Source organism: Streptomyces sp. NPDC033178, assembly GCF_055577685.1.
The window spans coordinates 127,891-185,561 of record NZ_JBVIPT010000019.1 but is presented as its reverse complement, the minus strand read 5'-3'; the positions used below and the strand labels follow the sequence as shown (position 1 = coordinate 185,561).

44 protein-coding genes and 1 pseudogene (2 of these 45 only partly in view) are annotated in these 57,671 nt (G+C 69.9%); 22 read left to right on the top strand and 23 right to left on the bottom strand.

Going from position 1 to position 57,671, the window contains the following annotated elements; translation table 11 throughout:
- A protein-coding gene (locus ACZ5VQ_RS38130) for a PHP domain-containing protein (protein ID WP_469108980.1) crosses the window boundary here: on the top strand, positions 1 to 906 show its 3' portion. It extends 798 nt beyond the left edge of the window; 906 of the gene's 1,704 nt are visible here — the last part of the coding sequence; its start codon lies beyond the left edge, outside the window; it ends in the stop codon at positions 904 to 906.
- Positions 888 to 1,402, top strand: a pseudogene (locus ACZ5VQ_RS38125) (hypothetical protein). Before ACZ5VQ_RS38130 ends, ACZ5VQ_RS38125 begins: the two are co-directional and overlap by 19 nt.
- Here the strand turns inward: ACZ5VQ_RS38125 and ACZ5VQ_RS38120 are convergent.
- Both ACZ5VQ_RS38120 and ACZ5VQ_RS38115 read right to left on the bottom strand, forming a co-directional pair.
- A complete protein-coding gene (locus tag ACZ5VQ_RS38120; protein WP_469108979.1) occupies positions 1,377 to 1,574 on the bottom strand; it encodes a DUF397 domain-containing protein in 198 nt (65 codons plus the stop codon). The pseudogene ACZ5VQ_RS38125 and the gene ACZ5VQ_RS38120 sit on opposite strands and share 26 nt — an antisense overlap.
- Positions 1,571 to 2,398: a helix-turn-helix domain-containing protein gene (locus tag ACZ5VQ_RS38115; RefSeq protein ID WP_469108978.1), complete on the bottom strand. Its 828-nt coding sequence runs from the start codon at positions 2,396 to 2,398 to the stop codon at positions 1,571 to 1,573. The genes ACZ5VQ_RS38120 and ACZ5VQ_RS38115 overlap by 4 nt, the downstream gene beginning before the upstream one ends.
- A 113-nt stretch (positions 2,399 to 2,511) precedes the next feature.
- Here ACZ5VQ_RS38115 and ACZ5VQ_RS38110 point away from each other — a divergent pair, with 113 nt between their 5' ends.
- Both ACZ5VQ_RS38110 and ACZ5VQ_RS38105 read left to right on the top strand, forming a co-directional pair.
- Positions 2,512 to 2,970 carry an ATP-binding protein gene (locus ACZ5VQ_RS38110; protein WP_469108977.1) on the top strand — a complete coding sequence of 153 codons (459 nt, stop codon included), beginning with the start codon at positions 2,512 to 2,514 and terminating at the stop codon, positions 2,968 to 2,970.
- Positions 2,971 to 3,137: 167 nt separating this feature from the next.
- A complete protein-coding gene (locus ACZ5VQ_RS38105; protein WP_469108976.1) occupies positions 3,138 to 4,130 on the top strand; it encodes an AraC-like ligand-binding domain-containing protein in 993 nt (330 codons plus the stop codon).
- Between the two features lie 50 nt (positions 4,131 to 4,180).
- On the opposite strand, the gene ACZ5VQ_RS38100 is transcribed toward ACZ5VQ_RS38105, so the two are convergent.
- A complete protein-coding gene (locus ACZ5VQ_RS38100) occupies positions 4,181 to 4,564 on the bottom strand; it encodes a hypothetical protein (RefSeq protein WP_469108975.1) in 384 nt (127 codons plus the stop codon).
- 197 nt (positions 4,565 to 4,761) lie between these two features.
- Between ACZ5VQ_RS38100 and ACZ5VQ_RS38095 the strand changes: the two genes are divergently transcribed.
- Positions 4,762 to 5,148 (top strand): peptidase inhibitor family I36 protein, encoded by a 387-nt coding sequence (locus tag ACZ5VQ_RS38095; RefSeq protein ID WP_469108974.1) that lies wholly within the window; start codon positions 4,762 to 4,764, stop codon positions 5,146 to 5,148.
- A 125-nt stretch (positions 5,149 to 5,273) separates the two neighbouring features.
- On the opposite strand, the gene ACZ5VQ_RS38090 is transcribed toward ACZ5VQ_RS38095, so the two are convergent.
- The 9 genes from ACZ5VQ_RS38090 to ACZ5VQ_RS38050 all read right to left on the bottom strand — a co-directional run bounded on the left by ACZ5VQ_RS38090 (position 5,274) and on the right by ACZ5VQ_RS38050 (position 16,872).
- Complete coding sequence (locus ACZ5VQ_RS38090) at positions 5,274 to 6,074, bottom strand: ABC transporter permease (RefSeq protein WP_469108973.1); 801 nt, start codon at positions 6,072 to 6,074, stop codon at positions 5,274 to 5,276.
- Between the two features lies 1 nt (position 6,075).
- Positions 6,076 to 6,879, bottom strand: a complete 804-nt coding sequence (locus ACZ5VQ_RS38085; protein ID WP_200395173.1) for an ABC-2 family transporter protein — start codon at positions 6,877 to 6,879, stop codon at positions 6,076 to 6,078.
- A gap of 2 nt (positions 6,880 to 6,881) precedes the next feature.
- A complete protein-coding gene (locus ACZ5VQ_RS38080; RefSeq protein ID WP_362081929.1) occupies positions 6,882 to 7,877 on the bottom strand; it encodes an ABC transporter ATP-binding protein in 996 nt (331 codons plus the stop codon).
- An 82-nt stretch (positions 7,878 to 7,959) separates the two neighbouring features.
- Positions 7,960 to 10,866 (bottom strand): glycoside hydrolase family 2 TIM barrel-domain containing protein, encoded by a 2,907-nt coding sequence (locus tag ACZ5VQ_RS38075; RefSeq protein ID WP_469108972.1) that lies wholly within the window; start codon positions 10,864 to 10,866, stop codon positions 7,960 to 7,962.
- A 12-nt stretch (positions 10,867 to 10,878) separates the two neighbouring features.
- The gene (locus ACZ5VQ_RS38070; protein WP_362082079.1) at positions 10,879 to 11,697 is read right to left on the bottom strand and encodes a carbohydrate ABC transporter permease; all 819 of its coding nucleotides are present in this window, start codon (positions 11,695 to 11,697) and stop codon (positions 10,879 to 10,881) included.
- 74 nt (positions 11,698 to 11,771) lie between these two features.
- Positions 11,772 to 12,734 (bottom strand): carbohydrate ABC transporter permease, encoded by a 963-nt coding sequence (locus tag ACZ5VQ_RS38065; protein ID WP_469108971.1) that lies wholly within the window; start codon positions 12,732 to 12,734, stop codon positions 11,772 to 11,774.
- A gap of 23 nt (positions 12,735 to 12,757) precedes the next feature.
- Entirely contained in the window at positions 12,758 to 14,023 is a 1,266-nt protein-coding gene (locus ACZ5VQ_RS38060) for an ABC transporter substrate-binding protein (RefSeq protein ID WP_362081921.1), read from the bottom strand.
- A 168-nt stretch (positions 14,024 to 14,191) separates the two neighbouring features.
- A complete protein-coding gene (locus tag ACZ5VQ_RS38055) occupies positions 14,192 to 15,457 on the bottom strand; it encodes an ROK family transcriptional regulator (RefSeq protein WP_469108970.1) in 1,266 nt (421 codons plus the stop codon).
- Positions 15,458 to 15,627: 170 nt separating this feature from the next.
- A complete protein-coding gene (locus ACZ5VQ_RS38050) occupies positions 15,628 to 16,872 on the bottom strand; it encodes an FAD-binding protein (RefSeq protein WP_469108969.1) in 1,245 nt (414 codons plus the stop codon).
- Between the two features lie 227 nt (positions 16,873 to 17,099).
- Between ACZ5VQ_RS38050 and ACZ5VQ_RS38045 the strand changes: the two genes are divergently transcribed.
- The 7 genes from ACZ5VQ_RS38045 (at position 17,100) to ACZ5VQ_RS38015 (ending at position 27,905) form a co-directional block, all read left to right on the top strand.
- Entirely contained in the window at positions 17,100 to 18,107 is a 1,008-nt protein-coding gene (locus tag ACZ5VQ_RS38045) for a hydroxyacid dehydrogenase (protein ID WP_469108968.1), read from the top strand.
- A gap of 13 nt (positions 18,108 to 18,120) precedes the next feature.
- Entirely contained in the window at positions 18,121 to 18,279 is a 159-nt protein-coding gene (locus ACZ5VQ_RS38040) for a hypothetical protein (RefSeq protein WP_469108967.1), read from the top strand.
- 131 nt (positions 18,280 to 18,410) lie between these two features.
- Complete coding sequence (locus tag ACZ5VQ_RS38035; protein WP_469108966.1) at positions 18,411 to 19,475, top strand: LacI family DNA-binding transcriptional regulator; 1,065 nt, start codon at positions 18,411 to 18,413, stop codon at positions 19,473 to 19,475.
- A 408-nt stretch (positions 19,476 to 19,883) separates the two neighbouring features.
- Positions 19,884 to 21,224, top strand: a complete 1,341-nt coding sequence (locus ACZ5VQ_RS38030; RefSeq protein ID WP_469108965.1) for an ABC transporter substrate-binding protein — start codon at positions 19,884 to 19,886, stop codon at positions 21,222 to 21,224.
- A gap of 3 nt (positions 21,225 to 21,227) precedes the next feature.
- Positions 21,228 to 22,160, top strand: a complete 933-nt coding sequence (locus ACZ5VQ_RS38025) for a carbohydrate ABC transporter permease (protein WP_307520566.1) — start codon at positions 21,228 to 21,230, stop codon at positions 22,158 to 22,160.
- Between the two features lie 127 nt (positions 22,161 to 22,287).
- Positions 22,288 to 23,214: a carbohydrate ABC transporter permease gene (locus ACZ5VQ_RS38020; protein ID WP_469108964.1), complete on the top strand. Its 927-nt coding sequence runs from the start codon at positions 22,288 to 22,290 to the stop codon at positions 23,212 to 23,214.
- A gap of 176 nt (positions 23,215 to 23,390) precedes the next feature.
- Entirely contained in the window at positions 23,391 to 27,905 is a 4,515-nt protein-coding gene (locus ACZ5VQ_RS38015) for a discoidin domain-containing protein (RefSeq protein WP_469108963.1), read from the top strand.
- Between the two features lie 44 nt (positions 27,906 to 27,949).
- On the opposite strand, the gene ACZ5VQ_RS38010 is transcribed toward ACZ5VQ_RS38015, so the two are convergent.
- Positions 27,950 to 28,726: an alpha/beta fold hydrolase gene (locus ACZ5VQ_RS38010; RefSeq protein ID WP_469108962.1), complete on the bottom strand. Its 777-nt coding sequence runs from the start codon at positions 28,724 to 28,726 to the stop codon at positions 27,950 to 27,952.
- Between the two features lie 172 nt (positions 28,727 to 28,898).
- Here ACZ5VQ_RS38010 and ACZ5VQ_RS38005 point away from each other — a divergent pair, with 172 nt between their 5' ends.
- Together ACZ5VQ_RS38005 and ACZ5VQ_RS38000 are read left to right on the top strand one after the other, a co-directional pair.
- On the top strand, positions 28,899 to 30,239 hold the full coding sequence (locus ACZ5VQ_RS38005) for a radical SAM protein (protein ID WP_469108961.1): 1,341 nt from the start codon (positions 28,899 to 28,901) through the stop codon (positions 30,237 to 30,239).
- A gap of 275 nt (positions 30,240 to 30,514) precedes the next feature.
- Positions 30,515 to 32,041, top strand: coding sequence for a cellulose binding domain-containing protein (locus ACZ5VQ_RS38000; RefSeq protein ID WP_469108960.1), 1,527 nt, complete (start codon positions 30,515 to 30,517; stop codon positions 32,039 to 32,041).
- 98 nt (positions 32,042 to 32,139) lie between these two features.
- On the opposite strand, the gene ACZ5VQ_RS37995 is transcribed toward ACZ5VQ_RS38000, so the two are convergent.
- The 5 genes from ACZ5VQ_RS37995 to ACZ5VQ_RS37975 form a co-directional block, all read right to left on the bottom strand.
- Positions 32,140 to 33,306: a hypothetical protein gene (locus ACZ5VQ_RS37995; protein WP_469108959.1), complete on the bottom strand. Its 1,167-nt coding sequence runs from the start codon at positions 33,304 to 33,306 to the stop codon at positions 32,140 to 32,142.
- A 37-nt stretch (positions 33,307 to 33,343) separates the two neighbouring features.
- Complete coding sequence (locus ACZ5VQ_RS37990) at positions 33,344 to 34,360, bottom strand: hypothetical protein (RefSeq protein ID WP_469108958.1); 1,017 nt, start codon at positions 34,358 to 34,360, stop codon at positions 33,344 to 33,346.
- Positions 34,353 to 38,297, bottom strand: coding sequence for an FxSxx-COOH system tetratricopeptide repeat protein (gene fxsT / locus ACZ5VQ_RS37985; protein ID WP_469108957.1), 3,945 nt, complete (start codon positions 38,295 to 38,297; stop codon positions 34,353 to 34,355). Before fxsT ends, ACZ5VQ_RS37990 begins: the two co-directional genes overlap by 8 nt.
- A complete protein-coding gene (gene fsxC, locus ACZ5VQ_RS37980; RefSeq protein WP_469108956.1) occupies positions 38,294 to 39,577 on the bottom strand; it encodes an FxsC protein in 1,284 nt (427 codons plus the stop codon). The genes fxsT and fsxC overlap by 4 nt, the downstream gene beginning before the upstream one ends.
- Positions 39,578 to 39,830: 253 nt before the next feature.
- Positions 39,831 to 41,003: an FxsB family cyclophane-forming radical SAM/SPASM peptide maturase gene (locus tag ACZ5VQ_RS37975; protein WP_469108955.1), complete on the bottom strand. Its 1,173-nt coding sequence runs from the start codon at positions 41,001 to 41,003 to the stop codon at positions 39,831 to 39,833.
- Positions 41,004 to 41,361: 358 nt separating this feature from the next.
- Between ACZ5VQ_RS37975 and ACZ5VQ_RS37970 the strand changes: the two genes are divergently transcribed.
- Positions 41,362 to 42,465, top strand: a complete 1,104-nt coding sequence (locus ACZ5VQ_RS37970) for a TIR domain-containing protein (protein WP_469108954.1) — start codon at positions 41,362 to 41,364, stop codon at positions 42,463 to 42,465.
- A gap of 15 nt (positions 42,466 to 42,480) precedes the next feature.
- Here the strand turns inward: ACZ5VQ_RS37970 and ACZ5VQ_RS37965 are convergent, their stop codons facing one another.
- The gene (locus tag ACZ5VQ_RS37965) at positions 42,481 to 43,317 is read right to left on the bottom strand and encodes a hypothetical protein (protein ID WP_469108953.1); all 837 of its coding nucleotides are present in this window, start codon (positions 43,315 to 43,317) and stop codon (positions 42,481 to 42,483) included.
- 99 nt (positions 43,318 to 43,416) lie between these two features.
- Here ACZ5VQ_RS37965 and ACZ5VQ_RS37960 point away from each other — a divergent pair, with 99 nt between their 5' ends.
- From ACZ5VQ_RS37960 to ACZ5VQ_RS37945, 4 genes are all read left to right on the top strand, one after another.
- Positions 43,417 to 44,103, top strand: a complete 687-nt coding sequence (locus ACZ5VQ_RS37960; protein ID WP_469108952.1) for a hypothetical protein — start codon at positions 43,417 to 43,419, stop codon at positions 44,101 to 44,103.
- Positions 44,104 to 44,388: 285 nt separating this feature from the next.
- On the top strand, positions 44,389 to 45,495 hold the full coding sequence (gene rsgA / locus ACZ5VQ_RS37955; protein ID WP_469108951.1) for a ribosome small subunit-dependent GTPase A: 1,107 nt from the start codon (positions 44,389 to 44,391) through the stop codon (positions 45,493 to 45,495).
- 493 nt (positions 45,496 to 45,988) lie between these two features.
- Positions 45,989 to 47,404: a DNA-3-methyladenine glycosylase 2 family protein gene (locus ACZ5VQ_RS37950; RefSeq protein ID WP_469109028.1), complete on the top strand. Its 1,416-nt coding sequence runs from the start codon at positions 45,989 to 45,991 to the stop codon at positions 47,402 to 47,404.
- Positions 47,401 to 47,883 carry a methylated-DNA--[protein]-cysteine S-methyltransferase gene (locus ACZ5VQ_RS37945; protein WP_469108950.1) on the top strand — a complete coding sequence of 161 codons (483 nt, stop codon included), beginning with the start codon at positions 47,401 to 47,403 and terminating at the stop codon, positions 47,881 to 47,883. The genes ACZ5VQ_RS37950 and ACZ5VQ_RS37945 overlap by 4 nt, the downstream gene beginning before the upstream one ends.
- A 9-nt stretch (positions 47,884 to 47,892) precedes the next feature.
- Here ACZ5VQ_RS37945 and ACZ5VQ_RS37940 read toward each other — a convergent pair whose 3' ends face one another.
- Positions 47,893 to 48,264, bottom strand: a complete 372-nt coding sequence (locus tag ACZ5VQ_RS37940; RefSeq protein WP_469108949.1) for a PPOX class F420-dependent oxidoreductase — start codon at positions 48,262 to 48,264, stop codon at positions 47,893 to 47,895.
- A gap of 102 nt (positions 48,265 to 48,366) precedes the next feature.
- Here ACZ5VQ_RS37940 and ACZ5VQ_RS37935 point away from each other — a divergent pair, with 102 nt between their 5' ends.
- A complete protein-coding gene (locus tag ACZ5VQ_RS37935; RefSeq protein ID WP_469108948.1) occupies positions 48,367 to 49,620 on the top strand; it encodes an SGNH/GDSL hydrolase family protein in 1,254 nt (417 codons plus the stop codon).
- 1 nt (position 49,621) lies between these two features.
- Here ACZ5VQ_RS37935 and ACZ5VQ_RS37930 read toward each other — a convergent pair whose 3' ends face one another.
- The 3 genes from ACZ5VQ_RS37930 to ACZ5VQ_RS37920 form a co-directional block, all read right to left on the bottom strand.
- Complete coding sequence (locus ACZ5VQ_RS37930; protein WP_469108947.1) at positions 49,622 to 51,964, bottom strand: glycosyl hydrolase family 95 catalytic domain-containing protein; 2,343 nt, start codon at positions 51,962 to 51,964, stop codon at positions 49,622 to 49,624.
- Positions 51,965 to 52,114: 150 nt separating this feature from the next.
- Positions 52,115 to 52,600 (bottom strand): DUF456 domain-containing protein, encoded by a 486-nt coding sequence (locus ACZ5VQ_RS37925; RefSeq protein WP_469108946.1) that lies wholly within the window; start codon positions 52,598 to 52,600, stop codon positions 52,115 to 52,117.
- Positions 52,601 to 52,636: 36 nt separating this feature from the next.
- Positions 52,637 to 53,644, bottom strand: coding sequence for a helix-turn-helix domain-containing protein (locus ACZ5VQ_RS37920; protein ID WP_469108945.1), 1,008 nt, complete (start codon positions 53,642 to 53,644; stop codon positions 52,637 to 52,639).
- Positions 53,645 to 54,119: 475 nt separating this feature from the next.
- Here ACZ5VQ_RS37920 and ACZ5VQ_RS37915 point away from each other — a divergent pair, with 475 nt between their 5' ends.
- Together ACZ5VQ_RS37915 and ACZ5VQ_RS37910 are read left to right on the top strand one after the other, a co-directional pair.
- Positions 54,120 to 56,225: a protein phosphatase 2C domain-containing protein gene (locus ACZ5VQ_RS37915; protein WP_469108944.1), complete on the top strand. Its 2,106-nt coding sequence runs from the start codon at positions 54,120 to 54,122 to the stop codon at positions 56,223 to 56,225.
- 100 nt (positions 56,226 to 56,325) lie between these two features.
- Positions 56,326 to 57,671, top strand: the 5' portion of a protein-coding gene (locus ACZ5VQ_RS37910; protein WP_469108943.1) for a pyruvate dehydrogenase. It continues 397 nt past the right edge of the window; only the first 1,346 of its 1,743 coding nucleotides appear in the window; the start codon lies at positions 56,326 to 56,328; the stop codon falls past the right edge of the window.

Below are 57,671 nucleotides of genomic sequence, written 5' to 3'. Positions count from 1 at the left end.
CCCGGCCACCAGGCGGCCGGTCTGCCCGCGCCCCTCGGCATGGGCCGGGCCCGGGGCATCTACGACAACAACCCGAGCGTCGACTCCTTCGCCGGCTACCCGCCGGAGAGCTACCGCACCTGGGGCGGCTTCGACTGGATGACCGCCACCGTCGGCGGCCTGTGGGACAGTCTGCTCGCCGAGGGCAAGGCCTGGTGGATCAGCGCCAACTCCGACTCGCACCAGGTCTACGCGGACACCGCCGCGCGCGGCGGCGGCGACTTCAACACCAACGGCCGTTACGACGACCCGGTCTACGCCGGGAAGATCGACATCACCCAGGGCGACTACTGGCCCGGCCAGTACAGCCGCACCCACGTCGGCTCCGACGGCTTCTCCTACGCCGCCGTCATGGACGGCATACGCGCCGGCCGCGTCTGGGTCGACCACGGCCAGCTCCTCAGCGGCCTCGACGTCCGCCTCTCCGGCGGCAGCCGCTGGGCCACCCTCGGCGGCGCCCTGCACGTCAAGAAGGGCACGAACGTCACACTGACCGTGGACGTCGCCCTTGCCGACGGCCCCAACTGGGCGGGTTTCACCCCGAAGTTGGCCCGCGTGGACGTCATCCAGGGTGACGTCACCGGCCCGGTCGCGGACAAGGACACCTTCACCGCGCCGACCGCCAAGGTCGTCAAGTCGTACGAGGTCAACAAGTCCACCGGCACGGCCCGGATCACGTACTCCCTCGGCCGCGTCGACCGCCCGCTCTACGTCCGCCTGCGCGGCTCCGACGGCAAGCGGTCCGCCGTCGGCTCGCGGGGTGCGGCCGTCGACCCCGCGGGCCCCGCGATCGATGTCGTCGGCGACGCCGACCCGTGGAACGACCTGTGGTTCTACTCGAACCCCGTGTGGGTCCTGCCCGCGTGAACCAGCACGTCATCACGGTCGACACCGACGTACGCGACCTGCGTGCGGCCGACCACCTGCTGCAGGCGCTCGCAGCCGAACTCGCCCTCCCAGAGGGCGGGTTCGGCTGTACCCACCTGGTCCGCGGGGAGCGGCCCCGGGTGGTGCTGTCGTTCGCGACAGCGTCCGGGGAGGCCGCGCGCGTGGCCACGGCCAAGGGGTACGAGGTGACGACCGGCGCGCCCGACGAGGTCGGCCGGGCCGTCGTGTACCCCGGGTCGGCCGCCCTGACCGGCACGGTGACGGTCGCGGAGCTGCTGTCCGGCTCCGCGATCGACCGTGTCACGGTGTTGGGGTCGGTGGGTGAACCCCCGCCGGACCAGAGGTGGTGACGAGGGATCACGTCCGCCCGCAGTGGCAGGACGGCGAACTCGTCCTGACCCTCATGCCCGCGGTGGGAGGGGTACTGGTCCCGTTCGAGGTCCCGGACCCTACGCCGTGCTGCGCGGACCACTGACCGACGCGACGAAGTCGCCCCAGGCGGTGGGGGAGAGGTCGAGCCGGGGCCCGCGGGTGTTCTTGGAGTCGCGGACGTGGATGGCGGCGGGGGAGGCGGCGACTTCGACGCAGTCGCCAGAGCTGTCGCCGCTATAGCTGCTCTTGAACCAGGCCAGCTCGGTGGTGCTCATAGTGCTCCTCGCGTCCGCTCCAGCAGGCTCCGGGAATCGTCCGGGGTGAGAGCCTGTGAACGCAGTTTCGCATAGCGCATGTGGAGGACACTGACCGTTTTCGGACTGACGATGAGCTGGCCGCTCTCCTGTCCCTCGCAGTAGCCGAACCAGTCGTTGTCGCTGGTCTCCAGCAGCTGGATGGGGCCGTTCAGACCGGCATGGATGTGACGTGTCACTGGCATCAACTGCAGCTCCACGTTGCGGAGTTCCGTGACCGCCAGGAGGTGATCGATCAGCTCGCGCGTGACATTCGTACCCCCGGTCCCACGCTTGACGATGTGCTCCTCGACGATGAAGTTGAACGCGGTGTTGGGCATCTCGGTCAACAGCCGCTGGCGGTCCGTGCGGGCGGCGAGTTGAGCCTCGATCTGTGAGTCGGTCAGCACCGGCAACCGCGCGTTGAACAAGGTGCGTGCGTAAGCCTCTGTCTGGAGAAGACCCGGCACCAGCCGGTTCTCGAACGTGTACAGGCTGATCGCCTGCTCCTCAAGGTCCGCCCATTTGCGGAACCAAGAAGCCAAGCCAGGCTCCCGCGTGGCGTACTTGGCAGCCGCCCGCAGCACCCCGAACGCGTCCAGTACCTCCTCCGCCCGCTCCACATACACCCGTGGCGGTAAGCGGCGCCCCTGCTCGATCGATGCCACCGTCGACGGCTGGTACCGCACCAGCGGCGCGAACTCCTCCTGCGTCAGACCCGCCCGCTTGCGGAAAGCCTTGTGGACCAGCCCGAACGTCTTCAAACTGTCCGACGGCTCGGGCTCGTTCGTCGTGCTGTTGGTCATTCCGTCATGGTCACGGAACGTCACCCGTACTGTCCACAACGTGAACTCGTACGGTGGGCAGCGTACGAGTGGCGGAGCTGGTCGACGGCTCCGCGCCCCGGGACCGTTGACCCATGCAAGGAGACATCCGGGTCCAAGTGCCCGACACCGTACGTACGTTCACGCAGCTCTTCAGCTGTACCCCGCGAGGGGCCCGGCTCGCGCGGCGGCTGGTCGCGAACCGGATGGACGTGTGGGGCTTCGGCTACGACAGCGAGGTGAGCGAGTCCGTGACGCTGGTGGTCGCCGAGCTCGCGGCGAACGCGGTGCGGCACGGGCGCGTGAGGGGCCGCGACTTCCGCGTACGGCTGGTGCTGCGAGACGCCGAGGACGCCGCGGACGTCGTACGCGTGGAGGTGGCCGACGGGCGGACCGAGCGGCGGCCGGTGCTCCAGGAGCCGTCGGGCGAGGGCGGGCGCGGGCTGCTGATCGTGGCCGCGCTGGCCGAGAAGTGGGGAACGGACCTGTGCCTGGGCGGGACGTACAAGGTGGTGTGGGCGGAGGTCCGGGTGCCGGGCCGGTGGCGCCGGTGACGGAGCAGCCGGCTGGAACTGTGGTGAGGGTCCCAGCCGACGTCGCTCCCCCAGGTAGAAGGTACGGAAGCGGAGGCGCGGCGAGTCTCCACTTCCTGCCCGGACCGTCTCCGATTCGCGCCCGGAAGGCGGGTAACTCTCAAGTGGGTCAATCGATATACCGATAAATGCCCGGGCAAGTCAGGGAGCGGTTCCATGAGCGGTGGCGCCTTACACGTACACCAGGCCACTGTCGGCGAGTTACAGACGGCCGCGTCAACGGTCCTCGCGCCACTGGCGGTGACGCACCAAGAGGCGTCGCAGGGGCGGGAGTTGGCGCGGAAGTCGAAGCGAGTGCGTTCCGGGCCGATATCGACGCGGCGGCGGTCGGGCGTGCGACAGTGGCGCGGATCCGGGGCTCGGGGCATCTGGTCCAGCGGTCGGCGCGGGCGATCTCGTCCACCGACCCCGAGCTGCTGAAGATCACGCTGCACAGGTCACCCGAGCCCGCAGCGGCCGACCAGGGCGGCACTCAATCCCGCGCGCACAACGGCGACTTCGTGGTCTTCGACATGACACGCCCGTACCGATTAGCCGTCGCCGACGGCTGCGATGTCATGGCCGTCGGCATCCCGCGCACCGAACTGGGGCGGCACGCCGACACCGTGGCCGCTCGGGCGGCCCGTCGCCTGCCCGCCGACACCGGTGCGCAGGCGGTGCTCGCCGCGTTCCTCCAGGGCCTGGGCCGCCACCTCGACGAACTGGCGGGACCGGCCCAGGCCCACGCGGGGGACGCCCTGGTGTCCCTCCTCCTCGCGGCCTTCACGGAGACCGAGCCGGGCCGGATGGACACGGCCACCGAACTGGTCGACCGCATCCGCGTCTACGTGCTGGCGAACATCTCCGACCCGTCCCTGTGCGTCGACTCGGTCGCGGCGGCCCACGGCATCTCGGCCCGCCAGCTCCACCGCCTCTTCCACCGCACCGGCGCCCCCTTCGCGGCCTGGCTGCGCGGCGAACGCCTCGACCGCGTCCGCCGCGACCTCCTCGACCCCGCCCAGGACGGCCGTACAACGGCAGCCGTCGCCGCCCGCTGGGGCCTCCACGACCCACGCCACCTGTCCCGCGCCCTCAAGTCCCAGTACGGCACGACGGCCCGCGACCTGCGACGGGAGCGGTGACCCGGGAACAAGGGCCTGTCCGACAGGCCCTGGGGCCTCTCTGGCAGGCCCTAGATCGCGCAGCCGTTCGGGCCGGGCACGCCGTCGATCCAGTCGCTGTTGTTCTCGACGTAGTAGCTGGAGATGATCCCGTACTTGTCCCAGCCCCGCGGCGCGACCATCACCCAGTACGGGTTGCCGCCGACCGTCTGGCCCGGGATCTGGCAGTACACCAGCACCTCGTCCCACGAGTTGATCTGACCGATGACGCTGGGGCAGTTGGAGGTGCTCGGTGAGGTGGCGCAGTTGCCCTCGTTGATGTCGCGGACGTTGACCCCGTCCGCCCACACGCCGTACCAGCCGCGGCCGTGCCCGTCGGCTGCGGCGCTCTGGGCGGTGGTCACCATGAGGGCGAATGCTCCGGCGGCGGCGAGTGCCGCGGTCAGCTTGCGCATGACGTTCCTTTCGATGCCCTGGCGGGTCGGCCCGCGGGAGGGTTCCCGTACTCGTCGCCCCGCACTGTAGGCAGGTTCGGGAGGCCCCGGTCCCTGACATCTGTCAGGACCAGGGCCTTGGAACAAGAGCAATGCTTGGCCAATGGAAGCGGCCGGCCGACAACAGCCGCCCGGCAGTGACTGACACGGAGGAAACTTTGAAGGCACGGTTTCGCAAGCAGGCGGGCGTGGGCGTAGCGGCACTGCTGATGACGGCGGCCATGAGTGTGGCCTCAGCGCCACCGGCATCGGCCGCTCCGGCGGACTGTCCCAGGGGATACGTCTGCGTCTGGAACAACGACGTGGCGTGGGGCGCGCCGATGTGGAAGTCGACGGGGAACCTGTACAACCTGCACTCGGACCAGGGGATGTACATCCTCAACAACGGTGTGCGCTTCCCGGGCGCGGACCACATCCGGTTCAACCTCACCGCCCAGTCCGGCGGCAACTTCCAGGGGTGCCTGCACTACCCGAACGACCCCAACGTCGACATCTTCCTGGGCCCCGTCACCCTGCACAGCGCGGAGTGGGGCCCCGAATGCTGAGCTGATGGCCGAGGCCGGGGCGACGCGGTCCCGAGCGGCCCTTTGCACAGGTCACGGGGGTGCCTGTGCCGGGGCCGCCAGGGGCCGCGTCACCCACGGCAGGACACCGGGGCTGATGCGGTCGGTCATCCGTTCACACCCGTGTAGTGCCGAAGACTCCACCTCCACAGCAGCCGCGACCCCAGGTAGGCCGCGGCGCCGAGCAGGGGTGACACGGCCGCCAGCCAGTACGGGACAGCGGTGTCGTGCCCGGTCAGCACAGCTGCCGGGAAGTACGCGACGAACGCCAGCGGCAGGCCGAACGTGAGGAAGCCGCCCACCGCCTTGGGCAGCACGTTCAGCGGGTAGCTGCCGAACGTGCCGAGCAGCTCCTCCAACCAGCGACCCCAGTAGTCGGCGGCCGGGAAGCGCAACGAGGCGCAGGCGACCGCCGTGAACATGGCCGCCTCAAGCAGCATTCCGCCGAGGACGCAGACGACGAGATAGGTGATCCGGCCCGCCGTCCAGTCCAGGTCGCTGCGGCTCAGAGCGCCTGCCATCAGGCCCGCCGCCACCGTCAGGTCACCGATCGCGTTCGTGGGGAAGTACTGGAGCTGGAGCTGGCGGTAGACCGGCATCGGGCGGACCAGATACGTGTCGATCACCCCCTCCTGGATGTGCCGCGCCAGACCGTGCACACGCCCCAGGAACAGCACGAACAGTCCGTGCGCCAGCATCCGCGTCGCCGGGATCAGCAGGACGTCCGAGCTGTCCCAGCCGCCCATCCCGCTGAACCGGGTGAGCAGCACGGTCGCGAACACGATCACCGACACCTGCCAGACCGCGCCGATCGCGATCATCATCAGGAACTCGGAGCGATACTCCAGCTGGGCACGGAAGTTGAGCCGGGTGATGCGCCAGACGACGCGAAGAGCCTTGGTCGACATGTCAGCCTCCCTGCGAGATCACGCGCCGGGCGGCCCGCCGCCACAGCAGCCGGGTGAGCAGGGCGAGGGCCACCACCCAGGCGGCCTGTACGGCCAACTGCGGGCCCGCGTCGGACAGTTCGATACGGCCGACGTACAGCGACAGCGGCACGCTCAGCGTCGCCTGGAACGGCAGGAAGCCGCTCATGGTGATGAACCAGTCCGGGAAGAACCACAGCGGCGCGTACACCCCGGACAGCAGGTTCTGCGCGAAGATCAGGATCAGCATCGCCGCGCCGTTGCGGAGCGTCCAGAAACAGAGCTGGTCGATGGCGAGCATCACGTAGTAGAGAACCCACTGCCCCAGGAACGCGCTGACCGCGAACACCCCTGCCACAGCCGCCGACTTGGGTGGCTCCACGACTCCGGCGGCCAGACAGATCACGTACCCGGCGAGCACCCACACCAGCCCGTACAACTGCTCGCCGAGGGCCCGCAACGCGTAGTAGCGCTGGGGCGGGAGCGGGCGCAGATACCAGTAGATGATCGTGCCGAAGTGCATGTGCTGGAGCACGGTGTCCCGGCCCGCGTACTGGTCCAACTCCCTTATCCGGGTGGCCAGTACGGCCAGTACGGCATACGTGACCGCCTGGTCCTTGGTCAGGCCGGCCGTCGTGCCGGTGGCCGCGTACAGGCCGTGCCACAGTGAGGCGACCAGCACCACCTGCACGGTGAGTCGGAGCAGCGCGGCGGTCATCCGCGGCGGGGTGTGGAGTTCGCCGAGCGGAGTGACGCGGGCGGCCCGCCAGCCCTGGAGGACGGCCACGGTCACTCGCCCCCCGCCTGGACGTACGCGGCACGCATCACGTCCTCCAGATCGGCCTCGTCCAGGGCGATGTCGGTCACCTCGTACCGCTCGATGACCTGCTTCAGCGCCTGGTGCATGGCCGGAGCCGTGGGCCCGTCGGGCCCGAACACCACTTGCGGGCCTTCGTGCCGCACCAGCACCATTCCGGGCAGCGCCTCGACGGGTGTGTGCGGGTCGGCGAGGGTGACCCGAACCTGCCAGGTCGAGCCGAACTTGCGCCGGATCTCGTCCAGCGTGCCGTCCAGGACGAGCCGCCCGTGGTTGATCAGGACGACCCGCTCGGCGAGCCGCTCGACCTCCGTCATGTCGTGCGTGGTGAGCAGCACCGTCCGCCCGCGCTCCTCCACCTGGTACCGGAGGAACTCGCGGACCTGTTCCTTGACCACCACGTCCATGCCGATGGTGGGTTCGTCGAGGAACACCACCCGCGGATCGTGCAGCAGCGCCGCGGCCAGGTCGGAACGCACCCGCTGGCCCAGCGAGAGGTGCCGCACCCGGGTGTCCCAGAAGGAGGACAGGTCGAGCAGCTCGTCGAACTCCCGCAGCCTCGTGCGGTGTTCGGCCTCGGGAACGTCGTAGATGTCACGCAGGATCGCGAAGGACTCCCGCACCGGCAGGTCCCACCACAGCTGGGTGCGCTGCCCGAACACGGCCCCGATGTTGCGCGCGTTGCGTTCGCGCTCCTGGTACGGGACCACGCCCGCGACCCGTGCCTCGCCGGACGTGGGGGTGAGGATGCCGGTGAGCATCTTGATGGTGGTGGACTTGCCCGCGCCGTTCGGCCCGAGCAGTGCGAGGAGTTCACCGGGGGCGACGTCGAAGGTGATGTCGGAGACGGCGTCCTTGGCGACCCGCTCCGGGTTGACGAGGGATCTGAGCGCGCCCGCGAACCCGGGGCGGCGGACGGTGGTGTGGAAGGTGCGGGACAGCCCGCTGACCTCGATGGAGCCACTCACGCGGGGAACCTCCGGGAGCCGGGGACACACGAACACGGCCGTCCGGCTCGGCAGCCGGACGGCCGTGTGACCGGTAACATTCTCAGTCGTCGACCACCGAGAAGACAAAGGAGAATTCAGCGGGCTGAACCCGCAGCTGGTACTCCGGCAGCGTGCCCGGACCGCACGACTGCGAACCGATTCCCTGCTGCCCGTGGTCGAGGTTGACCCACACGGTGTCGCCGGGCCTCAGATCCGTCAGATGCTCGGCGGCGTCGAGTTCCTCGCTCGTCCAGCGGCGGGCCGTCAGCCAGAACTCCGGCTCGCCCTCGACACGCAGCGCGACGGGTTCCTCTCCCCAGCCGATCTCCGCCCAGCGGACGTCGGCACGGGCACCGTTCTCCTGCGGGCGCACGTACGGGGTCTGCAGCTCGTCCACCGTGGACTCCCAACGCCCCAGCATCGAGGCGGAGTCGGTATCCGGGTAGGCCTCGCCCGGCCCGCCGCCGTGCCACTTCACCCAGTCGCCGGCGCACAGCCCGAGACGGATGCCGAGCCTCGGCAGCGGCACCTTCCAGTCGCCCTCGGGTGCCACGGACACCGTCAGCCGCAGCCGCGTCCCGTCGGACGTCCACCGGTACACCGTGCGCAGGCCCACCTCCGCGGCGGCGGGCGCCACCCGGGTGCGTACGACCAGCGCGTCGTCCTCCAACTCGACGGCGTCCAGGCGGTGTTGCATCCGGTGAAGGCCGAGCTTGCGCCAGAGCACGCCGTAGCGGATGTCCGGCTGCCAGTCCGCGCCGAAGTCGTTGTCGGTCGGCGCCCGCCACACGTCCAGCTTCAGGTCGAAGACATCGATCCCGTTGATCGTCACCAGCTCGCCGGCCCGCGCGTTGAAGACGGCGGGCCCGAGCGTGATGGCCCCGTGCTCGTCGAGGACGGGCCGCTCACTGGCGGGAACGGTCACCGACGGGCGCTCGGCCACCGGCAGTTGACCCCAGGCCACCAGGTGCCCCTTCGGCGCCCACGCCGTCTCGTCGGCGAGCGTCGCCCGGACCGTCCACCGGGTCTCCGCGCCCGGCGTGTCCGCAGGCGGCGCCGGCAGCTTCACCTCGGCCGACTCGCCCGGCGCGAGCGCGGGCACCGACAGCGTGCCCGTCTCGGCCGCCTCGCCGTCGACCTCGTACGACCACTCGAAGGCCAGCCCCGACAGGTCCGCGAAGTCGTACCGGTTGGTGATCCGGACCGTGCCGTCCGCGCCGTCGGTGGCGCTCTCGATGCGGACCGGCTCCGTCACCTTCTTGTACTCGACGAGCCCCGGCGAGGGCGTGCGGTCCGGGAAGAGCAGCCCGTCGCAGACGAAGTTCCCGTCGTGCAGCTCCTCCCCGAAGTCACCGCCGTACGCGAAGCCGAACCGCTCGTCCTTGATCCCGTGGTCGATCCACTCCCAGATGAAGCCGCCCTGGATCCGGTCGTGCGCCTCGAAGATCCGCTGGTAGTCGGCGAGTCCGCCCGGTCCGTTGCCCATCGCGTGCCCGTACTCGCACTGGATGAAGGGGAGTTGGCGCCGCTTGAGCGGCCCGCCGTCCAGACCCTTGCCGATCCGCTCGACCTCGGCGTGGTCCGCGTACATCCGCGAGTACATGTCCGTGTCGCGGCAGTTCCAGTCGCCCTCGTAGTGGATGAGCCGTGAGCGGTCACGGCCACGGATCCACTCGGCCATCGCGGTCAGCCCGCGTCCGGTGCCCGCCTCGTTGCCGAGCGACCAGATGACGATCGACGGGTGGTTCTTGTCGCGCTCGACCATGCGGGACGCCCGGTCCAGGAGCGCCGGCGTCCAGCGGTCGTCGTCCACCGGGTTGTCCCGCCAGGCCTGCTCGGTGAAGCCGTGGGTCTCCAGGTCGCACTCGTCGATGACCCACAGCCCGTACTCGTCGCACAGATCGAGGAAGGCCGGGTGCGGCGGATAGTGGGAGGTGCGCACGGCGTTGATGTTGTGCCGCTTCATCAGCAGCACGTCCTCGCGCATGGTCTCCAGGTCCAGGGCGCGGCCCGTCTCGGGATGCCACTCGTGCCGGTTGACGCCCTTGAACAGGACCGCCGTGCCGTTCACCTTGATCAGGCCGTCCGCCAGCACGACCGTACGGAAACCGATCCTGAGCGGCACCCGCTCGCCCTCGGTGACCAGCGTCCCGTCGTACAGCCGGGGCGTCTCGGCGGTCCACGGACGGACCGGCACGGTCACGGACTCACCGGTCGCGACATCGATGTCGAGCTCGGGCACGGTCACCCGCCCGTCGACATCGGAGTCGACGCGCAGGGTCCCGGTGCCTTCGAGATGGTCGTACGAGGCGTGCACGAAGAAGTCGAGCGCGCAGCCCGCCGGCCGGTGCAGCAGTGTGACGTCCCGGAAGATCCCGGGCAGCCACCACTGGTCCTGGTCCTCCAGGTACGAGCCCGACGACCACTGGTGGACGCGGACGGCGAGCACGTTCCCCGACTCCTTCAGGAGGTGCCCGACCGCGAACTCGTGCGCCAGCCGGGACCCCTTGAAGTTACCGATGTCCGTCCCGTTCAGCCACACCCGGGCACACGACTCCACCCCGTCGAAACGGAGCACGGCCCCACCGTCCGCCGGCCAGCCGTCCGGGAGGTCGAAGACCCGCAGATGATCGCCGGTCGGGTTCTCCGTCGGCACCCGCGGCGGATCCACCGGGAACGGATAGCGGTGGTTGGTGTAGATCGGCGCCCCGAAGCGCCCGTCACCCTGGAGGACCCAGTGACCGGGGACCCGCACCTCGGGCCAGCGCCCGGCGTCGAACCCCTCGGCGGCGAACGACTCGTCCTCGGCATCGGCCGTCGTCGAGAGCCCGAACCGCCAACTGCCGTTCAGGGAAAGGGAAACGGCGTCCGAGGAGGCGTACCACGCCCGGGGCGGCAGCGCGCCGCTCCCGGGCGAGACGTCCTCGACGTAGTCGGCGCCGACGGAATGGGTGGTGCGCAAAGACATCGTTCTCCTAGGTCAGCCCTTGATGCCCGTCTGCGCGACCCCCTGCACCAGCCAGCGCTGGAGGAACAGGAACACGAGTACCAGGGGCAGGATCGAGATGGCGGTGGCCATGAAGATCAGGTGGAAATTGACCGTCTGGTTGGTCATGTACGAGGAGAGCGCGACCTGGACGGTCCACGCCTCCTGGTCCTGGCCGATGACCAGCGGCCACAGGAAGGCGTTCCAGCCGCTGATGAAGGTGATCGTCGCGATCGCGGCGAAGAAGTTCAGCGAGTTGGGCACGACGATGCGCCAGTACGCACCCCAGTACCCGAGCCCGTCCACGCGCGCCGCCTCCTCCAGTTCTTTGGGGAACCCCAGGAAGTACTGCCGGAACAGGAAGCAGGTGAAACCACTGAACAGCCCCGGAACGATGAGACCTTGCATACTCGATACCCAGCCGAGCGACGAGACCAGCACGAAGCTCGGTACGAAGGTGACGGCGGCCGGAACCATCAGGGTCACCAGGACCGCGTAGAAGATCTTGTTGGCGTGCCTGTACGGGATGCGGGCGAGGCCGTAGCCCGCGAGCGAGCAGACCAGCAGCGTGCCGATGGTGTGCAGGACGCCGACGACCGCGGAGTTCCACAGGGACTGGGCGAACGGGACCGTCGGATCGTCGAACAGCTCGGTGACGTTGCCCCACTGGATGTCGGTCGGGAACCACTTCCAGTTCTCGCCGGTGATCTCGGCGTCCGTGGACAGGGCGTTGCGGACGATCAGGTAGAACGGGACGAGGAAGAGCAGGGCGCAGATGCCGGTGGCGAAGTAGAGACCGGCGGAGCCGAGCACGCCACGCCGGTCGCGCCTGCGCTCGCGCCGCTTCGGGGGCTCGGGATCGGCCTTGCGGGTTTCGATGACGGTCGTCACTTGGAGCCGTCCCCCCTTCCGAAGCCCAGGAACCGGCCCTGGAGCATGGTCACCATGCAGATCAGCAGGGTCAGGATGACCGCGCCCGCGCTGCCCGCGCCGTAGTCCTGGTCGTCGCCCAGAGCCGTGTAGTACAGCTCGACGAGAGGCGGACGGCCCCAGGTCGTCTTCGACAGCAGATTGAAGAACTCGTCGAACGCCTGGTACGCGGCCACGAGCAGCAGCAGGATCACCGCCGTCGAGGTGGCCCTCAGCTGGGGCAGCGTGATGTACCGGAAGGTCTGCCAGCCTGGCTTGGCGCCGTCGATCGCGGCGGCCTCGTACAGCTCCGGCGGGATGTTCTGCAGGGCCGCCAGGAACAGGATCATGTAGAACCCGGCCTGGAGCCACAGGCGGACGGTGACGATGACCAGCCAGTACCAGGGTGGGTTCGGGTTGGCCAGCCAGGCGATGTTCTCGACACCGAACCAGCCGAGAACGGTGTTCATCATGCCGAAGCGGACGCCGCTGAAGATGGACATCTTCCAGATCAGCGAGGCGGCGACGAAGCTGCACGCCGTCGGCAGGAAGAAGACGGACCGGAAGAACGCCTTCATGAAGCGCAGCCGGTGCACCATCAGTGCCAGACCGAGCGACAGCGCCCAGGTGACCGGCACGATGATCGCGGCGAACACGGTGAAGGTGACGAGCGACTTGGTGAAGTCGCCGTTCGTCAGCATCAGCCTGTAGTTGTCGAAGCCGACGAACTTGTCGGGCGTGACCGTGTAGCGCGCCTCGAAGAAGCTGAGCCAGGCGCTCCATCCGATGGGGATGTAGACGAAGATCACCAGGCCTATGAGGAACGGGCCGGTGAAGAGCCAGAAGTTGAACGTGCTGCCGCCCATGCCCCGCCGCGGCCTGGTCCTGGAGACCTTGGCCGGGGCGGGGCGCGTGGCGTCACGAGTCGTGGTGGTCGCCATGTCGTTACCCGTTGTCCGCCGGCCTATCCGAAGAGCTTCTTGAGTTCGAGATTGACCTTCTTGTCCGCGGCGTCCAGGGCCTTCTCCGGGTCCATGCCCTTGCGGACGGAGTTGGCGATCACTTCTTCGAGCGCGGTGATCATCGCCTGGGTCCAGGAGATGTTGTCGAAGCGCCCGTAGTCGGTGAAGAGCTTGACGCCCTCAGCGGGCAGGCCCGACTTGAGCTTGGTGGCGGACTCGGCGATCGAGGTGCGCGGCGGGATGTGGAAGCCGTAGCTGAGCGCCCAGTCCTCCTGGTACTTCTTCTGGTCGATCCAGAGCCACTTCACGTACTCCTTGGCCAGGTCGACGTTCTTGCCCTTGGCGTTGACGAACATGGACCAGCCGCCGTTGTAGACCGCGGGCTTGGCGCCGGAGGCAGCCGAGGGGAAGGGGAATATGCCGAGGTCGTCGCCGAGGGCCTTCTGCATCACGGGCATGGCCCACATGCCGCACCACTGGATGGCGGTCAGACCCTGGACCAGCGCGGACGGGTCCCAGTAGTCGGCGGGGGCGTCCAGCAGCAGGTGGCCGCTGGTAAACATCTTGCGGTACACCTTCAGTGCCGCGGCCACGTCGTCGGTGTGGTAGGCGATCTCGTTCTTGGCGTTGAGCTGGTCGGCGCCGGCCGCCCAGACCAGGGCGTAGTTGGTCGACACCATGTTGTTGCCGAGGAACAGGCCCTTGACCTTGTCGGTGGTGAGCTTCTCGGCGGCCTCGGCGAGCTCTTCGAGGGTCTGGGGCACCCCCACACCCGCCTTCTCCAGCACCGACTTGCGGTAGTAGAAGAACTGCGGGTCGTCGATCATCCGGACGCCGTAGACCTTGCCGTCGACCGTGTGGGACTTGATGTCGGCCGGATTGAAGTCGTCCTTGACCGGGGCGATGATGTCGTCCAGCGGCGCCACCTGGCCGCTCTTGATCATCTGAAGCTGCGGGTGGAACTCGAAGACGTCGGGCGCGTTGTCGGTGAGCAGCGCCGAGAACAGCTTGCTCTCGAAGTTGTTGCCCGTGATCCACTGGGTGGTCACGCGGGCCTCGTCGTAGGCCTTCGCGTACCGCTTGATGGCCTCCTGCGTGCCGGCCTCCCCGTACGCGTGGAAGTACTGCGTCAGGTTCTTGCCCGAACTGCCCCCGCCCTCACGGCCGGTGTTGCCGCCACAAGCGGCCAGCGGGCCGAGGGCGGCGAGGCCCGCGGCGGCTCGCAGTACGGATCGACGGTCCCAGTTGCTGTTGCTCAGTGCCGACATTCTGACGTCCTTGTCTCGAGTACGGCTGCGGCTCGAAATCGCTGTGCGGTGGCGGGACGTTAACCTTCGGCTAATGCTTCGGCAAGGGGTTGGACGAAGTCTGTTCGAAGCGTTGTGCCCCGTCCGGAATACCGGACGTGACGGGGTGCCGACGTCAAGAAGACGGCGTCAAGAGGACGGCGCTGGACGGCTCTTGGCGGAGGAGGCGCGACGCGGTGCGGCGACCCTGCCGCCCGCGGGTCTCAGGCCCACCGAGCTGAGGGCGCCCTCCAGCGCGAACGTCGCCGCGCCCAGGCACACCGGGTCGGTGGGAATGGGGGAGAGGACGATCTCGGTGCTGGCCAGCGGCCGTCTCAGCGCGTGCCGGCCCACGGCCTCGCGGACCTCGTACAGCAGCGGCTCGGCGAGCGTGGCCGCGACCCAGCTGCTCAGCACGACCACCTCGGGGTTGAGGAGGTTCACCAGATCGGCGATCGCCGCGCCGAGATAGCGCGCGGTGACCCGGACCACCTCGGTCGCCACCGGGTCCTGCGTGGCGACCCCGCGGGCGAGCGCGTTGATCGTCGCGGTCTGGTCATCCGGATGCAGCAGAGCGCTGTCCGGGCTCGACTCGCGGAGATTCAGCATGATTCCGGGCGCCCCGACATACGTCTCCACGCACCCGTGGTTGCCGCAGTGGCACGGCCGCCCGTCCAGCACGAGCGTGGTGTGCCCCCACTCGCCGGCGCTGTTGCTCACCCCCCGGTGCAGCCCGCCGCCCAGCACGAGCCCGGCACCGACACCCGTCCCGAGGTTCACCACCACGGCGTCCCCGCGCCCGCGCGCGGCCCCGAACCACAGCTCGGCGACCGCGCAGGCGCGCAGCGGATTGTCCAGATACAGCGGATAAGCGATGTGCTCGGCGAGCAGGTCGAGCAGCGGCACGTCGTGCCAGTCCCAGTTCGGCGCGTACTCCGAGACACCGGCCTCCCGGTCCACCTGGCCCGGCACGCTGACCCCGACCCCGAGCACCCGGGCGCCCTCGATACCGGCCTGTGCGACCACCGAGCCGACGGCCGAGGCGACATGCCCGACGACCTGCTCCGGACGGATCTCACCGGGCCGCATGTCCTCGTCGGCGCGGGCCAGCACGCCCAGCGCCAGGTCGAACAGCTCGACCCGGACGTACGTCTCGGCGATGTCGACGCCGATCAACGCGCCCCCCGACGCGTTGACGGCCACGAGGCCCCGCGGGCGGCCACCCGCGGAGTCCTCGAACCCGACCTCCGTCAGCATCCCCAGGTCGAGCAGCTCACCGACCAGCGTGGCGATCGTGGCGAGGCTCAGCCCGGTGGCGGCGGCCAGTTCCTGGCGGGACGTGGGCGAGTGGGCGATGATCTGGCGCAGCACCCCATAGCGGTTCGCGGTGCGGATGTCGCGTGACGTGCGCTTCACCAGAACGTGCCCCCTCGGTCCCTCCAGGCCATGGCGGCCCGACGGCCCCGGCGCGGCGCAAGGCTATGACCGTCCGAGGACTTTCGACAAGGGGTTAGGAAAGGGGCTGTACAAAGTCCCTGCGGCTCACCGCGGGCAGAGTGGGGATCGAGCCGTCCGTCACCCTTCCGTCACCCGCCCAGCACCTCACCGACGAACGCGTTGCGGAACGTCCCCGTCGGGTCCAGCTCCGCGGCCAGGTTCCTGAACTCCGCCAACTGCGGATAGCGTCCGCGCACCACCGGTGCCGTCATCGTGAACACCTTGCCCCAGTGCGGCCGCGGGTCGAACGGCGTCAGCGCCTCCTCCACCCGCCGCACCACGGGTAGCACGGCCGCCGTGTCCTCGACCCAGGTGAAGTGGAAGGCCACCGTGTCCCGCCCGTACGCCGGGCTCAGCCACTGGCGGTCGGCCGCGACCGTACGCACCTCGCACACCTGCAGCACCGGCGCGATCCTCTCCCGGATCGCGTCGAGCGCACGCAGGGCACCCGTGGCGTGCGGGCGCGGCAGCAGATACTCCGACTGGAGCTCCGCACCGCTGCTCGGCGTGAACTCGGGCCGGAAGTGCGGCAGTCGCTCGTGCCAGGGCCCGGGCACCCCGAACTGCTGGGTGCAGTTCCCGGCCGGCATCCCCGGCACGGGGTGCATCGCCTCGGTGGCCGGCTCGGCCCACGGAAACCCGTCCCACGGCACATCCGTACGCCGCTTGACCCACGCCTGGACGAAGCCCGAGCGCCGCCAGTCGGTGAACAGACTCACGCTGTACGCCGATGCCGACACCGTCTCGAAGTCCAGTCCCGCGAGCGACAGCCGGCCGAACACATGCTGGGCGACCTCGAAGTCCGGCTCCAGGTCGAGCGTGAGCGCGGTGACGACACCGAGCGCGCCCAGCGAGGTCACCGCCCCGCTGAAGCGGGGGTCGCCCCGGCCTATCGTCAGGGCCGATCCGTCGGCCAGGACCAGCTCCACCTCCCGTACGGGCGAGGCCAGCGAGCCGTTCGCGTTCCCCGAGCCGTGTGTGCCGGTCGCCACCGAACCCGCCACCGAGATGTGCGGCAACGAGGCCATGTTGGGCAGCGCGAACCCCCGCTCGTGCACCGCCCGGGCCAGCTCCGCGTACCGCACGCCGCCCGCCACTCTGACGGTACGGGCCGTGGGGTCCACCTCGACCGACGGCGGCAGCGCGGTCAGCGAGAGGAGCACGCCCTCACTGCCCGGGTCGGCGATCTCGTTGAACGAGTGCCCGCTGCCGAGGACTCGCACGCGGTCGGCCCGCGAGACAAGGGCCCGCAGCGCGTCGAGCGAGTGCGGCCGCTGCAGCTCCTTGGCGGAGTAGGTGATGTTCCCCGCCCAGTTGGTCAGAGCCTCTGCCATCCGTGGTCCTCCCGGAAAGTTTTCGTCGACCGGCGAAACGGCCACCCTTCGAACCTACCCGCCCCTGTCCCACCCCAGGGGCGCGGGGAACTGCGCGACCAGCGACAAGCGACCCGCACCCACCCACTCGCCGTCGGGCCCCGGTCCATTGACCCTCTCGCGCCGCGAGACCTACCGTAGAGACCGGTTGCTATAAACGCGTCACCGATCCGGAAGGTCACCCCACCTTGCGCCCACGCCCCGCCGCACTTTTCGCCATGACAGCCGAGAACGTGCCCCAGATCTTCCCTCCGGACGTACTGGCCCGCCTGGGCAACGCGGTAGAAATCGATCCCACTCTGACGGCCGGGAACTTCGCCGACCCCCGAGTGCGGGAGGCACTGGCCGACACGGAGATCCTGATCACCGGCTGGGGCTGCCCCCATATCGACGAGGCGGTCCTGGACGCCGCACCCAAGCTGCGCGCGATCCTCCACGCGGCCGGCTCCGTCAAGGGACTCACCTCGCCCGCGATCTGGGAACGCGGCATCACCGTCTCCTCCGCGGCCGGCGCGAACGCCCTCCCCGTGGCGGAGTACACGCTCGCCATGATCCTCCTGGCGGGCAAGGACATCTTCGCCCAGCGCGACCGCCTCCGCGCCCAACGCGCCTTCCCCTATGGGGAGATCATGCCGGGCATCGGCAACTTCGGCCGCCGCGTGGGCGTCGTCGGAGCCTCCCGGATCGGCCGCCGCCTCATCGAACTGCTGCGCCCCTTCGACCTGCGGGTCACCCTCGCCGACCCCTACGTCGACACGACGGAGGCCGCCGCCCTCGGCGTACCCCTGCTGCCGCTCGACGACCTGCTGGCAACCAGCGACATCGTGACCGTCCACGCCCCGCAGACCCCCGAGACCCACCACCTCATCGGCCGCCGCGAACTCGCCCTGATGCCCGCGGGATCCGTGCTCGTCAACACGGCCCGCGGTGCCCTCCTCGACCACGACGCTCTCGTCGAGGAGCTGCGCGCGAACCGGCTCAGTGCGATCCTCGACGTCACCGACCCGGAACCGCTGCCCGCCGACTCGCCGCTCTTCGACCTGCCGAACGCGTTCATCACCCCGCATCTCGCGGGCTCCCAGGGCAACGAGGTGGCCCGGCTCGGCCTCGCCGTCACGGAGGAGGCCGAACGGCTGTTGTCCGGACGTGAGTTGGCCCACGCGATCGACCACGCCGTACTGGAGCGCACCGCATGACCTCGATTTCACCGTGGAGATCCTGGAGCCGGGCAGTGCGCCGGGCGGCGACACCCTCGCCGCCCGGCGCGAGCGCGGCGCACCCGAACCGCTCTCCCGCGAGGACATCACCGCCCTGCGACGGACGGCCCCGCGCACGGAGACCGTACGGGCCGACGCGGCGGCGAGCTGACGTACGAACGCCGGCGCGCGCCCTGGTCGGTGGTGCTCGTACGGCAGGACGGCGGGGGCCCGACCAGCCCGTACGAGAACCCGGCCACCCCATAGGGTGACCGGTACAGACCAGGGGAGGGGAGCCCGCCGGTGGCCAAGAAGACGGAGCCCGTGATGGGCAATGACGCCTCCACGGTCCGGGACGTCGCCGCGCGCGCCGGCGTCTCCGCCTCGACCGTCTCCCGGGTCCTGGGCGGCACCTACCCGGTCGCCGCGAGCACCCGCGCCCGGGTGCTCAAGGCGATGCGCGAACTCGACTACGTCGTCAACGCGCACGCCCGCGCGCTCGGCGGCTCCACCAACAAGACGGTGGCGTTCGTCGTCGACGACGTCACCGGACCCTTCTACGCCCACATCGCACGCGGTGTGGAGGAGCAGGCGTCCGCCGAGGGCAGGCTCTGCATGCTGTGCACCACGCACGGCGATCCGCAGCGCGTCCTCGCCGTCGTCGAGACCATGCGCGAACAGCGGGCCGACGCCGTGATCGTCGTCGGCGGTGCCTGGGAGGACAAGGCCTACCAGGACCGTATGACGCACTTCGCGCACGCCCTGGACCGGGTGGGTTCGCGACTCGTGCTCGTCGGCAGGCCGCCGCTCGGCCCGGGGGTGCCCGCCACCGTCGTCGAGTACGACAACGAGGGCGGCGCCTTCGCGATGACCACCCACCTGCTCACCTCGGGCCACCAGCGCATCGCCTACCTCGGCCGGGTGCCCGGACTGTCCACCAGCGGCCAGCGCCTCAACGGCTTCCGGCGCGCCCACGAACTGCTCGGGCTCGCCCCGGACCCGGCCCTGATCCTGGACGGCACGTTCAGCCGCTCGCACGGATATCAGGGGGCCCGTCAACTTCTGGCGTCCGGCGCCGACTTCACCGCGGTGTTCGCGGGCACCGACATGGTCGCGGCGGGTGCGCTGCAGGCGCTGCGCGAGGCACGCGTGAGCGTCCCGGACGAGGTGTCCGTGGTCGGCTACGACGACGTGCCGCTGGCCCTGGACCTCTTCCCGGCCCTCACCACCGTCAACGTCCCGCACGAGGAACTGGGCCGCGCGGCCGTCCGGCTGGCCCTGCACCGCGACGAACTCCCCGGCAGCCAGCACCTGGTGCTCGGCACCCACATCGTCCTGCGGGATTCGACGCGGCGACCCGGGCACTGACTTCGCCCGTCCCGTTCCGGACTTGCCCCGTCCCGTGCCGGACTTGCCCGGTCCAGCCCCCGTCTTTCCCGGTCCAGTCCCCGTCTTTCCCGGTCCAGTCCCCGATGTTCCCGCTCCGCGCCCGACTTCCCCGTTCCGTTCCCTCATCGCGGCGGCCTGTGCACTTCCCTGGACAACCGGTCTCTAGAGGATCGACTGTCCGGTAGCTCCCAATTTTCCGGCTACCGGTTCGAAATACCGTGCAAAACCGGGTGAGTTGGCCCGGTTCCCCAGTTTTCTCTGCCCGATGTCTTGCCGACGTACGGGACCGGTTCTAGCTTCCATAGAGACCGATTTCTATGGCGCCCTCGGACGGCAGAACCCGAGCGGCGGACGGTCCCCCCTGTTCCAGTCCCCTCAGGAGCCGCCATGCCCCAGCCCCGTGTCCCGCACCGCGCGACCCTGTCGGCCGCCGCGCTCGCCACCGTGCTCGCCCTCACCGCGACCGCCTGCGGCGGCTCCGACGACTCCTCGGACCAGTCGAAGGGGCCGGTCACGCTCGACTACTGGAGCTGGTCGGAGACGAAGAACGTCGACCCCGTGGTGGCCAAGTTCAACGCCACGCACACCGACATCAAGCTCAAGTTCGTCAAGCAGGCCGACAACCCGGGCACGGCACAGAACCTGCGCAACGCGGTCGCCGCCAAGAAGGACGTCCCCTGCCTGGTGCAGAACTTCGGCGAGGTGCCCAGCCTCGTCGGCGAGGGCCTGCTGAGCAGCGTCGACAAGGAACTCAAGCCGTACCTCGACCGGTTCAACCCGGCCGCCCTGCCCAGCGTCCGGGCGGGCGGCACCTACTACGCCGTCCCGACCGGCTTCAACCCGACCTTCATGATGATCAACCGCTCGGTGTACGACAAGTACGACGTCGCCGTCCCCAAGACCTGGGACGACGTGATCGCCGCCGGCAAGAAGCTCAAGAAGCACGGCGTGTACGTCATGAACCTGGCCGGCGAGGACCCGTCCACCCTGGTCAACCTGGTCCAGCAGGCGGGCGGCACCTGGTACGAGCAGAAGGGCGACAGCTGGAAGATCGACTTCCTGTCACCCGAGTCCCTGAAGGCCGCCGACATAGTCCAGCAACTGGTGGACGGCGGCATGGTCGCCAACCAGACCTACCAGGACCGGCCCGCCCTGATCAGCTACTTCGACTCCGGGAAGATGGTCTCGCTGCCCACCCAGACCTGGCAGCTGCAGAACTACGAACTGAACTACAAGAAGTCCCTCGGCGACTGGCAGCCCATCGACCTGCCGCAGTTCTCCGACGCCACGGAGTTCACCACCCCCTCCTACAGCGCCAACAACGGCGTACTCGTCCCCAAGGGCTGCGAGCACGTCAAGGAGGCCGTCGAGGCGGCGGTGTGGATGAAGACCGACAAGACCGGCATCGACTCCACCTACCAGAAGGACACCAAGCAGTACGAGTGGCCGGGCGCCGTCAAGGACGTCACCCCCTGGGTCGACTCGGTGGTCACCGACAAGCTCTTCGGCACCCACAAGCCCGAGGCGCGCGGCGTGATCCTCAAGTCGGTCGAGCACGCCAGGAGCAACTGGACGGTCGGCCCCAACTACACCGGTGTCTTCGCGGAGTTGCAGGACCAGTGGGCGAAGATCGTCACCAAGAAGATCACGGTGAAGCAGGCCCTTGAGCACCTGCAGGAGTTCACGGTCGACGACCTGAAGTCCAAGAACATCAACGTCGAGGGCTGACCCATGGCAGCCGTCACCGAACCGCCGTCCCGGGCCGCGCGCCTGGGATGGCGGCGGATCATGGCCCTCAAGGGCGCCTCGTTCACGGTCCCCTTCTTCCTCGGGTTCCTCCTGTTCACCGTGACCCCGCTCGTCATGGCGCTCAAGGAGAGCCTCTACAGCGAGAAGGGCTCCGGGCTCGGATTCGGCGAGAAGACCGTCGAGTTCGTCGGCCTCGACAACTTCGTCGAGGGCTTCGGGGACGGCCGCTTCTGGGCCTCCATGCTCCGCGTCGGCCTCTTCGCCGTCATCAGCATCCCGGTCATCCAGATCGCCAGCGTCGGACTCGCACTGCTCCTCGACGCGGCCTCGCAGCGAGTCGCCGACCGCTTCCGGATCCCGCTGCTGATCCCGTACATGATCCCGGGCATCGTCGCCACCCTGATCTGGATCTACCTCTACAGCCCGGTCGTCGGACCGCTCACCCCCTTCTTCGACCTCTTCGGCATCGACGCCAACTTCTACGGCGGCGAACTCATCTGGGTGTCCATCGGCAACCTGATGGCGTGGAGCGGGATCGGCTTCAACATGCTGATCGTGTACTCGGCGCTGCGCTCGGTCGACGCCAACGTGTACGACGCCGCCCGCATCGACGGGGCCTCCGAGTGGCGGATCGCCTGGTCGATCAAGGTGCCGCTGGTCCGCCGCTCCCTGGTCCTCACCACCGTGCTCAGCATCATCGGCACGCTGCAGATCTTCAGCGACACGATGCTCTTCAAGTCCATGGCGCCGGAGACGGTCACCCGCGACTTCACCCCGATCATGGCGATCTACGACTGGGCCTTCCAGCAGGGCAACTTCAACTACGCCTCCGCCCTCTCGATCATCCTCGCCCTGGTCGTCGGCACCGCGTCCGCGCTGTTCTACCGACTCACGAACAAGGCGCCCACGTCATGACCGCCGTCAGCAGCAGGCCCACGACCGCTGTCCCGGCCGTGCCCCTCCACGTCGCGCGGCGCGAGCCTGCCGCGGCGGGCTCGGGTGGTGTGTCCGTTCATCGGCCCACGAGCGAGGTCTCCCCTTCATGACCGCAACCATCGACCCGTCCACGACCACACCCCCGCGCCCGAAGCGCGGCGCCACCGCGTCCCGCGAAGGGACCGGCCCCGTCCGGCACAGCCGGCGGACCAAGGCGCTGGTCCTCGGCGGAGTCGTGTTCTTCACCCTCTACTCGCTGGCCCCCGTGTGGTGGCTGATCGTCTCGGCGACCAAGAACCAGTCCGACCTCTACACCACCAACGGCCTGTGGTTCTCCGACCTGCACTTCACCGACAACCTGAAGGCGCTGTTCACCTACCAGGACGGCATCTTCCTCAAGTGGCTGTGGAACACCCTCTATTACGGATTCGTCGGCACCGCCGGCATGACCCTGGTCTGCGTCGCCTGCGGCTACGGCCTGGCGATGTACCAGTTCCGCGGCCGGGGCGTACTGATGGGCTGCATCATCGGCTCCTTCCTCGTCCCGCACGCGCTCCTCACCATCCCGTCCTTCCTCCTCTTCACGGACCTGCGGATGGTCGACACCCCGTCGGCGATCATCGTGCCGAGCCTCTTCAACGCCTTCTCCGTCTACCTCGCCAAGGTGTACGCGGAGGGTGCCATCCCGCCCGAACTCCTGGAGGCGGCCCGCATCGACGGCGCGGGGGAGTACCGCATCTTCTTCACGGTCGGCGCCCGCCTCATGTCCACGGGCGCGGCGACGATCTTCCTGCTCGGCTTCGTAGGCTCCTGGAACTCGTTCTTCGGACCCCTGGTGTTCCTGCGTACGCCGGAGAAGTGGACCGTGATGGTCGGCCTCTACTCGTGGCTGAAGGTCAAGGTCGACACGTCCGCCGACCTGACCGGCATGGTGGTCGTGGGTTCACTGCTGTCACTCATCCCGATGGTGATCCTGATGATCTCGATGCAGCGCTTCTGGCGATCCGGGGTCACGCTCGGGTCTATCAAGTAGCCACGCCCGCACGGCCGTTCAGGCAGCCGTGCCCCGAGTGGCTGTGCTTGCGTGGCTGTGCCTGCGTTGCTGTGCCTGCAAGGCCGCCCGAGCACTCGGCCCCCGAACGGCCCGAAGCCCTCCCGCCTCCGGCCGATCCGACCCCTCCCGCTCCATTCCCGCCGTGAGGATCCCGCATGTCCGTCACCAGAAGATCCGTCCTGGCCGGTACCGCCGCCGGCACCGGTGCTCTCGCGCTGACCGGCTGGTCCTGGACCGCCGTCGAGGAGGCGTCCGCCGCAGGGGCTGAGGAGGCGTCCGCCGCAGGCATCGAGGAGGCCGACGGCGCGAGACGCCTCGACCTCGTCGACTTCGGCAACCCCGACTCCGAGACGGCGCACGGGCTGACCGCCCCCGACTCCGCTGCCGTCGACGGCAACGCGGGCGACCGGGCCCGAGTCGCCAAACCCCTGGCCACCCCCGACATCAAGACCGGTGACCTCCGCTTCACGATGCGGGTCGACCCCCTCCACCAGAACTACCTCACCGTCAAGTTCTGGGGCGGCGACACCTCCCCGTACAAGACGATCGCGTACATCAACGGCGAGCAGATCGGCTACCGTCGCTCCGGCGACTACGAGGCGCTGAACACCGGCACGGTCCGTCCGCTGCCCGGCCGCTTCTTCTACGCCACGGTCATGCTGCCGCTGGAGCACACCAAGGGCCGCGAGCACGCCGAGATCACCCTGCGCACCTACGACGCCGCGTTCACCGCCAAGGTCACCGCCGACTCCCGCGGCTACTACCGCGCTTACACCCACACCGGCGCGTACCTCGACGTGAGCGCCGAGCCGCAGGCCGACTTCACACCGCCCACGGACACGGTCACGGACCTGTCCGAGCCGCAGAAGCAGGCACTCGTCGACGGCTATGTGGCGAGCCAGGTGAAGCTGTTCAACGACCACTCCGCGAAGATCGACGCATCGGCGACCGCCCGGCTCAGCATCGTCCGCTACGAGGACGAACTCCGCTTCTACGCCTCGGCGTTGACTCAGTCCAGCTGGTGCCCGGCAAGGACCACCACCGACCGGCGGACGGCCCTGCTGCGGGTCTTCAAGTGCGTCGACAACCACACCAAGGACTACTACGCCGACACGAGACTCCTGGCCCGCGGCGGCCACCAGGGAGACTGGGGCGGCTACTACGGGGCCCTCGGTGAGGCCCTCTACATCGTCGAGAACCTCGTCGCGGACAACGATGTCCTCGGCCGGGAGGCCTTCGAGACGTTCCTGGACGAGCCCTTCACCACCGGCACCAGTGAGGGGAAGACCTCGCTCAAGGACGTCGACTTCGACGGTTCACCGCTGACCCGCCGGGCCGCCTGGGGCCGCGTCCTCAAGGCCAACTTCGACTACGCCCGCTCGCGGCTCTCGTACATCTACAACCAGGTGATGTACACCTACGAGGGCGCCTGGGAGGCCCATGAGGGGCTGCGGGTCATCGGTTCGGAGTTCTACGAGGGCAAGGCGCGCAGCCACCGCATCGCGGGCGAGGCGCTCGGCTGGCTGCCCTTCCTCGGCGAGGAGGTACTCGTCGGCCCGGACGGCCAGGACCTGGACCTCTTCCACTCGCTCTTCTACCACGACACCACGGCCCGCTGGACGGACGACTACATCAAGTACGTCATCAAGGGTCTGGCCAGGTCCAAGCTCGACAAGGTCGGCAACCTGGTGCGGCGCCTGCCCCTCGGCAAGCACTACACCACGGTCACCGAGGCGGGCCACACCCGCGAGAACGGCTACGTCGCCAACTACGGCGAGGCCACCAACTACCTGCCCGAGTGGTTCCACCGCACCTGGGGACACAAGGGCGACGAGGACCTGAACGACCGGATTCTGGAGATCGCGCTGCGCAACCTGCACGCCCGCTCCCTGGCCCGGATGACCGACCTCGACGACAACCTCAGGCGCACCATGCGCATGGAGATGGTGATCGACGAGCGCAACACCAACTACCCGGGCTTTCCGGGCTACGTGCTGCGGATCTCCGAGGGCCGGATCCTCAACTACGTCTCCCTGGCCCGGCACATGGCCGAGCACGCCGACCGGTACACCGCGAACCGCTGGGCGAGCACGCGCTCGTACGCCCGCGAGGCGGTCGGCTTCGCCCAGCAACAGCTCGCCGACCACCAGTACTTCAGCTCCTTCGCCTCCATCACCGGCAAGAACAAGTACGACCTCACGCTCGGCGAGACCTACGCCTACCTCAAGGCCCACGAGCCGACCGGGATCGTCCACGCGCACACGGACTTCGCCCACTACACGGCCGCGGAACTGACCGCACTGGCCGTGAACCGTGCCCACTACGAGCGCTTCGCCTGGGTCGACGTGGACTGCATGTTCGTCTCGCTCAGGGACGGCGACCTCCACCTTTGGGGCCAACTCAACGAACGCCAGCGGGGGTTCGCCCGCAACGGCCGCCTCCACGTCCGGCAGGCGGACCGCGACCACATCGTGCAGATCAACACCAACGCGCGCTTCCAGTACGAGGACTACTGGGCCCGCATGGACAACATCGACGTCGACTTCATGGAGGACCAGCAGACGGGCGACTCATCGGCCCTCCAGGCCCTGGCGGGCGAACTCGCGCCGATCACCTTCCAGCCGGGCGTCGGCACGGTCCACCGCGAGAACTTCGAGGCCGACCACGCCTATTCGGGCTACCCGGACCTCCTGACCGCCCGCTACGGCCGCTACTTCTTCGTCTTCAACACGACCCGCAGGACGTACGGGAACGAGAGGGCGTACGAGGTGGAGGTGCCCTCGGCCACCGGCCGGACGGGTTCGACCGGTTCGACGGTTCTGGACCTGGTGAGTGGCAAGGAACTCCCGGTGCGCGGCGGCAAGGTGAAGGTCGCGCCCAAGACCGGCCTGGTACTGAAGCTGCCGACACCGCTGGAGTCCGAACTCCCGCCCGCACACGTCGACTTCGTGCACACCCTCCCCGGCGACGGCGCGGTCACGGTGACCTGGCAGACCACCGCGGGCGCCGCGCACTACGAGGTGCGGCGGGCCACCCGACAGCAGGGCCCGTACAAGGTCCTGGCGGCGAAGGAGACCGGCCGCCACTTCACGGACACCTCCGCCCGCCCCGGCGAGACGTACTTCTACACGGTCACCGCCGTCAACGGCCAAGGCCCCGGCTGGACTTCGCACACCATCCGGACCGAACTGCCGAAGCCCGTCTCGCCCGGGCTCAGGAACTCGGGCTGGCGCGACGACGCCCTGCGCAAGGCACGGCCGGGCAGCACACAGGTGCGCGGCTCGACGATACGAGTGCTCGGCGCGCGCGGCGACGGACTCGGCGAGGGCGACGACTACAAGGTGCCCTCCCGCGACATGGAGGACCAACTCCACTACGTGAGCCGCCCGTTGGCGGGCAGCTTCACCCTCACGGCCCGGGTCTCCGGGGCACTCGGCCCGCTCACCGGGCTGATGCTCCGCGACCGGATCGCCGCCGACACCCGCCACCTCTTCTTCGGCGCGGACAAGGACGGACGGCTCGTCTTCCACAACCGCACCCGCGACAGCCGCCACGACTGGCAGGACGACCTGCGCTCGCCCATCACCCGCCGCCTCGACGGGCAGACCCTGGCCGCGACGCCGTACCTGCGGATCGTCCGGGACGCCGGCAGCCACCGCGTGCACGGCCAGGTGTCGTCCGACGGCACCACCTGGGTGACGGTCGCGACACTCTTCACGCCCTTCCCGTACGCGGTCCACGCGGGCTTCGCGGCTACGGGCGACGCGGAGTTCGCGAAGGTGGCCGTGGACACCCTCGGCGCGCACGCTCTCCTGCTCTCCGTCGAGCGCGACACCGACACCGCGACCATCCGCTGGAACAAGCCCGACGACGCCCTGACCTTCACGCTCTCGCGCTCAACCGGCGGCGGGCAGTGGGAGGTTCTGGAGAAGGACACACGCGCGTACGCCTACGAGGACAAGAACCTGCGCCACGGCTCCCGCTCCTACAAGGTGACGGCGGCCCTCGTCGGCGGCGGCACCCGCGACTCGGCCGTGGCCGTGGCGGTCGCCGAGACCTTCGCCCAGGTCCTCGCCCGGGCACGGAAGACGGACGCCGCCGAGTGGACGAAGAAGTCGTACGCGGCCTTCACGGCCGAACTCGACCGCATCGAAAAGGCGACCGGCGACCCGGAAACCGACCGCGTCGACGCCGTGTACGCGGCCCATGAACTCCTCGTCTCCGTCGACACGTTGCTGCGGAAGTTCCAGGTCACGCCGTCCATGGTGGTGGCCTCCACCACCCAGTGGCCCGGCACGGGAACCAAGGAGGCCGCGGGCCGGCGGGCCTTCGACGGCGACACCACCACCTACACCGACACCACGGCCACCGAGAGCTGGATCGACATCGACGCGGGCGCCTCGGGCCCGATCACCGTCGACCGCATCCGTCTGTACCCTCGCGGCGACCAGCTGAGCCGCGCCAACGGCACGGTGTTCCGCGGCTCCGACGAGGCCGGGGCCGACTGGACCGACTTCCACACGGTCGGTGGGGTCGACACGGCCCGGTGGTACGAGTTTCGGCTCGCCGAGCGGGTGTCGTATCGGAGGATCCGCGTCTTCGACGGGCACAACGGGCGTTGCAACGTGGGGGAGATTGAGTTCTGGTACCAACTGCCCGACGAGGGGTGAGAGCCGCGGGTTCGTCGTGGCCGGTCGCGCAGTTCCCCGCGCCCCTAAAGCGGAGCTGACCATTCCTGTACGAGGGACGCCAGTTGCCGGGGGCGTTCCTCGTGCAGGTAGTGGCCGCAGTCCTCGAACACCTCGACGCGGGAGCCCGGCCGGGTGAGGGTGCCGCGTTCGAAGTCGGCTGCGGTGGTGGTCGCGTACACGCCCAGCACGGGGCAGTCGCGGCGCGCCAGATATGCGCGGGTGGCGGGGCGGAGGCCGAAGGCGTCCGGGGCCAGGTACATGCCGTCGCGGCACTGGGCCAGGACCTCCGGGTCCATGGCCGCCATCAACCTCCGCTGACGGTCGCGCAGTTGGTCATGCACCCCCGGCAGGAAGGCGCTCTCCACGAAGCGGGCGGCCCACTGCGCGCCCTCCCTCCGTAGCTCCTCCTGCTCCCGGGGGATACGTACGGCCTCGCCCTCGTTGGCTCCGTACGCCGCGTCGACGACCACCAACGCCCGTACAAGACGGGGGTGTTCCACCGCGAGAGCCGTGACCGCCTGGGCGCCCATCGAGTGACCGACGGCGATCACCGGGCCCGGGTCCAGCCGGCCCAGCAGGTCCGCCAGGTCGGCGGCGAAGTCGCGCGGGCCGTAGCCGCTCGGCGGCTTCGGGGAGCGGCCGTGGCCCCGCAGGTCGGGGACGATCACCCGGTGCCGCCAGTAGGGGAGGGTGGGCGCCCAGTCGTCGCCGTCGCCGCCCCAGCCGTGGACCAGGAGGAGGGCCGGGCCCCTGCCGGGGTGGTCCGCGTGATGGAGGGCTACCGGTGGGGAGGTGGTCACGGGGTGACTCTAGACGTGACCCCACCACCGGGAAGGGGCCGTCACCAGGAAGGACCCGCCACCATCAGGGACCGGCCACCATCAGGGACCCGGCACCACGGGCCCGGGAGGAGCGGCATACCGTGAGGAGTCGAGCACAGCAGCCGGGAGCACCGGGAGCTAGGAGGACGGGATGGGCAGCCGTACCGCGCTGGTCGAGGACCTGATGGAGAGGTTCCCGCACGTACCGCGGGAAGCCGTCTTCAAGGAGGACCTGCTCCGTGGGGGCGTGGCCTTCGACGACTCCGCGCTCAGTGATACCGCCAACGAGGCCGCCGGGGACGTCAAACCGAAGTCGTACTTCATCTTCTCCTTCGACCACGGCACGCTGCCCGAGCTGGGCGCGGCCGCGCTGCGCCGCCCGCCGGAGGAGATCATCCTCACCGGCGGCCCGTACGACCTGCGCCGGACCGTGGTGTCCGTGCGTGTGAACCCGTCCTCGCCGTATCGCGTGGCCGCAGGTGAGGACGGCGTGCTCGGCCTCTACCTCGACGGGAAGCGGATCTCGGACGTCGGGGTGCCGCCCATGCCGGAGTACTACCGGCACAAGCTCGCCAACGGGAAGTCCGTCATGGAGGTGGCCCCGACGATCCAGTGGGGCTACCTGATCTACCTGACCGTCTTCCGGGTCTGCCAGTACTTCGGCGCCAAGGAGGAGTGCCAGTACTGCGACATCAACCACAACTGGCGCCAGCACAAGGCGGCCGGGCGGCCCTACACCGGCGTCAAGGACGTCGACGAGGTCCTCGAAGCCCTGGAGATCATCGACCGCTACGACACGGCGAAGGCCTCCACCGCCTACACCCTCACCGGCGGCGCCATCACCTCCAAGCTCCAGGGCCGTGACGAGGCCGACTTCTACGGCATGTACGCCAAGGCCATCGAGGAGCACTTCCCGGGCCGGTGGATCGGCAAGGTCGTGGCCCAGGCGCTGCCGAAGGACGACGTGCGGCGGTTCAAGGACCACGGCGTGCAGATCTACCACCCGAACTACGAGGTGTGGGACGAGTACCTGTTCAAGATGTACTGCCCGGGCAAGGAGCGGTACGTCGGCCGGGACGAGTGGCACAAGCGGATCCTGGACTCTGCGGACGTCTTCGGCGCGCGCAATGTGATCCCGAACTTCGTGGCGGGCGTGGAGATGGCGGAGCCCTTCGGCTTCACGACGGTCGACGAGGCCATCGCCTCCACCACCGAGGGCCTGCGCTTCTTCATGTCGCACGGCATCACACCCCGCTTCACCACCTGGTGCCCGGAGCCGACGACCCCGCTGGGCAAGGCGAACCCGCACGGCGCGCCGCTGGAGTACCACATCCGGCTGCTTGAGGCCTACCGCTCCACGATGGAGGACTTCGGGCTCTCCTCGCCCCCCGGGTACGGTCCGCCCGGGCCGGGCAACGCGGTCTTCTCGGTGAGCTCGTTCATGGACAGCCTGCCGGCGAACGAGGTCACGGAAGAGGTGCACGCGGTCTGAGAGAACGGGGCGGATGGGGACGTACGGCAGTTCCAGGGACAGTCGGTTGAGTCATTTGGGGCTGCCGGGACGTACAACTGGTGTACGACTGGAGCACGGCTGAGGCCGAGGGGCCTGGTGGGACGTGCGACCGGCGGTAACCGGATGTGCAAGTGCCGCTTGTCAGTTGTGCAGGAACCGTGAAAAACTCTGGTCCCGTCGCAGACGTCCCCCTCAACTCCCGTATTACCCAGGTGAGTTGACCCCGCTTGTGGATGCAGGTGAAGTCCCCACCCATGCCAGACCTGCCGACCCCTCAGGACGCCGCCGAGGCCACTCTGTTCTCGGAGTGCTGGGACGCGGTCCTTTCGTACGCCGATCTCTGTACCGGCGCCTCCACCCATGCCCGCCAACTGGCCTCCGAGGCGTTCTCGCTCGGCATACGAGAAGCGCGTGCCGCGGAGGCCGAGGCCGGCGGCAGAAACTTCGGGCGCCGGGCCCGCACACCCCGGCTGCCCCGAATACCGCTCCTCCTGACCGCCGTTCGCCAGACCACCGCCATCTGGGAGTCGAGGGGTCAGGGCGATCGCCTCGACCCCGACCTCCGCCTGTGGCTCAACTCCGAGAAGGCAGCCCGCTTTTCGGGACCGCCCCTGCACCGGCCGCTCGCCCTGCGCGGGCTGCGGGACATGCAGGAACCGGATGCCGCGCTGCTGTGGCTGGCGGAGGTCGAGGCGCTGCCGGTCACCTCCGTGGCCCGCCGGCTCGGCCTCGACCCGGAGGGCGCGGCCGAGGAACTGCATCAGGTGCGCGGCGTGTTCCGCGACCGCTGCCACCGCAACCACCTCGACACACCGCTCTCCGAGGAGTGCCGCAGCTACGCCCGGCTCCTCGACGCGGTCACCCGCTCACCCGCGGCCGAGGTGCCGGACGACCTGTCGTGGCACCTCGCGCGGTGCGTCGAGTGCGCGGAGGCCGCCGCCTGTCTGCGGCTCGTCGGCGGAGGGCTGCCCGCCGCGCTCGCGGGCGGGGTCATCGGCTGGGGCGGACTCGCCTACCTGGAACGACGCCGCAGGGCCGTCGAGTCGGGGCTCAGCCGCGGCGCGGCCGACGACGACCCGGACGAGCCGGACGGTGACGCGACCGAAGGCCGCCGCGCCCGGATAGGCAGGGTCGGACTGATCGCCGCCGCCGTCGGCGTCTCCCTCCTGGCACTGGCGGTCACGCTGGCGCCGTTCGGCGAGGACGAGGGCGCCGGCTCCCTGGAAGGGACGGCGGGCCGGGAACCGGTGGGCCAGCAGGTCCCCTCGCTCGACCCCGCGCCATCGGGATCGGGGAACGGCTCGACCGCTTCCTCCACGACCTCCCCGCAGGCATCCGAATCGAACACCGAGAAGACCGACGAGCACGCCGGCACGGGCTCCGCGTCGGAGAAGGAGCCCCAGGGCGACTCCACCTCCTCGGCCGAGGAGGACGGCGCCGACCCCAACCCCAGCGAACCCGCCGTCTGCCACGCCCGCTACGAACTGGTCAACGAGTGGCCCGACGGCTTCCAGGCCACCGTCACCGTCAAGTCCGACTACGCCCTCAACAACTGGCGCGTCAGCTGGACCTTCCCCGACGGCCAGAAGGTGACCCAGATGTGGGACGGCAACTTCGACCAGGACGGCTCCCGGGTGACCGCGAGCGCCGCCGACTACAACAAGTCGGTCGCCGCGGGCGGATCCTTCGCGGTCGGCTTCCTCGGCTCCTGGAAGCCCGGCAACGGCAACGCGGCACCGGACGAGTTCATGCTGAACGGACGCAGCTGCACACACAGCTGAGCTGTGCCGGGACCCGGCCCCGCCCGGTGGGGCCGGGCCGGGCGCCGCTCGTATCCGGAGGTTCACCGAACCCACAGCGGACGAGTTCACCGCGTACGTTACGGAAGCACGCTGGGAGTCTCCTTGCCCGGCGGGGTGTCCACCGGCTCGGTCGCCCGGCCCCAGTGGCTCCGGGTCAGCAGGGCGGTGGAGGTCAGGTGCAGCACGTTGACGACCAGGATCGCCGGCGCGATGATCGCGACGGCGGCGGGCAGCGCGGGCTCCAGCAGGAGGGCCAGGATGATCGCGGTGATGCCGTTCTGCTGGCTCAGACAGAGTGAGGCCCGGTCGCGGCGGGAGAACCCGAGGCCCACCACCGCGGCCACGAGGATCTGAGCCACGAACGTGGCAACCCCCAGCGTCGCTCCCGCGGCGAAATCGGCACCCCCGGCCAGCAGGATGCCCAGCAGCAAGGTGGCTACCACCAGTGCCGTGTTGGTCGCCCGCCCCAGCCACGCGCCCAGCTCGGGCCGGAAGAACAGTGCGGACAGTGCGAGCCCGAGCATGAGGAACTGCCAGGTGGCCGTGGCCAGCAGGGCCGCCAGGGCCGCGTACTGAAGGACGCGCCTGACCCGCTGAGGCCCGCGCAGTGCGGCGAACGGAACGGCGTCGGCCGGTCCGCGGTTCCGTAGCACCGCCCACACCGCCGCCGCCATCGCCAGCAGGACGAGGTTGCCGATCAGCGTCGTCGCGTACCCCTCGGCGCCGGACGTGACGCCCTCCGTGCTCTCCAGGACCATCGACCCCAGAATCACCACGAGGACGGTGGTCACCGGGTCGTCGAACGAGGCCCAGGCCGCGAGCAGGGACTTGGCGCGCGGTGACATGTCGCGGCTCTCCAGCATCGCGGACACCGACAGCGGGTCGATCTGCGCCATGGCGACCGCGAGGACGAGGTACTCGGGATCGTCGGGGAACGCCACCCACAGCACCCCCGCGATGAGCGCGGCCTTCAGCACCACACCGAAGGTGATCGCGACGACGATCCGGTAGAGGTCGCCCCGCACCTGCGGCCGGAGGATCCCCTGGGCGCTGCCGTACAGCCCGACTGCGAGGAGGCCCGAACTGAGCCAGCCGTACCACCCGCCGTCCGCGCGGATGTCGAGCGTCAGCCACTGGCCGACCAGACAGCCCGCGTCGGCCAGGCACAGCGGAAGGAGGAGCGGGCGCAGGAGCCCGCTCAGGACGGCGTGCGCCCGTCCCGGACCACCATCCTGGAGTGCCACGACGAGACGTCCTTCCGGGCCTGTCCGTGCTGCCCTGTCAGCCCTCGGCCAGCTCGCTCCCGAGCCGCGCGACCTGCTGATCGGCCTCCGTGACCCTCGACTGGTCGAGGGTCACTCCCATGAGGTAGCGCTGGCCAGGAAGGGCGTGGAAATACACGGCACCCTGCTCCACGTCGAGCACCACCTGGATCAGTTCGCCCTGCAGGATCGCCCGCAGAGACAGGTTCAGGCGCCTCGTGACGCCGGGCAGCAGCTGGCCCATCCGGCCGTACCGGCCGCGGCGCCGGTCCGGGGTCTGCGCCCGGAAGAAGCTCCCGAGCCCCGGATGATCGAAGATGTCGTAGCCCCAGGACGTTGTCGGGGACTGGTGGTACGCGATGTAGTGCAGGCCCTGGACGTCGAGCACCGACCGCAGGGCCTCCTCGACGTCGGGCGGCGGGACCGGGGCCGTACGCCGATTCTCGGCCACGTAGGCGCCGGCCGGGAGGGGCGCGTCGGGGGGCGGGACCGGATCGGTGGCCGGGGATTCGGGCAGGGCGATGGGTTTGCCCACCCACGGCTCGTCGTTGAACCAGGAGCCGTAGTTCAACGGGCTGTACCGCGCGGGCAGCCGGAGACCGTTGACGCATTCGGCCATCCTGGTGTCGAGTTCGTCGAGACGGTCCATGGCCGCGGTGGCGCCGTAGAGATGGAATCCGGGCTCGACGAGGTAATAGAGGACCGCGCCCGTCGGTACGCGCAATACGGTGCGAATGAGTGCGCCGGTGCGTAACGCGGTGAAATCCGGTTCGAGTTCTTCGAGGATGTAATACAGCTGGCGCCCGGTCCGTTCGTGGGAGGCGGATTCCGGGGAAAGCTCGAATAACCCGCCCGGCGACTCCGTGGACGCGTCCAGGACGACCTTCGCCGTGTCGCCGTCATAGAGCACCAAGTGGGCCAGGCCCTCGGAGTGGAGCAACTGGTTCAACTGGTCCGCCAGTTGAGTCATCTGTGGTGTCTCCCCGTCCGGAAAGCGAGCCGTGGCGTGCGCGGTGGCGCCCTGGGGTTCAGACATCCTGTACCTCCAGATCCGCGCCGAGCCTCCGATACGGATCGGCCAGCAGTGCGGCCGTGAGGGGATGCCCGGCAAAGGGTTGTTCGGAGACCCGGCGCTCGAGGTTTGCCCTCAACTCGCTCTGGTCCTCCGATCCGGAGGCCAGCCGGTTGGCCAGTGCCATCAGTGTCACCGGATGCCGCTCCCCCCATGCCGTGGCCTGTGCGCAGTCCTCGTGGATGCCGATGTCCTCCGTGCTGGTGTCCCTCCCCAACACGCTCCGGCAGTTGCTCTGGTTCATCCGTGCGACGAGCGCGTACCGATGACCTGATTCGAATGCGGTTTCGAGTTGGTACACCGCCTTGCGTGCGTGCGAGAGTGCCGTGTCCGGGTCCCCGGCCGCCAGTAGATACAGAGCCATATTGTTGAGGCAGATGCTGGTGAAGGGATGGGTGGGGCCGAACACCTTTTCATAGCGTTCGTACAGGTCCGGCATGCTGTTCGCCGCGTCGGCGAACCGGTCGGAGGCATACAGTCCGATCGCGACGGACAGGTCGCAGGCCATGGTGCCGGGATGTTGGTCACCCCACTGCCTGCTGAACCCGGCCCGCGCGTCCTGCAGCCGCTTCAGCCCCTCGTCGACGTCCCCCTTGCGCACCATGGTCATGCCCAGGCTGGCCAGCGCGCCCAGGTAGAGGTGGGAGTCCTTTCCGGTGAGCGTGCGAAAACGCTCGCAACTGCGGTTCAGGTACCGCTCGGAGGCGACCAGTTCGTTGCTCTCGCGGGAGTACGTGCCGAGATTGGCGTACGAGATCCAGGGCCGGAAGTCGTTCTCGCCGTACTGCCGCTTGCGGACCGCGTAGACGTCCCGGTCCAGGTCGGCGGCGGCGCTGACGGTCTCCATGTAGAACTTCGACAGCGCCAGGTTGATGGCGGCGTCGAGCGTGGCGTTGTGCTCCGGGCCGATCACCCTGGAAAGGCCCAGGTGGGTTCCGCTGTCCTCCAGGAAGGCGTCCCGGAAGCGACCGGTGGCGCGCAGATCGGCGGCGTAGCCGCGGGCGGCCATCAGGGTGTACACGTCGTTGCTGTCGCGCTCGCGTTGGATCTTGACCGAGTGCCGGGACAACTCCAGCGCGCACTTGTACCGGCCCAGGGCCCGGCAGGCCGCCGCCACCTCGGACTCCAGCCGCAGCACCATGGTCCGGCTGTCACCGATGTCCGCATCGTCGCGCCAGCGGGTCAGGATGCGCTCACCCAGGACCCGCGCCTCGTCCCAGCGCCCCGAGGTCCGCCGGTGGTAGACCTGGCTGACGAGCCAGCGGTGCACCTGCGGATCGGAGCTCTCCAGCGCGCCGGAGGGCTCCAGGTGCCGATCGAGTTCGGCGAAGTCCTTGCGGTGCTCCTGTTCGTGCCGCTGAAGGTCCGTGGGCACCATGGCGGCCAGCACGGCCAAGGCCTCCGCGCGGGTTTCCGCCCGCTCCTCGGGGGTCATCCAGCCGCGTACCAGGTCCTGCAGGATCCGGTGCACCTTCAGCCTCCCGGCCTTCGGGTCCACCACCGCGAGCGTCGCGACCGAGAGCTGGTTGAGCACGTTCCGCAGGCGCAGTGTGTCCTCAAGGCTCGCGTCCAACCGGACCAGCCGCTCGATCATGCCGGTCGACTCGATGACCCGCATGCCCACACCGTCCGCCGACAGGAAGGAACACAGCTGCAGCAGCCGGGCGGCGGCGGGGAACTGGCGGCGCAGTCCCTCGTACCTCACCCGGTAGACCGCGTCCATCGTGCGGTAGGGCGCGGGGACCTCGCCCGGGGCTTCGGACTCCAGCCGGTCGATGAGGGCGATGTACGCGTCCACATGCGCCGGATAGGAACTCAGCTCCGCCACAGCCGTGTTGAGCATCAGCGGGTGGTCCCCGAGCCGCTGGGCCAGCCGGTCCAGGGCGTCGATCTCCGCTCCGGGCAGCCCGCTCCGGAGGAGGTGCAGGCTCTCCTCGCGGGTGAACGACTCGATCTGCTGGGTCTCGTACCCGGCGGGCCACTCGGAGGTGAGCGAGGTGATCAGGACGTGGCCGGGTCCGGTGGTCGGCAGGAACGGTTCGAGGACTTCGCTGCTGGGAGCCCCGTCGAAGACGAGCAGCCAGCGGGAGCAGTGCCGCCCGGTCCGCAGATCGGTCAGCAGGGCGGTCGGGTCGTCGCCACCGCGTGCGTCGCCGACCGCGGCGTTGAGCTCGCGGGCCAGTGCGCGCAGCGCGGCCCGGATGGTGTCGTCGCTGCCCGCCGGGATCCACCACACCAGGTCGTACTGGGAGGCGAAACGGTGCGCGTACTCCAGGGCCACCTGGCGCTTGCCGGAGCCCTTCATGCCCCACAGGACGCGCGGAGCGATGTGCTCGGCCGTCGAGAAGGCGAACCCCTCGTGCAGTTCCGCGAGTTGGCGGGTACGCCCGACGAAGCGGACGTCGCGCATGGGCAGGGACACCACGTTCGGCTGCCGGCCCGGGAAGCGCGTACGGTCCGTCGGGCAGAACGGGGCTTCGGCGACCTCCGTCGGGAAGCGGGAAAGCAGCGCCCGGTGGGCCGCACGCTCCTGCTGCCCGGCGAGGTTGACGGCGTCGGGCCAGTCGAAGTGCGGGACGAGTCGCGCGGTACTGATCCGCAGGCCCACGATCTTCGGCGGCTGGGCGCCCCCCACGGGCGCCCCCACCGCGAGGTTCGCGATCGTCCGTCCCGCCGCGGTGTCCTCCAGACGACGGGACAGCAGAGCGACGACGTAGTCGGAGTCGGGCCCGCAGTCCAGTACGTGGTCGTCTACCACGTCCGGGCCGTCGGGGAACGGATTCGTCCCCGGCTGGGCCGGCTGCACCTTGACACCTGCGGCGGCGAGTTGTTCGGTGATCCAGTCGCCCCACAGTTGGTCGTCGGGGGCGTTCAGTACGGTCACGGTCAGCGGTACGACATCCCGCTCCGAGTGCCCGGTCCAGTTGGCGTACTCCTCGCGCAGATCCTTGGGCGCCGGCTCGAACGCGGCCACGGCACCGTCGGTGATCCGCTGCGCGGCTTTGACGCAGGCGCTCAGCAGGGTGTAGCTCTGGCGCGGATTCTCGATCAGGACGGCGAGTTCCTCCGTGAAGGAGAAACGGGGCTGATAGGGGATCAGCACCTCGTTCCAGTAGGCGTCCAGCGACTCCTCTCCGGTGACGCTCAGATACGGGTCGAGCGCCGTGCGCGCCTCGGCGAGGGCACGTTCGACGCGGGTCGGCTCGATGGTGGTGTCGACGCGCAGGGGCACCACATGGATCGTGATGGGTCTTGGCTGGGCCTCTATCCGCCGTGCGATGTCCCGGGCGCCCTCGATGGCCTGCCGGTTCAGGCTGAGGCCGATGACCACGGTGTCGGGCAGAGCGAACGTGCAGATGCTGGCGTCCGCCGACATACCGGCGCGGCTGTCGATGAGGATGTAATCGTAGTCGCTCTCACGCATCCGGGACCGCAGCGCCGCCAGGAACTCCTTGCCGTCGTCGGTGTCCTGGAACAGATCCCAGTCGAAGATGCGCAGCCGGTCGCGGTAGCGGCCGTCCTGCCGCCCGGGGCCCAGGTAGTACAGGTGGCCGCCGTTCGGGAACGGGTAGTGGACGTCGACGTCGTAGCGCTTGAAGTCGGTGTGCTGGGGGTGCAGTTCACGCAGATGCTCCGAACCCCGCTCCTGCCTGTTCGCCGTGGTCGCGAAGGTGGAGAACATGTCCAGGATGCCGTCGCTGGTGCTCAGATCGCGATTCGGGAGGTACTTCGAGTAGTACAGATGGAGCCCCGGATCTTCCAGATCCCAGTCGATGGTGAGCACCGACTTGCCCTGACTGGCCATGATCCAGGCGATGTTCGCCAGAGCCATGGTGCGGCCCGCGCCCGCCTTGTACGAGGAGAAAGTAATGATCTTCGTCTGCCGACCGGGTGTGCTCATCCCCCGCCCCACGATTCCCTGGGTGTTCCACTGACCAACGGCGACCAGGACCCTCGGCGCCCGAGCCAGCCGGCCCGTTCGCGCTCCCTGCGTACGATCCGCTCCGCCGCGTTCTCCAGACGCGGCTCGTCCGCTCTCTCCGGCAACGGGTCCTCCTCCCCGGCCCCCGCGAAGGCGTCGGCCATCACCGCGGCCATGGCGTGTGCGAGCGAGTCCGGGGAGCCCGCCTCGTGGTGCGAGGCGCCCAGATGCCGGGCCGGGGTGCGCGCCAGCGCCTCACGCAGCCGTCCCGCGCTGTGCCGGCTCTCCTCGTCGAGACGCGGCAGCACGGTGACGACGGCCGCGACACGCGCCCCCGAACGCGCCAGTCGATCCCAGTGCACCGGAAAGGACGGGTCGCCGGTCATCCACGGGTCCACCAGCACCACGACGACGGCGGACGCCTCCACCTCGCTCAGTGGGTCCGCGCCGGTGTCGTCCAGGGTGACGCGGGTCAGCCGCTCGACGCCGCAGGCATACGCCGCCCGGCCGGCGATGGCAGCCGCGGGCTCGTCGCTCTGGGGGTGAAAGGGGCGCCACTCCTCTGCGCTCTCCGCGTAGGTGTCGACGGACCGGCGCAGCCGCTCCATGCCCGGTCGGGTGCCGGCCAGCAGAGCCAGTACCAGATGGCGCTCGGGGGGCCGGTGCGTCCGGGCGGGGGGTTGGCCACGCCCCATGTGCTGCGGGTGCGACGGACCGAAGTACGGCTCCACGGTGCCGCTCTCGGTCGCCGGCATGGCGGGCAGCGGTGTCCTCGCGGCGCGCGTGAGGCGCTCGGCCACCCGGCGCACCAGTCCGCGATACCGGTCCCAGGTGCTCGGGTCGCGCTGCAGGCCGGGCACGTCCGGACCCTGGTAGCCGTCCCCGAGGTCGTCCAACAGTTGGCCGGTTCTCGCCACCGACCTGGGCAGTACGAGAGAGTCGGCCCGCCACAACACACCGACCAGGGCGTCCTCCGGCTCCCCGGTTCGCCAAAGCCGGCGCTGCATGCGCTCACGGAAGACGGACCACTCCAGGGCGCACTGGGAGTCGTTCAGATAGTCGGCCGAGTAGAGCACCAGGAAGGTGCGACAGACCAGGACAGCGGGGTCGGGACCGAGCGCGGGTTCCGCGCGCTGCAGGCTGCCTTCGTTGCGCGAGTGGCGGCCGAGCATGCTGAAGATCTCGTTCTGGACGTCGGAGTGGAACCGCTGGACCGGTCCTCTGTCACCGGTCGAACTGACGTAACTGGTGTAGAACAACGGCCCCACAGCAACCCCCCAAGGGACCAACCTCCCGTACGACGATGGCCTGTCACCGCCCCATTGCCCCACGTCGGTGTCGGCTCGCTCGTCGGTCTGCCCAAGCCTGTGCATCGACGTCAATTCAGGTCTATGATAGGCAATTTTGCCCTCATGGGGGCCGGTTTGAAACCGAGCCATCTCTCGGATCCCTTTGGAGTGGCTAAAAATTCCGGATATCTGTACTGGTCGGCACTCGATTTCGGGCGCCTGTTCAGGCTCGGTTCACCGGTGCTGTTCGGCGATCGATGTGCTGGATGAGCCGAGTGAGGTCCAGACAGTACACCGACGGATTGGCAAATTCCTGTCCCCTGCCATAGCGGTGAGTGCGGAGTCCGCCGCCGCAGATCTCCACCAGGGAACATGACCGGCAGGTGGCGCACAGGGAGCCGATGCCGTGCTCCGGGGCGTCGGGCAGTTCCAGTACGCCGTCGAAGGAATGGCTGAGTATGTTCGCACCCGTGTGTGAGGCGCCGTCGGCGACGGCGTTGAGCGAGTCCGCCCACACGAGCGCTCCGTCCGTCTCCACCACGGCGACGGCGGCAGGTAGGGGGCCCAGCGCCTCGGCGCTGCTGCCGGTCTGGTCCCGGCACATGCCGATGACCGACTCGAACAGCCGCACCCGCACCGGACGTCCACTGTCCTCCCAGCGGTCGAACACCTCGCACAGCCAGTCGCCGTACGGCGCCCGCGTGCCCCCGGCGCCGGACGGCGGGGCGTCCCAAGTCCCGTGGGGCAGAAGGAAGTCGACGGACGGCGGGCGGTGGGCGACCAGCGCCTCGTAGGTCTCCCCGGGCGGGTTGGTGAGATCCACCGTGCACAGCAGGCCGCCGAACAGCCGCCTGTGGCGCGGGGTGTCGAGCCGCGCGAGGGCCGCGGCCACCTGGGCGTGACTGCCGTGCCGTGCACCGCCGTTGGTGCCGCGCCGGCCCCGGTGGCGGTCGTGGGCCCGCTCGTCGCCGTCAAGACTGATGCCGACGCTTATGTCGTGCCGCAGCAGCACCTCCAGCATGGCGTCGGTGAGCAGGGTGCCGTTCGTCTGGACGGCCAACTCCACGCAGGCGCTGGTCGATCCGGCGATCCGGCGCACCGAAGCGGCGAACTCGTCGATCACCGCGGGGCCGGCCAGCAGCGGTTCGCCGCCGTGCAGGATCACCCTGATCCGGCTCAGACCGTGCAGGCGCACATGCTCTGATATCCGGTGCACCACCCGGTCCCGAACGGCCGCCGGCATCGTACGAGGGCGCCCGCGCCAACCGGTGTCCCGCAATTCGAAAACGTAGCAGTAGTCGCATGCGAGATTGCATCGGCTGTGCAGCTTGACAACGAATTGGTCGAATGCTGTCAGTGTTGCGCGCCTGTCTCGCGTCACGGATACGTGAGGCATTGGCCAATGCCCGGCCGGGGGGCAGTTTTCCTGGAAAGTGGGGCCTTCCCACCGGTGCGGCCGGACCGCGAGTGACGTACCGTCAGTGAGCGCCCTGGCGGGCGAAGGCTGAGCGGGTGAAACCGAAGCCGGTTTCGCTGGAGGAAGGTTCCGTGAACTCTTCAATCTCTGCCCCCGTCTGTCCCGATGGGGGGCAAGCGCATCCCTCACCGAACTGATCGGCAACTTGGTGATGAGAGTCCCCCATTCAGTTTAGGGACGGCCCTTGCCTCCGGGTGAGGTGTCAATTGGCCAACATTCGCGGCTCCCAGGCGTAAACGGGGGTGCGCGGGACAAAGGGGAGTGAAGGGGGTTGTCCATGGCAAGCTACTTCGTCACGAGTTACGCCGAAGCCGAGAATCCCTCGTATGCGGCGCGTTTCCACGACGACCTGACGGAGGAGGTGACCCGGCAACTCGGCCGGAAGGTCGACGCCCGGACGTGCGATCCCACCGTGCCGACCGAGGAACGTCGACAACTCGTCGCCGGGGCAGGTGTGTTCGTCATGCTGTGGTCGTCCGACTACTTCGAGGACCACGGTTGTCTCGGCGACTGGCAGCTGTTCGAGTACCGGCTGGGCCGCGTTCCCGCCCAACGACGCCAGGCCTGTCTGCCGACGCGGGTGCTGGTCCGCTGGCGGACCGCCGCCAGTCCCCGGCCCGGTGTGCCCTGGCCGCGCATGATCGCCGGGGATGTGATGGCCGACTACAACAAGGACGGCCTGTACAAGGTCGTACGCGAGCAGAGCCCGGACTCGCCCGTCTACCGCTACGTCCTGCGACAGCTGGCCGGCCGGGTCGGCGCCGGACTGGCCGCCCCCCTCCAGGCACTGGCGCCCGACGAAGTGCCCCCGCCGAACCTGGCCTTGCCAAGGCCCCGACCCACAGGATCCGCAATGTCCAAGCCGATCGTTCCCCAGCCGGCCAAGCCCTCGGCCCCGGTACCAGCGCCGCGCGCACTGATCTCGTACGCGCACGACGAGACGGACCCCGAGCACGACAAGGAGGTCAGGGCCCTGGCCGACTTATTGAAGCGCGGGGGCATCAACGTGCGGTTCGACCAGTACGTGGATGACGAACCGCAGAACTGGCTGCGCTGGATGCACGACGAGATGAAGGCGGCGGACTACATGCTGACGGTGGCTTCCCCCGCGTACAAGCGCCGGGTCGAGCACGAGGAGCAGCCGGGGACAGGCCGGGGCGCGACGTGGGAGGCCGGTTACATGCTCGACGAGGTCTATGAGAACTGGGGCACCTGGCAGAAGCGCTTCCTGCGGATCGTCTTCCCGAGGTTCACCGTGGCCGACCTGCCCACCTTCCCCGGCTCCGCCTCCGTTTCCGTGTACCGGATCGACCCCGCGACGGGGGACGGTGACTTCGACCGCCTGCTGTCGTACCTGAAAAAGGGCCCGGCGGCGCCGTGACGCCCCGTGGTGTCGTCAGCTCGCCAGGCGGCCCAGCCCCAAGGTGACCAGTTCGGAGATCTCGCCGGGGGAGCGGGAGACGGCCAGGCTCCGGTTCTCCTCCCGCGTCAGCCCGTTGGACAACCCCGGTGCCTTCGCGTGGGCGCGCAGCCGCTCCAGTCCCGTGAGCAGCCGGGGGTCGTCCGGGACCGCGTCCGGATCGTCGGGGAGCCAGGCGCAGTCGTCGATCCCGAGGGCGCGCACGATGTCGACGGTCACGCCGCCGAAACCAGCCGCCAGATAGAGAGGCTGGGGATCCCCGGGGGCCAGCGAGAGGAGGGCCTCCTCCAGCAGACCCGGGAGTTCGCCCTGGAAGCCCGCGCGCCGTCCGCCGACGAGGAACCGACCGTCGGTGTGGGCCCGCAGGTAGCGGCGCATGGCGGTGAGCGAAGCACGGGCCACGTCGGGATCCACCGTCTCGGCGGGCTCCCCGCGCTCGGCGGCCGGGTCGGTCTCACCACCGGCCGGATCGAGGCAGACGACGCGGCCGACCGGGCCGAGATCCAGCCGGGTCCGCAGTTCCGACAGGCGCAGCCTGCGATGCTCCGGCCAGGCCAGGCACACCAGAACCGGATGATCACGGCGGCCCTGCCGAGCGGCCTCGGCGGTGAGCGCCGAGGTATAGCCACCGGGGCCGAGGTGCCCGCCGTAGGCGAGGTGTCCGCCCGCACCCAGGACGAGCCGGGTGATCTCGCCGAGTGTCAGCCGCAGATGTTCATCGCTCAGTCCGAGGCGCGCCAGGTCGGAACTCTGCGAGACCGACACGGCCAGCGTGCGGCCCTTGAGCGTGCCAGGAGGAAGGGAAGTCACCATGCCTCATCCTCGCAGGCCGGTGTCCGCATCGACGTCACCCAGCCCCGAGAGGCGTCAACCCCCCTGGGGAACATGCCACTTCGCGACTACACTTCCGGAGTGATCTTCGGGTTCTCTGGTAGTCGCGCGGTGCGTGTCCTCGTCGCGGTCGTCGGGGGTGGTCTCGTCGGAGTGGCTCTGTACGGACTGCGGAGCGTCGGAGGCCTCTTCGCGTTCGGCGCCGTCGGCGCCGTGCTGGGCGCCCTGGCCCTGTTGGGGGCGGACCTCTACCGCAGGACGGCCAGTCTCACCGAGGTGCGGATCACCGTGCCGCAACTGAGCGAGCTGACCTTCGTCGTCAACGACCACACCCGGGCCGTCTCCTGGCAGCTCTTCGTCGAGTCGGTCACCCGCATCTCCACCCAACGCCTCGGCGACGACGAGGGTTTCCTGCGCGAGGCACTCGACTCGCTGTACGGACTGTTCGCCACGACCCGGGACATCCTCAAGGCCGCCCGGCCAACCGCGCACGGGGAGGGCGTCACGGTCGAGTACCTGGCGGTGAATCTGCTCAACCAGCAGTTGAGGCCGTTCCTGTCCAAGTGGCACCCCCGGCTGCGGGAGTTCGAGACCGCCCACCCCGAACTGGACGAGTCCGACTGGCCGCAGGCGATGGAATGCCGCCGGGAACTGCGCCAGTTGCAGGCCACCACCAAGGAGTACGTCCTGAGCTTCGCCCGGCTGGCGGGCGTACGCGAGCCACATCTGATGCTGGGCACCGACGCCGCTGACACTCGGATGCCATGATCATGGGCCGCTATTCGACGAGGCCCGAGCGGCGGACCTCGATGGACTGCCGGATATTGGGTGGCGCCGAAGGACACGCACTTCTAGGGTGAGGATCGCTTCGAGCGGCGGCCGTTGGCTGCCGCTGTCGGCCGAGTGAGGAACGGGAGGTGTGACCGATGGGTGTTTCTGCGATGGGCGCTGTCCGCAACCAGAAGATCATCCACTCCACCTCCGTGGCCTCCGGCTGACCTTTCTCCCAGCGCACGTTTGCGCGGGCCGGGGCCGCCTTGTGAAGGGCTTCCCTTGAATCTCTCTTCTCTTTCGACTTCCCCGCACCCTCTCTCCCCCTACGGCTGGGACGAGGGTTGGGAAGCCGAGTTCGCTCACCATGCCGAGCAGGGCCTCCTGCCCGGCCGTGTCGTACGGGTCGATCGGGGCCTGTGCGACGTCATCACCCCGCTCGGCACCGTGCGTGCCGACACCGAGTTCGTCGTCCCTCGTGACCCGATGAAGGTCGTGTGCACGGGGGACTGGGCCGCCGTCGACCCCGAAGGCAGTGATCCGCGCTACGTGCGGACGCTGCTGCCGCGCCGTACCGCCTTCGTCCGGTCGACCTCCTCAAAACGCTCGGAAGGACAGATCCTCGCCGCCAACGTCGACTTCGCGATCATCGCGGTGTCCCTGGCGGTGGAACTCGACCTCGGCCGCATCGAACGGTTCCTGGCGCTGGCCTGGGAATCCGGCGCACAGCCCCTGGTCGTACTCACCAAGGCGGACCTGGTACCGGACGAGCTGGGCCTGTCCTACCTGGTCCAGGACGTCGAGACGACGGCACCGGGCGTACAGGTGCTGGCCGTCAGTTCCACCTACGGCGACGGCCTCGACGTCCTGGGCGCCGTAGTGTCCGGCGGGACGTCCGTGCTCCTCGGACAGTCGGGTGCCGGCAAGTCGACGCTCGCGAACGCGCTCCTCGGCGAGGACGTGATGGCCGTCCAGGCGGCACGTGACGTGGACGGCAAGGGCCGCCACACGACCACGACCCGAAACCTGCTCGTACTCCCCGGCGGGGGCGTACTGATCGACACACCAGGACTGCGCGGGGTCGGACTCTTCGACGCCGAGACCGGCGTCGGCCAGGTGTTCTCCGAGATCGAGGAGCTCGCCGCCTCCTGCCGATTCCAGGACTGCGCCCACGAGGCCGAGCCCGGCTGCGCGGTGCTCGCTGCCGCGGACTCCGGCGTACTGCCCGAGCGGCGGCTGGAGAGCTACCGGAAACTGCTCCGGGAGAACCAGCGGATCGTGGCCAAGACGGACGCGAGGGTCCGAGCAGAACTCCGGAAGGAATGGAAGCGGCGGGGCGCGGAGGGCCGGGCCGCGATGGAGGCGAAGCGGGGGGTTCGGGAGCGCTGATTTTCGTCCGCGGACGCGTGCGGGGCTGGTTGCGCAGTCCCCCGTGCCCCTGAGGGGGTGGTGGGCCGCCGGTCGTCCGCGGATCGCGGTCGCGCGGCGGCTCCTCGCCCATGGGGGACGGGGCCGCGGGGGAGGATCCGTCCTCGGTCTGGCGCGACTGCGTGAGCGTAGATCGAAGGGGGCCGGTGTGGTGGACGCGCAATCCGCCGCCGCAGGACACCCCTCGGACCGCACGGCGGCGCGATCGCTCCCGGCCCCCCACCGGTCTGCAAGCCGCCGACGCGAGCGGGGCGGGGCCGTGCCGGTATGTCAACGTTCGCGACATACGGCTCCCGCTGGAAACGCCCACCCATGAAACTCAGGGCAGTATGCCCCGCAGTCGCGAACGTGACATACCGGCACGGCCCCGCCCCACCACCCACCCACCGACGGCGAGCGTCACGTCCGATTTCCGCCAGCCGGGTGCTCGACGGCGACGCAGACTGGAGGGGTGATTGACGAAGAGACCAGGTATGGAGCGGTGCGGAGCAGGGACGCCCGGTTCGACGGGGAGTTCTTCTTCGCGGTGGAGACGACGGGGATCTACTGCAGGCCGAGCTGCCCCGCGGTGACGCCGAAGCGGGAGAACGTCCGGTTCTACGCGACGGCCGCCGCCGCGCAGAGTTCCGGGTTCCGGGCGTGCCGCAGGTGCCGCCCCGACGCCGCGCCGGGTTCCGCCGAGTGGAACGTACGCGCGGACGTCGTGGGCCGCGCGATGCGGATGATCGGCGACGGGGTCGTGGACCGCGAGGGAGTCGCCGGACTGGCCGGGCGGCTCGGCTACAGCGCCCGCCAGGTGCAGCGGCAGCTCACCGCGGAGGTGGGCGCAGGCCCGGGGGCCCTGGCACGGGCCCAGCGGGCCCACACCGCGAGGGTGCTGCTGCAGACCACGGAGCTGCCGATCACGGAGATCGCGTTCGCGGCCGGGTTCGCGAGCGTGCGGCAGTTCAACGACACGATCCGGACTGTGTACGCCTCGACACCGACCGAACTGCGCGCCGCCGCACCCCGCCGAGGCGCAGCCTCGCGTCGTGCGGCCACTCCGTCGGCGGGGATCCCGTTGCGTCTGGCCCACCGCGCCCCCTACCGGGCCGGTGAGGTCTTCGACCTGCTGGCCACCGAGGCCGTCGCCGGTGTTGAAGAGGTGACCGGCGGTGCGGGCTCCCGTACCTATCGACGGACCCTGCGGCTGCCGTACGGCACCGGCATTGTCGCCGTGGGCGAGCGACTGTCCGGGACCGCCGCCCACGCGGGCGGCTGGCTCGACGCCAGGCTGCACCTCACCGACCTGCGCGATCTCACCACAGCTGTGCAGCGGCTGAGGCGACTCCTGGACCTGGATTCCGACCCGTACGCCGTGGACGAGCGGCTGGGAGCAGACGAGCGACTGGCACCGCTGGTGGCGGCCAGGCCCGGGCTGCGTTCGCCCGGGGCCGCCGACCCGGAGGAGCTGGCCGTACGGGCCCTGGTCGGACGGGACGAGGCAGAGCGCCTCGTGCGGGCGTACGGCAAACTGCTGGACGCGCCCTGCGGAACGCTCACGCATGTCTTTCCCGAGCCGGCCGCACTGGCCGAGACGGGCGGCACGCTGGGCGCCCTCGCCACAGCGCTCGCCGACGGCAGCCTGAGGCTGGACCCGGGTGCCGACCGCGAGGAGGCACAAGCCACGCTGCTCGCCCTGCCCGGCATGGATCCACGGACCGTGGCAGTCATCCGCACCCGTGCCCTGGGAGACCCCGACGTGGCACCACCGGACGAGGACGTCCCCGACGCCTGGCGCCCCTGGCGCTCCTACGCCCTGCGTCACTTGAGAGCGGCCGACCGGACAGAACCCATGACCACGAGCGAGCTGGAAGAACACCGACGATGACGAACGTCCACTACGCCGAGCTCGACAGCCCTGTCGGCCAACTCCTCCTCACCGCAGACGAGTCAGGGGCCCTGACCTCCCTCTCGGTCCCCGGGCAGAAGGGCGGCCGCACCGTCCAGCCGGACTGGCGGCCCGCGCCCGAGCTCTTCGGGGACGCCCGAGAGCAGCTCGCCGCCTACTTCGCCGGTGAACTCAAGGAGTTCCAGCTGGAGTTGAGAGCGAGCGGCACGAAATTCCGGGAGCAGGTCTGGGACGCCCTCGACTCCGTCCCCTACGGGGCGACCACCACGTACGGAGAGATCGCCGCGCGGATCGGCACGTCGCGCGTAGCCGTGCGGGCCGTCGGAGGCGCGATCGGTGCCAACCCACTGCTGATCGTCCGGCCGTGCCATCGGGTGATCGGCGCCGACGGGTCGCTCACCGGCTACGCGGGCGGACTGGAGCGGAAGCTCCAGCTGCTGAGGCTGGAAGGCCGATGACGACCCGCCCTAATCCTCCTCCAGGCCCCAGCTGTGGATCCGCCGAGGGTGGATGCGGATCAGTTCCTCGCTGAAGTGCGGGCCCATCTCATGGGGCCCGGTGAGGAGTTCGGCCTCGCCCCGGATGTCCACGCCGCGCACCTTCCAGGGGCGGAGGCTGACGATGTCGTCGATGACGAGGGCGACCTTGGGGTTCTTCTGGAGGTTGCGCCACTTCTTGGTGGTGCCCATGGCGTATCCGCCAACGAGGATCGTGCCGTCGTCCTGCGGAAAGAAGCCCACGGGGTTGGCCTGCGGCTGCCCATGCTGATCGACGGTGGCCAGCCGGCCCAGTCGCTGGGACTTTAGGTACACCCGTTCGGCTTCACTGAATGCGGTCATAGCTGCAGCCAAACACGGATTTCGTGTCCTCCGCATCGGATCCTGGCCCTAGGTCCGGAGACCCGCACCTGGCCGGGCTCCGTCGGCGGAAGGCAGTGACGCATGGTCAGACAGACGCTGGTTGCCGTGGCCGGAGTGCTGACACTCACGCTGATGGGTACGGGAGTCGCCCACGGCGGCCGGGAGCCCGTCGCGCGGACCGCTCCCGCGTGGACCACTCCCGCGCGGACCGCCCCCGCTCACTGGACCGGCACCTGGGAAGGCTCCGCCTCCGGTACCGCGGCCGCCCTCCCCGGCGCCTCGATCCGTAACGTCGTGCACACGAGCGTCGGCGGTACGGCAGTCCGCGTACGGATCTCGAACCGTCTCGGCACCCTGCCGCTGGCCCTCGGCGGAGCCACCCTCGCCCGGCAGGCGCGCAACGCCCCCAAGAGCCCGGACGCCCTCCCCGGCACGATGCGTACGCTCACGTTCGGCGGGCGGAAGCGGGTCACCGTGCCGGTGGGCAGGGACGCGGTGAGCGACTCCGTGACGCTGGCTGTCCCGGCAGCCACCAATCTCCTCGTCACCCTCCACACACCCGGGGACTCGGGCCCGGCCACGTACCACCGAGACGCCCTGCAGACCAACTTCGTCGCCCCGAAAGGCAATCGGGTCGCCGACGTGAGGGGTACGGCGTTCACGGCGACCACACGCTCCTGGTACTACGTGACCGGCGTCGACGTACGGCGGGCGGAGGCCGCGGGAAGCGTGGTCGCGCTCGGGGACTCGCTCACCGACGGCTCCGGTTCGACACCGAGTGCCAACAGGCGCTGGCCCGACCGCCTCGCCGAGCGCATCCGTGCTCTGCCCGCGCGCCGGCAACAGGGCGTCCTGAACGCGGGAGTCGCCGGGAACCGGCTGCTGCTCGAAGGCCGTGGGCCCAGCGCCCTGGCCCGCTTCGACGCCGACGTCCTCTCCCGCACCGGCGTGCGCACGCTGATCGTGATGGAGGGCATCAACGACATCAAGAGCGCGCCGAACCAGACCGACCCGGCCGCCCTCGGTGCCGCGTACCGCGAGATCGTGCGGCGCGCCCACGCCCGAGGCATCCGGGTCGTAGGGGCCACGCTCACCCCGTTCGGCGGCTACGGCGGATACACGGACAAACGTGAGCGCGTACGGCAGGAGGTCAACCGAATCATCCGTACCGGGGGACTGTTCGACGCGGTCGCGGACTTCGACGCCGTAGTCCGCGACCCGTCCCGGCCGTCCCGCATGCTGGCCGCCTACGATCCCGGCGACCACCTCCACTTCAACGACGCGGGCATGCGGGCCCTCGCCGACAGCATCGACCTGAAGGCCCTGGCGGGGTAGTTCACGGGGCGGCGGGCAGGCCCCACCGCGGGGCTTCCTCGTTCGGCTCGACGGGCGCGATGCGCAGGTCCGGCCGGTCGCCCTTGACGGTGATGAGCGCCGACTCGCCCTTGCGCAGGGTGACTTGAATCGCTCCGTCACCCACGTCCTTGAACCGCAGCGGCCGTCCACGCCCGTCCCGCACCTCGATCGCGCCGGCCATCCCATGCCGTACGACACAGGGGGCGCCCGCCTCGCTGACCAGCCGCACCCAGCGGGTCCTCCCGCCCTTCCGCACCGCGCTGAGCAGGAAGGCCCCCTGGGTACGGAAGTCGTGCACCGTCAGATCGGCCCAGGCGGCGGGCAAGGCCGGGAAGACGCGGATGACGTCGCCCCAGGACTGGCAGATCATGTCGTGGACCGACTGGGCGGCGGACAGCGGGGTCTCGATGACCGGGCCCGACTCCTTGTACATGGTGTTGGGCTGGATGAAGCGGGTCATCAGCTGGCCCAGGTACGACAGCGCGTCCTCGCCCTTGCCGAGCAGCGCCGACATCGAGGCCGCGCCCGTGAACGTGTAGCCCTGGAGCGCGCCCTCGAAGCCGACCCAGTGGGCCAACGACTTCTCGATCAGGGCCTTTTCGTCCGGGGTGTCGCCCGTCAGCTCGTACAGCGGGTAGACGGCCAGGAGGTGGGAGTAGTGGCGGTGCGACTTCGCGAAGGGGATGTCCGCACCGATCATGAAGCCGTTCGTGTCGGTGGGGTAGGCGGCCCGTCTGGCCAGGACCTCGCGCCAGCGGGGCGCCAACGTGTCGTCGATGCCGAGGAGTTCGGCGGATTCGAGGAGGGTGCGGCAGCCCCAGGTCAGCAGCATCAGGTCGTAGTTGCAGTCCCGCGAGTTGCCGCCGTACTCGGGTGAGAAGGTCGCCGGGAGGTGCAACTTGCCGTCCGCGCCCGGCTCCAGGAAGTGCAGGTAGTAGTTGACCGCCTTGCGCAGGAGCGGGAACAGGACGTCCCGGAGGATCGACCTGTCCATGGTGTGGCGGTAGCTGAGCCAGACGTTGTGCAGGGCCCAGGTGAGGTTGCCGACCTCGGGGGTCGGCGGGTCCTGGCCGGGGATGCCGACGCCGTATCCGAGTACGGGGTCCGTCGCGCCGCCATTGACCAGCGAGGCGTCGGTGGTGCGCGGAATGCCCAGCGAGTCGCCGCGGTAGGCGGGCGCCATCTCGGCCTTGAGGTGGTCGCGGAACTCGCTCAACGACCGTGTCACGGCGTCGAGTTCGAGGTGGTTGGAGCCGTGGATCAGCCAGTACTCCAGCTGCACGTTCAGGTTCCACCAGGTCGCGGGCCACGGCGTGGGCTCAAGCCAGGGGCCGCTCGTGGCCATCGCGGGGGCGTCACGACGGGCCGCGGACGCCGTCTTGTAGAGCTGGATCCAGTAGAAGCGCTGGATGCGCGCGTCCGGGAGGGAGAGGAAGCTCTTGCGGTAGAAGGCGTGCCACCAGGCGCGATGCGTCAACGCCAGTGCGTCGTACGGCAGGAGTGCGGTCGTGCGGACGGTGGCCAGGGCCTGCCGCAGCGCCGTCGACTTCGGGTAGGAGTGCGCGACGTTGACATACAGGGTCCGCCGGGAGCCCAGCGTCCGCTCCCGCCATGCGGTGACGTGCTGGCCGCCGGAGAGGAGCGGTTGAACGGCCGCGGACACGCCGTCGTGCTCCTCGATCTCGGCGGGCGGGTTGCCCGCGTATCCCGCCGGGACCGGCTTGAACGCGGCACGGGGGCTGATGGCGTCCGCCGGGTGGAACACCCACCGGAACTCGCGCTCGCCCTTGCTCGGGGTCACCTCGACGGCGAGCACGGAGCGGGTGGTGTGGATCAGGGCGCGGATGGTGAGGGTGCCGCGGTCCGTGGTGAGCGTGCCGGTCAACTCGGCGTCGCGCAGGCCGAGTCGCCAGTCGAGGCCGGTGATCGCGCCCACCGGCTCCAGGGTGAAGTGGCCGATCGGCAGCCGCGCGAGCCCGAAGAGGGAGCCGAACTGCGGGCGGTGGTCCTGCACTTCGGAGTGCTGGATGTTGAAGCGGACGGCCTCGGTCTCCCGGCCCGGTTCGGCGTAGATCCCGGAGCCCAGGAAGCCGTTGCCCAGGTACGGGCCCTCGTACCAGGTCTTCGGCAGCCGCTCCCAGACCAGGTCGGCGTCGTCGAGGACGGTTCGCCAGGGGTCGGAGGAGGTGGAGGGGACGTACGAGGCGTCGGGGGCGCTTCCATGGTCGGCCGCGCTCGCCTGCGCCGGGAGGCCGGTGGCGAGAAGTGTCCCGCCGAGGGCGGATCCGGTGGCGAGCACGGTTCGTCTGGACGGGCTGGGCATCGCGCCTCCTGGCGGCTCGTTCCACTGCGTGCGCTCCGGAGATTCATCGGAGCTATCCCAAGGCGCAACGTAGAGAAGGTGCGAGATGGCGTCAATATGAAGGGAGAGATCCGATGTGTGGAGCGTGTGGGTGGAGTATGCGGCGCGGGATCACGGTCCCCAGATCACAGCTCCCAGCCACGCCCCCGTGATCAGCAGGCAGGCGAACAGCTCCACCAGCACGCTGGTCCCGCCCGCCCGCATCACCGAGCGGACCGACGCCTTCGCCTCCCCGTGTCCGCCGAGCCGCAGCCGCTCGGCGAGATAGGCGCCGCCGAGATAGCCGGGTATCGCGCCCAGTACGGGCAGGAGAAAGAAGCCGAGCAGGGCCCCGACACCCGCGTACGCCGCCATGCGCGGGGTGGCGCCGCTCGCGCGCAGCCTGCGCGGCGGCAGCCGCCAGCGGATCACCTGGGCGAGGAACAGGACGGCCGTGGCGCCCACGAGCACGGCCCACGAGAGCGCCTGCGGATCCTCGAACGCCCACCACAGGACCGCGGCCCACACCAGCCACGACCCCGGCGCGCCGGGTACCAGCACTCCGCTCAGGCCGAGCAGCAGCACCACCCCGACCAGCAGGAGTTCCCACGCTCCCATCTGTCCAGAGTGCGGGAGAACGGGCGAAACCGCAGGTCAGTCCTGTCGCTCCCGGGCCACCCAGCCCTTCTCGTACGTGTGCCAGCCCAGCTGGAGCCGGGTCGTCACGCCCGTCAGCTCCATCAGGCGCTTGACCCGGCGCTGCACGGTCCGCAGGCCCAGGTCGAGCTGCTTGGCGACGCTCGCGTCGGTCAGTCCGGCCAGGAGCAGGGAGAGGATCTCCAGGTCGGTGCCGTCCGGCCCGTCCCGCTCCTCCTCCGTGACCGCGTCGGGCGCGCCCAGACGCAGCGGCAGCGCGTCCCGCCACACCGACTCGAACAGGCCCGACAGCGATTCCAGCAGCCCGCTCGCGTGGACCACGAGGGCCGCCGGCTCCAGGGTCCGCGAGGTCAGCGGCACCATGGCGAGGGCGCGGTCGGCGATCACCAGCTTGGTCGGCACCGTGTCCACGACCCGTACCTGCTCGTCGCGGCCGAGTGCGGCGGACAACTCGGCGATGCCGTTCGGCAGGTGCAGCACCGACCGCTCGACGACCACGCGGTAGCGGACGCCGCGGTCGGCGGCCTGCTCCTCCGCGTCGTTGTCGGTGCCGGAGACGACGACCGGGTTCCCGGTGACCAGGGCGCACACCTCCTCGCTCGCGCCGAGCTGGAGCTGCAGGAACCGCTGGGCTACCGCGGCCGCGCCGGTCACCACCTCGACCAGGTCGTGCGCGGCGGGCTCGACGGCCCGGGCGCGGTACTCCTCGGCGAGCAGGGCGGCCGCCAGTTCCGCCTGGTCCAGCTCGTGGCGCCGCTGGGTGAGCAGCGCGCCGATTGCGACGCCGGGCGGCGCCGCGACCCAACGGCCCGGCCGGGCCGACGACTGGGCGGCCAGCCCGTGCCGTTCCAGCCGGCGCAGCGCGCGCTCGGTGTCGTGCTCGCCGAGCGTGAGCCGCCGGGCGAGATCGGGCACGTCGGCGGCGCCCACGGACACCAGTGCCCGGTAGGCAGACTCGTGTGTCTCGTCCAGCCCTATCGCTGTCAGACCTGTCGCTCCCGGCATGCGGCGACGCCCCTCCCCGAAGACCCGGCCGTGGCGGAAAACGGCCACGGCGTAAAACCGCCTCGGCACATCATCCCCGTACCCTGCGTCTCTCTGCCAAGGTGGCGCCACCGCAGCATGACGCGCGGGCCGTGGCGAGGACCCGCCACGGACCGGTCGGGCCGAGTACGCGGTGGGTGGGCGGGGCGGCGAACGGGCCGCGGCCGCCGGGCACAGCTGTCCCTCAGCGAGGCGCGTCACACTCAGGGCCGAACCGGGTGACTCCCAGGAGAACTGGGGAACCCGGCCGTTCAGACGGTGACCCGGGCGTACGGCGTGCGCCGGGGCCCGCGGTCACACCGGCGCCGCCGGGCGGTTCTCCCGTGGGGGGTGGGATCGCCCGGCGGTTTCGTATCGCCGTTCGACGCCCAACCCCGTGGCCGGTTTTTCCGGATGCACCGTTTTCATCCGGCCTCCGCGGTGGACAATTAGGGGCATGAGCCAGCAGGGGGAGAAGCCCACCGGTCAAGAGGACGACTGGTGGGGGCAGCTGTACGACGACTCCACGGGGGACACGGGGCCCGCGGCCGCGGCCGACTCCCTCGACGACCGCTTCGCCTCGGCGTCGGACACCCTGGGCGCCCCGGCCGACGCGCCCCCGCCCACGCCCGTCACGGGCCCGGCGATCCCACCGCCCCGCACCCGAACACCGACCGAACGCCGCCGCCTCGGCAGCGGCTCGGAACCGACCGATCCGGCGAGCGACGCCCCTGCCGACCGCGGACCCACGGCCGACGGCCTCGTCGCCGACGGCCCCGCGGTCACCGGCTTCGGCACGGGCTGGCCGGTGGCCGGCTGGGGCCCGAGCGAACGCCAACCGGAAGCAACGGCCGGGCCGTCTCCTGCGGGGCCTGCCCCCGCAGGGCCACCACCTGGCGGCCCTGCGCCTGGAGGGCCCGCACCCGGCGGATCCGCGCCCAACAGGCCCGCGCCCGGGGGACCTGTGCCCGGGGGACCTGTGCCCAATGGGTCCGCTGCTGGCGGGCCCACGGTCGATGGGCCGGCTGCCGCCGCCGGCCCCACGCCCGGACGTGCGGCTCACGGACCGTGGGCAGGTGCCCCGCGCGGGCCCGCGCCCGGTGGCGAACCGGAGACCGGCGGAGAGGCACTCCGGCCGGGCGGGCCGGAGACCGACCCGCTGCGGCGCAGCGGACTCCAGCGGCAGCGGGCGCCCTGGGAGGCCCCGCCCGCCGAACCACCCGGCCCGGCCTCCTTCCCACCGGACTCCCAGCCGCCCGTGTTCCGACCAGTGGCGCCTCAGCCGCCGGACTCCCAGCCGCCGCCGGACTCTCAGCCGCCCGTGTTCCGACCAGTGGGCCCTCAGCCGCCGGACTCCCCGCCATCGGGGTTCCACGCCTCGGTGCCCCGCAGTGGTACGTCCACGGAGGCGCCCGGCGCCGGGACGCCCGCGTCACGAGCCCCCTCGGGCGCATCGCCGCCCCCCTCCGACGCATCACTGCCGCCCGCCGACGCCTCCCCGTACGCCCCGCCCGCCACCCTCGCCGACGCCCCGTCCGGCACCCCCTCGGACCAGGACCCCGTACAGGCGCCCGTGCAAGCCCCCAACCTCCCCAGCCCCGTCGACTACGTCGGTTCCGGACCGCCCACCTACGACGCCGAGCCGACCGCCCTGCCTCCCGCCGACGCGGACGACCTCGACGATCTCGTGGCGGACACCGTGCTGGACGGGGCGGCGTACGGGACGTCCACTCTGCGGGCCGTGTCCGTGCGGGGGGACTCGGCGCGCTATCGGGGCGAGCCGCGCAGGGACTCCCTGCTCACCGCCCGCTTCGGCGTCGGGGACGGCGCCCTCGTGCTGGTCGCGATGGCGACCGGGGCCCGTGCCACCCCCGGCGCGCACCGGGCCGCCGCCGAGGCGTGCCAGTGGATCGGGCGGGCCGTCGGCCGCAGCCACGCGCGCCTGGCGGAGGACATCAGGGCCGCCCGGCGCGGCGACCTCAAGTCGGGACTGCACCGGCTCACCGACCGCAGCCTCGGCAAACTGCGGGCCAGCGCCGCCGAGCAGGGCATCGAACCGGAGGAGTACACCGCGAGTCTGCGCTGCCTCCTCCTCCCCGGGGACCCCGAATGCCGTACGCGCGTCTTCTTCGGCGTCGGAGCGGGCGGCCTCTTCCGGCTGCGCGACGGCGAGTGGCAGGACATCGAGCCGCACGTCGCCGACACCACCGGCGAGGCCGTCGTCGGCTTCGGATCGCTGCCGCACGAGACCCCCGACGGGGACCGGCTCACCATGGACCTCGGCATCACCACACCCCCGAGCCCGTACGAACCCGCCCCAGAGCCGCCGCCCCGCGACCCGTTCCGCTTCCGGGCCTCCGTCGCCCGCCCGGGCGACACCCTCCTGCTGTGCACCAGCGGTCTCGCCGAACCCCTGCGCGGCGAACCCGGCCTGGCCGAACACCTCACCTCCCGCTGGTCGGACGGTGATCCGCCCGGCCTCGCGGCGTTCCTCGCGGACACCCTGGTACGGGTCAAGGGGTACGCCGACGACAGGACAGCCGCAGCCGTTTGGGAGGCGTAACCGCGCCCGCTGTGAATTCATGGGACATGAAAGGGCACCTGTGACAGCGAAAGACAGCTGAAGAACAGCTAGCTGAAGACAGCTGAGGGGCGCGTGACTCATGGCCAAGCAGAACGTCGCCGAGCAGTTCGTCGACATCCTCGTCCGCGCGGGCGTCAAACGCCTGTACGGAGTCGTGGGCGACAGCCTCAACCCGGTGGTCGACGCCATCCGACGCAACTCGGCCATCGACTGGATCCACGTCCGCCACGAGGAGACGGCCGCCTTCGCGGCGGGAGCGGAGGCCCAGATCGCGGGCCGGCTCGCCGCCTGCGCAGGCTCCTGCGGGCCGGGCAACCTGCACCTCATCAACGGCCTCTACGACGCCCACCGCTCCATGGCCCCGGTCCTCGCCCTCGCCTCGCACATCCCCTCCAGCGAGATCGGCCTCGGGTACTTCCAGGAGACCCATCCCGACCAGCTGTTCCGCGAGTGCAGCCACTACAGCGAGATGATCTCCAACCCGAAGCAGATGCCCCGGCTGCTCCAGACCGCCATCCAGCACGCGGTCGGACAGAGCGGCGTGAGTGTCGTGACGCTGCCGGGCGACATCGCCGACCAGCCCGCCCCCGACAAACCCGTCGAGACCGCTCTCGTCACCTCCCGCCCCAGCGTCCGACCCGGCGACACCGAGATCGACAAGCTCGCCGCGATGATCGACGAGGCCGACAAGGTCACCCTCTTCTGCGGCAGCGGCACCGCGGGCGCGCACGCCGAGGTCATGCAGTTCGCCGAGAAGATCAAGTCCCCGGTGGGGCACGCCCTGCGCGGCAAGGAATGGATCCAGTACGACAACCCGTACGACGTGGGCATGAGCGGACTCCTCGGGTACGGCGCCGCCTACGAGGCCACCCACGAGTGCGACCTGCTGATCCTGCTCGGGACGGACTTCCCGTACAACGCCTTCCTGCCCGACGACGTCAAGATCGCCCAGGTCGACGTACGGCCCGAACGCCTGGGCAGGCGCTCCAAGTTGGACCTCGCGGTGTGGGGCGATGTGAAGGAGACCCTGCGCTGTCTCACCCCCAAGGTGAGCCCCAAGAGCAACCGCCGCTTCCTCGACAAGATGCTGAAGAAGCACGCCGACGCGCTCGAAGGCGTCGTGAAGGCGTACACGCGCAAGGTCGAGAAGCACGTCCCGGTCCACCCCGAGTATGTCGCCTCCGTCCTCGACGAACTCGCCGACGAGGACGCCGTGTTCACGGTCGACACCGGCATGTGCAACGTATGGGCGGCCCGCTACATCTCGCCCAACGGCCGCCGCCGCATCATCGGTTCCTTCTCGCACGGCTCGATGGCGAACGCGTTGCCGCAGGCCATCGGCGCGCAGTTCACCGACCGCGGACGCCAGGTCGTCTCGATGTCGGGCGACGGCGGATTCTCCATGCTGATGGGCGACTTCCTCAC

Excerpts from the sequence above, each read along its gene's own strand:
- ACZ5VQ_RS38120 (WP_469108979.1), bottom strand. The coding sequence starts at position 1,574 with ATGAGCACCACCGAGCTGGCCTGGTTCAAGAGCAGCTATAGCGGCGAC.
- ACZ5VQ_RS38115 (WP_469108978.1), bottom strand. The coding sequence starts at position 2,398 with ATGACCAACAGCACGACGAACGAGCCCGAGCCGTCGGACAGTTTGAAG.
- ACZ5VQ_RS38110 (WP_469108977.1), top strand. The coding sequence starts at position 2,512 with ATGCAAGGAGACATCCGGGTCCAAGTGCCCGACACCGTACGTACGTTC.
- ACZ5VQ_RS38105 (WP_469108976.1), top strand. The coding sequence starts at position 3,138 with ATGCCCGGGCAAGTCAGGGAGCGGTTCCATGAGCGGTGGCGCCTTACA.
- ACZ5VQ_RS38100 (WP_469108975.1), bottom strand. The coding sequence starts at position 4,564 with ATGCGCAAGCTGACCGCGGCACTCGCCGCCGCCGGAGCATTCGCCCTC.
- ACZ5VQ_RS38090 (WP_469108973.1), bottom strand. The coding sequence starts at position 6,074 with ATGTCGACCAAGGCTCTTCGCGTCGTCTGGCGCATCACCCGGCTCAAC.
- ACZ5VQ_RS38075 (WP_469108972.1), bottom strand. The coding sequence starts at position 10,866 with ATGTCTTTGCGCACCACCCATTCCGTCGGCGCCGACTACGTCGAGGAC.
- ACZ5VQ_RS38065 (WP_469108971.1), bottom strand. The coding sequence starts at position 12,734 with ATGGCGACCACCACGACTCGTGACGCCACGCGCCCCGCCCCGGCCAAG.
- ACZ5VQ_RS38060 (WP_362081921.1), bottom strand. The coding sequence starts at position 14,023 with ATGTCGGCACTGAGCAACAGCAACTGGGACCGTCGATCCGTACTGCGA.
- ACZ5VQ_RS38050 (WP_469108969.1), bottom strand. The coding sequence starts at position 16,872 with ATGGCAGAGGCTCTGACCAACTGGGCGGGGAACATCACCTACTCCGCC.
- ACZ5VQ_RS38030 (WP_469108965.1), top strand. The coding sequence starts at position 19,884 with ATGCCCCAGCCCCGTGTCCCGCACCGCGCGACCCTGTCGGCCGCCGCG.
- ACZ5VQ_RS38025 (WP_307520566.1), top strand. The coding sequence starts at position 21,228 with ATGGCAGCCGTCACCGAACCGCCGTCCCGGGCCGCGCGCCTGGGATGG.
- ACZ5VQ_RS38020 (WP_469108964.1), top strand. The coding sequence starts at position 22,288 with ATGACCGCAACCATCGACCCGTCCACGACCACACCCCCGCGCCCGAAG.
- ACZ5VQ_RS38015 (WP_469108963.1), top strand. The coding sequence starts at position 23,391 with ATGTCCGTCACCAGAAGATCCGTCCTGGCCGGTACCGCCGCCGGCACC.
- ACZ5VQ_RS38005 (WP_469108961.1), top strand. The coding sequence starts at position 28,899 with ATGGGCAGCCGTACCGCGCTGGTCGAGGACCTGATGGAGAGGTTCCCG.
- ACZ5VQ_RS38000 (WP_469108960.1), top strand. The coding sequence starts at position 30,515 with ATGCCAGACCTGCCGACCCCTCAGGACGCCGCCGAGGCCACTCTGTTC.
- ACZ5VQ_RS37990 (WP_469108958.1), bottom strand. The coding sequence starts at position 34,360 with ATGTCTGAACCCCAGGGCGCCACCGCGCACGCCACGGCTCGCTTTCCG.
- fxsT (WP_469108957.1), bottom strand. The coding sequence starts at position 38,297 with ATGAGCACACCCGGTCGGCAGACGAAGATCATTACTTTCTCCTCGTAC.
- ACZ5VQ_RS37975 (WP_469108955.1), bottom strand. The coding sequence starts at position 41,003 with ATGCCTCACGTATCCGTGACGCGAGACAGGCGCGCAACACTGACAGCA.
- ACZ5VQ_RS37970 (WP_469108954.1), top strand. The coding sequence starts at position 41,362 with ATGGCAAGCTACTTCGTCACGAGTTACGCCGAAGCCGAGAATCCCTCG.
- ACZ5VQ_RS37965 (WP_469108953.1), bottom strand. The coding sequence starts at position 43,317 with ATGGTGACTTCCCTTCCTCCTGGCACGCTCAAGGGCCGCACGCTGGCC.
- ACZ5VQ_RS37945 (WP_469108950.1), top strand. The coding sequence starts at position 47,401 with ATGACGAACGTCCACTACGCCGAGCTCGACAGCCCTGTCGGCCAACTC.
- ACZ5VQ_RS37940 (WP_469108949.1), bottom strand. The coding sequence starts at position 48,264 with ATGACCGCATTCAGTGAAGCCGAACGGGTGTACCTAAAGTCCCAGCGA.
- ACZ5VQ_RS37935 (WP_469108948.1), top strand. The coding sequence starts at position 48,367 with ATGGTCAGACAGACGCTGGTTGCCGTGGCCGGAGTGCTGACACTCACG.
- ACZ5VQ_RS37930 (WP_469108947.1), bottom strand. The coding sequence starts at position 51,964 with ATGCCCAGCCCGTCCAGACGAACCGTGCTCGCCACCGGATCCGCCCTC.
- ACZ5VQ_RS37925 (WP_469108946.1), bottom strand. The coding sequence starts at position 52,600 with ATGGGAGCGTGGGAACTCCTGCTGGTCGGGGTGGTGCTGCTGCTCGGC.
- ACZ5VQ_RS37920 (WP_469108945.1), bottom strand. The coding sequence starts at position 53,644 with ATGCCGGGAGCGACAGGTCTGACAGCGATAGGGCTGGACGAGACACAC.
- ACZ5VQ_RS37915 (WP_469108944.1), top strand. The coding sequence starts at position 54,120 with ATGAGCCAGCAGGGGGAGAAGCCCACCGGTCAAGAGGACGACTGGTGG.